We start from the raw sequence: 57,671 nt of genomic DNA on the forward strand, positions 1-57,671 counted from the left end.
GTTCTCAGCATCAGCATCAGGTAAAAAACGCAAACCAGATTCAAATAATCGAACTCGGTTTTGTTGACGATTCTGGTTATTAACCACTGCTTGAATAAGACCGGTCCATAAACTCACACGCATCACTGACATTTCTGATGAAATCGGGTGTGGAAGTACAAGAACTTCTTGCTCTGGGTGCAATAAGCTTTGAACTTTAGGGTCAACAAATGAATAAGTAATGGCTTCTTGGTAACCACGATTAACTAACGCATTGCGGAATTTAGCTATATTTAACTTAGCTTCTTTATGGCTACGCATTGTTAACTTGGCTGTTGGCGAAACGTTAGGGATATTGTTGTAACCGTAAACTCGCGCAACTTCTTCTGTTAAATCTTCTTCAATTGAAATGTCAAAACGATATGCAGGAACAACTGCAGTCCAAACATCATCGTTAAACTCTACCTGCATGCCTAAACGAGTTAAAATTTCAGTTACTTGCGCCGTTTCAATATGAATACCAATACGTGAATCTAACTTACTACGACGTAATGTAACAACACGAGAAGCCGGAATATTTTCAGCAGATTCAGCAATAACTACAGGGCCTGCTTCACCACCAACTATCTCAAGTAATAATTGCGTTGCACGGTGCATCGCCGTCATTTGTAACTGTGGATCAACGCCACGCTCGTAACGATGTGATGCATCTGTATGTAAGCCGTATTGACGAGCTTTACCCAAAATAGCTAAAGGAGCAAAGAACGCACTTTCGAGTAAAATGTCTTTAGTTTCTCCAGTAACACCAGAGTCTAAACCACCAAAGATACCAGCAATAGCTAATGGCTTGTTATCATCTGCAATCACTAATGTGTCAGACTTTAATTTAACTTCAGCGCCATCTAATAAGGTTAGTTCTTCGTTTTCGTTAGCAAAACGAACATTAATACCGCCGTCGATTTTAGCTAAATCGAATGCGTGCATAGGATGACCAAGCTCAAGTAACACATAGTTAGTTACATCAACTACCGGGTCAATTGCGCGAACGCCACAACGACGCAGTTTTTCAACCATCCAAAGAGGTGTCGTTGCTGTTGCATCGATGTTTTTAATTACACGGCCTAAATAACGAGGACAAGCTTCACCTGCAGCAATATTAATTGCTAAAGCGTCATCAATACTTGCTGATGTTTCAGTAATTTCAACTTCGTTTACCGCGATGTTATTTAATACACCAACTTCACGAGCTAAACCTTTAATGCCTAAACAGTCGCCGCGGTTGGCAGTTAAGTCAACATCAATGGTTACATCATCAAGCTTTAAGTATTCACGAATACACGTGCCGATAGGTGCATCAAGTGGCAGTTCAATAATGCCATCCGCGCTTTCAGCTAAGCCCATTTCAGACTCACTACATAGCATGCCGTGTGATGGTACGCCGCGTAGTTTAGCTTTTTTAATTTTAAAGTTACCCGGTAATACCGCACCAACTTTAGCTACCGCTACTTTTAAACCTGTTCGACAGTTTTTAGCACCACAAACGATATCAACGATTTCATCGCCAACATTTACTTTGGTTACTTGTAACTTGTCTGCATCAGGGTGTTGACCACATTCAATTACTTCACCAACTACGATATTGGTAAATTCACCCGCAACTGGATCTACGCCGTCTACTTCTAGGCCAGCCATTGTTATTTGATGAGCTAACTCATCTGAAGAAATAGCAGGATTAACCCACTCTCTTAACCAAGATTCACTAAATTTCATTACTGGCTTTCCTACTTAAACTGTTTTAAGAAACGAAGATCGTTTTCAAAGAATGAACGTAAGTCGTTTACGCCGTAACGTAACATGCTTAAACGTTCAACACCCATACCAAAGGCAAAGCCTGTGTATACTTCTGGGTCAATACCAACGCTTCGTAAAACGTTTGGATGTACCATGCCGCAGCCCAAAACTTCTAACCATTTGCCGTTTTTACCCATAACATCAACTTCAGCTGATGGCTCAGTAAATGGGAAATAAGATGGACGGAAACGGATTTCTAAATCTTCTTCAAAGAAGTTGTGTAAGAAGTCGTGCAATATACCCTTAAGGTGAGTAAAGCTTACGTCTTTATCAACCATTAAGCCTTCAACTTGGTGGAACATTGGCGTATGCGTTTGATCGTAATCGTTACGGTACACGCGGCCAGGAGAGATAATGCGTAAAGGTGGTTTTTCAACTTCCATGGTACGAATTTGCACACCAGACGTTTGCGTTCTTAATACTAACTTTGGATTAAAGTAGAACGTATCGTGGTCAGCACGAGCAGGATGATGCGCAGGAATATTCAACGCGTCAAAGTTGTGGAAATCATCTTCAATTTCAGGACCAGCTTTTACTTCAAAACCTAGCTCACCGAAAAAGCTTTCAATACGTTCGATGGTACGAGTAACAGGGTGTAATCCACCGTGTTCCATAGTACGACCAGGAAGTGTTACGTCGATAGACTCACTTGCTAGCTTTTCTTTGATTTGTGCAGCACGAAGTAACTCACCACGTTCGTGGATAAGCTTTTGTACTTGTTGTTTAGCAACGTTAATTAATTGCCCTGCTTTTGGACGCTCTTCAGCACTTAATTTACCTAAGCCTTTTAGTTGCTCGGTTAACTTACCTTTTTTACCTAAAAACTCAACTCGAATTTGGTCAAGTGCAGCAGGATCATTTGAACTTGCTACAGCTTGTTCTGCTTGCAAGATTATTTCATCTAAATTCATGGTTTCCTCGTGCGAATTTATTTATCGCGATTTTAATACCAATTGGACTAAACAACTTAAATTTAAGTACTTATTTAGTCCAATTGGTATAGACATAGTAAAGCTCGAATATCTGGCGATAATGCCTAAATACAAAAAGGGGTAATTTTACAGAAAAAATTACCCCTAACATAGTGAAAATAGTGATTTTTACTAGTTTTTTTTTAATAGATCACAAAACCAGTGGATTTTTACCTATTTGTCACAGCCAATTGCCATAAATTTAAGCTTAAACCTTGTTATTTAACCTAAATACAAATTTATTTAAATTTTTAATTAGGGCTTTATCGAAATAGTACTGATTCTTTATTGAACCAATAAACACAAAACAAAATAGAAACTAACGCAAAACCACCTGTTGATGCAAAGATCGGCACAAGGAAGTTGTAGTCAATGGTGCCCTTTAATAATTCTTTAATCGCTAAAGCAACATTGGCAACAGGCACGAGGGACCAACCAAAAGTAAGCGCAATACCAGGAGTCATAGCGACAATAACAGGAAATATAACAAAAATAGAAAGCGGCCCCATATAGTTTTGAGCTTCTTTATAGCTACTTGCATAAATTGATATAGCCAAGAGTGTTGCAGCAAAAATTGCGGAGATAGGCACAAGTAACAGCACAATAAGCCCATAATCGACCCAACTTACTGCTTTTAGTATTTCCGACACAGCTGAGACATCAAGCAACTGGCCGATGATAAAAGACCAAAATATCATACTAAAAATGGTTATCAGAGCGGTCATTATAGCGGTGGTGGTAATACACATAAATTTACCTAAAACCAACGCTAATCTTGAAACCGGCGTTAATAACAAGGTTTCTATCGTACCCCGCTCTTTCTCCCCTGCACCTAAATCTATTGCCGGATACATAGCTCCAGTTAAACATAAAGGAATAAGAATATAAGGAATGAAGCCGCCAAGCTGTTCACCAAAACTTTCTCGATCATCAGCAGTATCGACTTCTTCTACTTCAATTGGCTTTTTAAATACTTCAAACTGAGCTTCATCAAATCCTGAAGCAACATACGTTTGCTTTTGTAAGTCATCGACATAACTTTGTAGCACTTCTTCAACTTTATTTTTTGTACCACCAAATAAATTAGAGCCATTAAAATAAATTTTCCAATTAGACACTTCTGAATTACCAAATTGAACTTTAAAGTCTTTATTAAGCTCTATAACCAAATCAATTTTATCTTCTTGAATTGCTTGTGTTATAGCCTCTTCATTATTTAACTCTAAAGTGACTTCTTTAAAGTCACTATGATAAAAAAGCTTACTAGCAAACTCCGGCGCAACACTGCCATTAACAATAACATAGCGTATGACTTTATCCTGCTCTTTCATTGCCGCACTTGAACCTAAAAAGCCAATTAAACCAAACACCACGGGAAAAATAACCATAGGTAATGCAATAATAAAAAATAAGGTTTTACGATCTCTTAAAAGCTCTATTAACTCTTTAATATATACTAGCCACATTGGCATCAGCTCCTTTTAAGATGTTCATAAATGCACGGCGTAAATCAAGCTCTCGGCTTTGTTGCTGAAACTCGCCTATACTGCCATCAAAACAGCTGCGTCCTTGATAAATCACTGAAACCCTATCAGCTAAAAGCGCGACTTCATCTAAATGATGAGTTGAAAAAATAACAGCGGTTCCTTGATTACGCATAAGTTGTACAAATTCCATAATGGTTTCTGTAGCCATAATATCTAACCCGGTTGTTGGCTCATCAAGCACTAAGACCTCAGGTTGATGGATAACAGCTCTGGCGATCGATACTTTTTGCTGCATGCCGGTAGATAAGTGTTCAACTCGTCTATCGAGGTAACTGGTAATAGCAAGGCTTTCGTATATTTCATCGGCATCATTTTTTAAAAATGACGAAGTCACGCCATGTAGTTTAGCAAAAAACTCAATGTTTTCTCTCGCCGTCAAACGGCCATAAAGGCCTGTTTTACCGGATAAAAAACCAATTTTTTGTTTCGCTGCTATTGGTTTTTTAAGCACGTCAACATCATTAACAATAACCGAACCAGAATCAGGCTTTAATGCGGTGGATAAAATTCTTAAGGTGGTAGTTTTACCTGCCCCGTTTGGGCCTAACAAACCTAAAACCTCGCCTTTATCACAATGAAAGCTAACGTCAGCTAAGGCATGGAAATGTGAGCCTTGCTCTCGGACATCTTTTTTATGGCAATTAGAATGTTTTTTTTGTGCTTTAAAAGTAAACTTTTTACTTAAATTTTCGACGGAAATCATTAAATTCCTTTTAATACAGCTTGAGATGCAAACTTGGATAAGTTGTTTGAATGCATAAAGATAGTAAATTAAGTCTAATACTAATTTAAGACAATGCAACACACCTTGATAACAAGGTGTAACAATATCTTTCAATTTTATTTTAGGCAGAGTAAATTACCGTGTCTTTTAAAAAATAACAATTCATGTGGATTTTATGAAAATTAAAACTTACAACAAGCTATTAGCACTGCTTTTAGGCTCTAGTGTGACACTAACAGCTGCAAGTGCTCAAACGTTTGATCAAGCGTATCAAGCAATTTCTGCAAAGAAACTACACCAACATGTAAAAGTGTTAGCCTCAGATGATTTTGGCGGTCGCCTGCCAACAACTGAAGGTGAAAAGAAAACGTTAGATTATCTGACCAAAGAATTCAAAAACATCGGTTTTAAGCCAGGTAACAATGGAAGCTTCTTACAAGCGGTTGAACTTTCAGAGATCACAGCTAGTGCCGATATGGAGCTAACAATTGAAGGTAATGGCAAAACTGATACGCTCGAGTACTTAACTGAAATGGTACTTGGTACTTCAAGAGTAAGTACATCAGAAACGATTAAAGATTCTGATATCGTCTTTGTTGGGTACGGTATTAACGCACCAGAATATAACTGGAATGACTATAAAGGTCTTGATGTTAAAGGCAAAACTGTGGTGATGCTGGTAAACGATCCAGGTTTTGCTACGCAAGATCCTAATTTGTTTACTGGTAGCGCCATGACTTATTACGGTCGTTGGACATACAAATATGAAGAAGCAAGCCGTCAAGGTGCAGCTGCGGCAATTATCATTCACGAAGATGCTCCGGCATCATACGGTTGGTCTGTTGTTAAAAATGGTTGGGGCGGTCCGCAATACAAACTGTATCAAGCAGATGGTAATAAACAACGCGTAAATATTGAAGGCTGGTTAACTCTTAGCAGTGCTAAGGCAATGTTTGCTCAAGCAGGTTTAGACTTTGCCACATACAAAACAAAGGCAAAGCAAGGCCCTGTTAATAAAGAATTAGGCTTAACTGCATCGGCTACGGTAAAGAGCACAATCAAGCGTTCTACTTCATATAACTTTGTTGCAACTCTACCAGGTAGTAAAGTTGCTGATGAACATATCCTGTTAACAGGTCATTGGGATCATATGGGTACTGACGACTCTTTAGAAGGTGACAAGGTATATAATGGTGCACACGATAATGCTACGGGTATTGCCGGCATCATTGAAATTGCCACAGCCTTTGCAAGCCTTGATAAGAAACCACAACGCTCTATAACAGTTGTTGCTACTACAGCAGAAGAGCAAGGTTTATTAGGGTCGAAATACTATGCTGAGCACCCTTCTTTCCCTCTTGATAAAACGGTTGCGGTATTAAACCTAGATTCATTAAATATTCTTGGTCAAACCTCAGATTTAATTGTTAAAGGTAAAGGTAAGTCTGAAATTGAAGATTACTTAAAAGTGGCCGCTAAAAAACAAAAACGTATGTTAGTACCAGAATCAAATCCTGCTGCCGGTAGCTACTACCGCTCAGATCATTTCAACTTTGCTTTAGTTGGCGTACCCGCCCTATATGCAGGTAGCGGTAATGAACCAATCAATGATGAAGTTGCAGCATACCGTGCAGCAACTTTACCTAAAATGAAGCGTTGTTATCACCAGTTATGTGATGAATACAATCCGGATTGGAATTTTGCTGGCGCGGTAGAAGATTTACAAGCAACCTTCGATACAATGTATCAAATTGCTAACTCTACTGATTGGCCAAAGTGGTCAAAAACTAGCGAATTCCAACGTAAATAAAAGGCTATACCAATTTAATTAAATTTATTCCCACCTCAGAGCTTTGTTATAGGTTCAATAACAAGCAAAATTTATTTAGATATAGTTATTCTATATTAAATGAATTTCGTGAAGTTATTGGGCCTAGAACATGCTCCCAAGGGTGAGTTTAAAAGGCTTCTATACTGCGTTATCGATTTTGACAATGGAACAACCATTCTCTGCAATCGATGCCTTGTCTACAAACCTTTTAATTCTCACTGAGTGGGAAATTAATTAATAAAACTGGTATTAATACCCCTTTATTATTGGTAATAACAAAAAATTTGAATAAATAGTCTAATTTTTGCTTTTTAGCTATTGATTTTTTATAGCAAATATTAGACTCTCAAGGTGGACTTGTAATTTTATTACATATCCACCTTTTTTTGTTCAAATTATAAGCATTACCACGCATTTCCTTTTCTGAAGTTTGCTTTGTATTGTTATTAATTTTTACTGATTTCGATTTTGATTAATAATGAAGTGAGGTAACACAATTATGTGTTCAATTTTTTGTATCCTAGACATCAAATCTGATGCTAGCGCACTACGAGGGCAAGCTATCGAGCTTTCTCGTTTATTACGACACCGTGGACCAGATTGGTCTGGAGTTTATTCTAATGACAATGCCATTCTCGTTCACGAGCGTTTAGCAATTGTTGACACTGAAAATGGCGCACAACCTCTTTACAATCAAAATCGAAATCACGTGCTCGCTGTTAATGGTGAAATATACAATCACAAACAACTCGAAAGTAACTTGAATGTAGACTACACCTTCCAAACTAAATCTGATTGTGAAGTTATTCTGCCTCTTTATGAAGAATTTGGTGTTAACTTTGTTGATAAGCTTAAAGGCATGTTCGCGTTTGTTGTTTATAACGAAACCGACAACAGCTATTTAGTTGCGCGTGATCACATTGGTATTATCCCGTTATATATGGGCCACGATGAGCACGGAAACTTCTATGTAGCATCTGAAATGAAAGCCCTTATGCCTATTTGTAAAACTGTAAGCGAGTTTCCTCCTGGGCATATGCTAGATAGCAAGGTTGGTGAGATTCAGCCTTACTACCAACGCGATTGGACTGATTATGACAACATTAAAGATAACAGCACCAGCATTCCAGAGTTACGTGAAGCGTTAGAAGAGTCTGTTAAGTCGCACTTAATGACCGATGTGCCTTACGGCGTATTACTTTCTGGCGGATTAGATTCATCTTTAATTTCATCAATCACACAAAAGTTTTCCGCGCGCCGTGTTGAAGAAAATGATTTATCAGAAGCTTGGTGGCCAAAAGTCCACTCATTTGCGTGTGGTTTAAAAGGCTCCCCTGATTTAGCTGCCGCGCAAAAAGTTGCAGACTCAATCGGTACCATTCACCACAGCATTGAATTTACCGTTCAAGACGGTATTGATGCGTTAAAAGAAGTGATTTACCACATTGAAACTTATGATGTGACCACCATTCGTGCATCTACGCCAATGTATTTAATGGCTCGTAAAATTAAAGCTATGGGCATTAAAATGGTATTAAGTGGTGAAGGCGCTGATGAAATATTCGGAGGCTACTTATACTTCCACAAAGCACCAAACTCAAAAGAGTTCCACGAAGAGTTAGTTCGTAAACTTGATAAACTGCACATGTTTGACTGTTTACGTGCCAATAAATCAATGTCTGCTTGGGGTATTGAAGCTCGTGTACCATTTTTAGACAAAGACTTCATGGACGTTGCCATGCGCATCAATCCAGAAGATAAAATGTGTAAAGACGGTAAGATTGAAAAACACGTGCTACGTGAATCATTCGAAGGTTACTTACCTGAAGAAATATTATGGCGTCAAAAAGAGCAGTTCTCTGACGGTGTTGGTTACTCTTGGATTGATAGCTTAAAAGAGCTTGTTGAAACAGAAGTTACTGATCAACAACTTGCTAACGCTGAGTTTAAGTTCCCGCATAACACGCCAGACACTAAGGAAGCTTACTTCTACCGTACAATTTTTGAAGAGAAATTCCCGCTAGCATCAGCAGCGCAATGTATTCCAGGTGGTAAATCGGTAGCATGTTCTACTGAAGCAGCTCTGGCATGGGATGAGTCATTTAAAAACATGGCCGATCCATCTGGCCGAGCGGTAATGTCGGTACATAACGAAAGTTACTAACAACACTCTATATCAAGGTGTCAGACACCTTGAACCAAAAACTAAAAAGGGATAACGAAAGTTATCCCTTTTTTAATAAATTAAATATCAAGGTGTCTGACACCATGATATTTATTATTCCGAGAAGTACCAGTAACCGGCGTCAAGCAGTTCGCCAACTAAATCGATAAACTCTTCGTTGTGTACAAATTCAGAGATCATTTCTGGTGTCACGGTTACGTTGTCGCATAGCAATTTAACCGCTTCAACAATTTCTTCATCAACTTGCTGTTCGTCACCGTTTAAGTAGAACACTCCTGAGTCGATTGAGTCAGTAAAGTAAAAAGCTCGTAAACCGCCCAAACGCATTAAATTATTGGTTTGTAATATTTCACTAATTTGAGCATTAGATAACTGTTCTTCAGCTGGAATTAAATCTAATTCATGCTTTGCTTGGCTTAAAAAGCTTCCTGCAAATTGACGAATAATATCGTCGTTATCTAACAGTTTTTGTAATTGATTTTTTATTAACGCAAAGTCACTCGAATTAATAGCACCGCTGTTACTCGATACTAAACGCTGTGGATCTTCAATTAACTCACCACCAAGTTCTTTATCAATTAAATGATCAGCTAAGCCACTTATTAAATTAGAGGTCGAATTGGTTCTAAAGCCAACAGAGAAACTTAACGATGCTTCAATTGTTACGCCATCATGAGGGAATCCTGGAGGTATATATAAGATATCACCTGGTAGTAATTCAGTATCAATAATTGCTTCAAATTGCTCACAATGCAATAAGGCATCGTGGGCAGCAAATTCTACATGCTCACCTTTATCACCTACTCGCCAGTTACGCTTACCTGTACCTTGGCATATAAATACATCGTATAAATCAATATGAGGGCCAACTCCGCCCTCAGGTGTAGCAAAACTTACCATTAAGTCGTCAAGGCGCCAGTTAGGAATAAAGCGAAATGGCTCTATCATTTTAGCGGCATCTTCTGACCAGTTATCAAGTGCTTGTACGATTAAAGACCAACCTTTATCACCAAGGCGCTCGAATGAATCAAACGGACCAAATTCCGCCTGCCAATCATCTCCATCACGATAAACTAAACGAGACTCAACCTCTTCCATTCCTGCTAAACCGGCAATTTCGTTAGCATCAATTGGCGCAACAAAATTCTTAAAGCCTTGGCGAATAACAACAGGCTTTTGTTGCCAGTATTCACGTAGGAATGTTTCTTGGTCAAATTCGGTTAAATTTAATTCGTACATAAGATCTCAACATCAGGATGTAATTGGTTATAAACTATTGGAATATATAGAATGTATTTAAACAAAAAAGTCGTCTAGAGAGTAGACGACTTTTGTTAGTGATTTGTTAACTACTGTGATTTACAAATATAGGGCCAATCAGTTAGTCCCTGCTTATATAGTGAAAACGTACATCTACTAGTAAGCCTTCAAATATGAATTCTGGAGCATCTGTAATATCTAAAGTTACTTTTAACGCTGACTTATTACCATCAAACGGACCTGCTAAAATTGACGGCATTTTTTGTGACATCTGTGTTGGTCTATTAACCGTACCAATATATTCATCTCCATTAGGTAATGTTATGGTTGCACTTTGACCTATTTGTGCAAAATCCATGCGCTCTGGAGCTAGGTAAACATTAATTACTGGTTCAGCCAAATTTGATATAGAAATAAGTGAGTTACCATTTAAAATATGCTCGCCTTCAATAGCCATAACATCATTTACAACAGCTGCTTTTGGCGCTCGTATTGAAAGTAAATCACGTTTTACTTTTGCTTCAGATAAAGCCAGTTCAAGTTCAAGTAAAGTATTCGCTAGCTGGCCATTTTTATGAGCAGCTAATACTGTTTCACGTTCAATTAGCGCTTCTTGATACTTAGTTTCAGCAAGTACTGAATTTTGTTCAATTGCTAACCTATCATTAAGTGGCAGCATCCCCTGCTTGTTGTATTCACTAAACTCAGTATTAATACTTTCTTGTGCAGACTTAGCATTTTTATAGGTAGCAATTTGGCGTAAATGCAGGGAATCTAAGGTTTTATAACCTTCGTTATAATAAGTTTTAAACTTATTATATTTGCTAGTTAAAATGGCGATTTCTTTTTCTATTTCAGGAGACGATAGCTTTATTAAAACCTGCCCCTGCTCAACCTTATCTCCACCTTTAACCAAAACCTTTTCAACAAAAGAGTTTTGTGATGCATCAAGCGTAATCGGCTCTGTGGTAAGAATACCTGCAGCTGTAACAAGCACTTTATCGTTAAGCATATACCATGAAAAGATAACTAATGGCGATAAAATCAGTGCCAAAAGCAGGTACCAACGCATTTTAAAAGCAATACGCTTTGCCGGTGCGTAAAATATGCTAAACCCATCATTTTGGGTTGGGTTTTTCTGTTTTTCAGTTTTAAATGTAATTTTCATTAAAATTTATTACCTTTTTTCAATACCCACCACGGGGCCATATTACTTTCTTCATGACCACGTCTAAATACTTCATTTAGAATTGCTATCGCTGAAAATACTCGAATGATTAATGTATAAATGGGAAACAACAATAACCACAGACTCATTTTTATATCTTGCTTAGGCCGCTCTGAAACGGTGACTAAAAAGAATAAATAATGAAATAAACTCATAAAATAATAAGCAAAATATTGTATTGCTAGCATGCCAATAAAAAACTCAACGTTATAAACACTTATTATCCAAATGTTAAAAAGCAGAACTAATAATGGCATTAATATATTTTGTAATATTCCATATACTAAGGTAAAAAAGTAACCTTTTAAGCCCATAAGTTTCGGACTAAACGCATAGGGGTGCTTGCGTAAATACAAAAATAATAAATCACCATCCCAGCGCATGCGTTGCCAAAAGAGTTCTTTCCAAGTAACAGGGGCATCTGTGTGGCCTATTGCTTTCGTTGCAAAAGGAATTCGTATATTTGGGTGTCTTCCCATGTATTGCTTAATACGAACAGTTAAATCTAAATCTTCAGCGGTGTGTGTATCCCAACCACCAATTTGAATTAAAAATTTACGTCTAAATGCACCAAAGGCGCCGGAAACATTATTAATTAAATTCCATTCTGCAAGTCCTGTTTTACCGCCCTGCATAGAAATCATGTACTCTAAACCTTGCATCCTAGTAACAAAGCTTTTTTTAATATTCCTTACCCTTAACGAGCCACCAACAGCCGGAACATTTGGATCTTCAAACTCTTTTACGATTTCGTAAACCATATTGTTATCAAATGAAGTGTCACCATCGACATTTATAACAATCTCCCCTTTCGAGGCATATAAACCAGCATTTAGAGTGCTTACCCGACCACCTCGTTGCCATTTAGGTAATAAATCTATGCGTCTATTGTGATAGCGCTTGGCTAGAGGAAGGCAATCTAGAGCTGCTTGATAAGTATCAGCATTTTGTTTAGCACCATCAATCACTGGAATAATTTGAATCTTTCCAGGATAAATTTGCTCGCATAAAGTTAAAATAGTGTCTTTAATTGCTTCACCCTCACCGTAACAGGTAATTATGCAACTAACACTTGGGCTAATTGTTAACGGATCACGAAGCTTAGCTCGTATATACCAAAAGACCATGCCACTCAATACGGTAAAACTCAGAGGTAACTCAACCACTATCAGCATAGGAACTAAGACAAAGAGCACTTCAGAGTTACTACTTATTAATGCGATTGAAGCTCTAATAAATTGCTCTATATAATTAAATTCCACTAGTCATTTAACTCTATAGAACATTGTGAAAGCCAAAGCTCTGCATCATTAGACAGGCTATGTTCAGGTAATAGTTTTAAAGACACTCTCAAATCTAATGGGTTGTCAGCTTGCTCTTGTGAGATAGTTTCAAATTTACCTTCAATAATTTTTACGCCATCTTCACTAACATTAGGTAATAGAAAGTATAAAGTGTCATCACTATACTGGCAGAACACATCCGTAGTACGCAAAATACTACGTAAACGAGAGCTAAAGGCGTCTAACTGAGCAGTAAGAGATACTGTCGACATGCTTTGACTAAGCTCTATTAAGTTGACAAATTTAAGGCCCACAAAAAGGTGATGTTCAGTTTGGCGAACAGCCATTTTATTTAGCCAATTAGCCATCCAAGCAAAATGCTCTCGCGATACTGGCTCACCTAATGCTGTGGCTAATAGCTGTGGATCGCTACCGGTTTTAACTTTAACAATACCATTATGGCCAATACCAAAACTAAAATATTCTTTCGATATTAAGTCATCAACCTGATTGTGATGGCCACAACTAAAACATTGTGCTTGTACATTTGCTTCAATAAATAAATTACTACAACTGTTACAGCGTTGATTCTCAATTGGGCGATCATAATCCGTACCTATATGGCGCAAAGTGTTTATACAGTTCGGACAAACCATTTCACCAGAACGTATAAATTCTTGTTGATCACCGACATGACCACAGGCAAAACAATGCAATGCTTGCTCAAGTTTTAAGTCGATTGAGCCACAATCGCCACAACTATCAACATAATTTAATAATGAAGAATTACACGAACTACATTGGCGAATACGATCGATTAAAACTTCTTGCGATAAATTGCCACTTTTTACCATTCGGCTTAACCAGTACTCTTTACCTTGACCGTTATCCCATAGCTCTAAAAATGGGTACTGATAACTAACCCCTTGGTCTATAACTCTGCTTGGGCGCAAAGTACGAGTTTCTACTGCCCACAAATAGGCTAACAGCTTATTCTCAAGGTTATCATTACTGTCTAAACGGATTTCTTCTTGGCGTTGCAGCAATTTATTAATTTGAACATCAATGTTTGCCGGCACTAAACCATCAACCATAGCAAAATCTTCAAAATGACTATTAACGCTATAGACTAGTGAGGCAAAGTTTAAGGCATTACTGCGGATTTTATTGAGCCATTGTAAAAAGACAGACTCTTTTGAAACACTAATAATAATTGCGCTATAGCAGCTATCAAATACAAAACTTTCTGTAATAGCTGACACATTGATAACTTCATACTCTGAAGTTAATTGGTCTAAGTTATGTTCACCAATACATAATATTTTTGTCATTTGATATCCATTAATTTGTTTAAGTGCCTTGTATGGCAGAGTGTCGATTATTTAAACAAAAATAAAATGGGAAATATAGATGAACTTTGTTGGTAATTTGTTAATGATTTGTGCTTTGTTCTAGAGTATGAATCAAGGAGCTTTAAAGGTTAACCTATGCTCAAGATCACTGATAATACTCTGCTGATATACGCTGTTATCAAGGTGATAAAAAGACTGTTTATAGACTTCTAAGTCAATAATTTCAAAATTAACTTTTATCTTTTTAAATAGCCTCGGCAACCTGTTTCCTGGCGCTTGTACGTGATGCAAGCCACCACTATAAACGAATAACACATTACCTTGCTCTACTTTAGAGAGTATATCGACAACACCACGTTTGATATCCATAGCTTTACCATGTTTATCAAGGCCGTTAATACGTTTCATCCTGCCCTCTGGCATAATAGCTAAGATACTGTCATTGGTTATTTGATCTAAAAAATCATCCCATGATTGATCGTATTTGCGGCTAATAGGTATACATTTAGGAACAAGTGCTTTGAGTATCCTACCAACAATTGGACGTTTTAAGGTTTCTTGGGCAGCTGGCAGGGTTAAGTGCTTTGATAACTGCCATAGTAATGATATGGGTATGCTACGTAAAAAGATTGGTTCAAATAAGCTGGTGTGATTTAAAATAATAATAACTTTAACCTGTTTCCAGTCATCATCTTGATGAGATGAATACCAGTGTTGGTCAAATCGATAAAAGAGTTTTGCAAGGAACTTACATAAAACTAAGAAGAAAAAACTAATATAGTGCAAAACGTCATCCTAACTGCTTGATTATTATTAATGTCTATTTATTAATCTAATCCATTTAGTAGTTAATTTATACACTTTCGCTCAAATAAAAATGCCTGTTAAAACAGGCATTGATATATAACTTTAGCAAAGCTAGAAATTTCGCTAACTACTTTGTGCACTTTTAATGTCATCAGCCTCTGGCCAAGCATTAATGATTGCCTTTACAAGTGTGGCTAAAGGAATAGCGAAGAAAACACCCCAGAATCCCCAAAGACCACCAAATAATATAACCGCAATAATAATTGCTACGGGGTGCAAATTAACAGCTTCGGAAAACAATAAAGGTACAAGTATATTGCCATCAATAATTTGGATAATACCGTATGCTAGCATTACATAGCCAAACTCAGGGCTCACGCCCCATTGAAATAGTGCCACTAATACAACAGGTATTGTTACAACGGTAGCACCGACATAAGGAACTAACACAGATAAACCAACTAACGCACCGAGTAAGACTGAATAACGTAAATCGAGTAAAGCAAAAGCAACGGTAGACGCTACGCCAATAATAATTATTTCAATGACTTTACCACGAATATAGTTATGGATCTGTTGATGCATTTCCGTTGCTACTTGCGAAGTTAAACGGCGCTCTTTCGGCAAAAATCGAGCTAGGTTGGTTAACATGTCACTCTTATCTTTAAGAAAGAAAAACACCATCAACGGTACTAAGATCAAATAAATAAGCAGTGCAACAACGTCTGAAATAGAGTTTAAAGAAACCTCTAAAATAAGCTGTCCCCACTCTAGTAACTTAGTTTTTACTGCCGCAATAACCGAGGCGATTTGGTCTGCTTGTACTAGCTCAGGATATTCTTCAGGTAAATGCAGTAAATAAGCATTACCTTTTGACAACATATTTGGCACTTCTTGCACTAAATTAGAGGTTTGCTGCCAAAGCACAGGGATAAAACCTAAAAGGGTTAATAAGCCAACACCAGTAAAAATAAGCATTACTACAATAACAGAGTAATTACGTTTAAGGCCAAGTTTAGTAAAACGTTTTACCGGTCCTTCTAATAAAAAAGCCAACACTATTGCAACCATCACCGGCATTAGTAGGTCACTAAAAAAGTACAATATTAGGAAGGTAGCGACAATAAATAAAGTTAACGAAACCACATGTGGATCTGCAAACTTTTCTTTATACCAAGCAACTATATATTCAATCATTAATACACTTTCTCTTATTTTTTATTATCGATGTTTTATACAAATTAGCTTAATTACCCCAAAGAGTAAGTTCGACTATATTTTGACGATATTTATTTAATTCAAATCGTATACCTTTCATCGTCAAAAATTTAGGAATATCTTGAATAGAACCGGGGTCAGTTAACAAAACTTTTAACGCCTGACCTGACTCTAATTGTCTAATTAACAACTTAGTTTGCACTAGAGGTACGGGACATTTTTCTGCGGTAGCATCGTACTCTAAATGTTTTTTCATATCTGGAGCTCAATAGCTATTTATTATCACTAATTATGTTAATTCGAATAGTAACAATAACGTAATATTAAATAAACCTATTAAGCTAGTATTGCTTGAAAATAAGCAGTACATCATTCACTATATAGATAATTTTCTAATACCAACTCAGTGAGTTTAGCACTCATTGTTCAAGGTGTTGGCAATAACTATAAAATGAAACTTTTGAGCTTTTTTAGGCTCTTACCTTAAAGAATATATTGTATCTCCCCATTTTAGGATATTAATGAAGTTATTGACTTTCAAATGTAAGCCAACCTTAATCGCATCAGCACTGAGTGGGTTACTGTTAGCTACAAGCGTTACTGCACAACAAGTAGACAGAAATCAACTACCTGAAATAGGCACATCAGCAGTAAGTACCTTGTCTCTTGATAAAGAAGAGCTTTATGGTAAAGCGATGATGCGCTCCCTACGAGCATCTCAGCCATTACTGCAAGATCCTGTATTAATCGAGTATATTAATAACTTAGGCAATACTTTGGTATTAAATGCCGAAGGTGTTCATTACAAATTTCAATTTTTTGTGTTAAAAAATCAAGAAATTAACGCCTTTGCATTTTTCGGTGGCCACATAGGTGTTCACTCAGGCTTAATTACTTTAGCGGATAACGAAAGTGAATTAGCTTCAGTGTTAGCCCATGAGGTTTCGCATGTAACTCAGCGCCATTTAGCTAGAAAAATGGAAGCTCAAAGTCGCAACGCCCCATTAACAATGGCAGGCATGGTAACCGGTGTTTTATTAACATTAGTTAACCCTCAAGCAGGTTTCGCCGCCCTAAGCACTACTATGGCGGCAAGTCAGCAGGCAGGAATTAATTACACTCGTTCAAATGAAAAAGAAGCCGATCGCGTAGGTATGTCGGTATTAGTTAATAGCGGTTTCGATCCGAACGGTGCACCTGATTTCTTTAGAAAAATGGCTAGTAAATATCGTTATTCTTCTAAGCCGCCAGCAATGTTATTAACACATCCCCTTCCTGATTCACGTATTTCTGATGCGCGAAATAGAGCACAAATGTACCCGCAGAGGTTGTTACCTGTAAAATTAGATTTTGAACTAGCTAAAGCTCGTATATCTGCTCGTTATGAAGGTAATGTCAGTGATAACATCATCAATATCAAAACTAAAATAGCTAATGGTGACTACCGCTTAAGGGCTGCTGCTGAATATGGTCTTGCAGTCGCTTATTTAGATAGTAAAGATTATGATAATGCACAAAAGACGATGCAACCGCTCATATCAAGCGCACCACAAAATCTCTTTTATGTTGATGCTATGACCGATATATATCTTGGTCAGAAACAGTATGACAAAGCATTAACTATGCTGAAAAATCTTAATTTGATCATGCCTAATAACCAAGTAGTTACCTTAAACTACGCCAATGCGGCATACATGGCAGGAGAATATGTTTTAGCCGAAACCCTACTACAAGACTTCATAATTTTAAATAAAGAAAACTATATTGCTAATGATTTACTGACTCAGGTTTATTCCAAGCAAAAAAAGTTAGCTCAGATGCATGAGTCAAAAGCTGAGGTATTGGCTTTATTAGGCGCTTACCCTAATGCAATAGATCAACTTCATATGGCGTACAATGAAGCAGAAAAAAATTCTTTAATGCAAAAACGTATAAAAGCTAGAATTCTGCAATTTCAAGAACTAGAAGAACAGCTTAAAAGGCTTTAAAAAATATAACAACGTAGATAATTTATTAACTGCGAGTGTTTAATAATAATCAAAATTTCCAAAGAGAAAAATATGGCTACATTAACTATTTACCACAATCCTCGTTGCTCAAAAAGCAGACAAACACTTGAGCTATTAACTAACGCTAATGCCGAGGTCGAAATAATCGAATATTTAAAGACGCCACCGAGTGTTGAGCAAGTTAAAACGATACTATCTATATTAGATATTGAACCAAGAGCATTAATACGCACTAAAGAAGCTGAATATAAAGAGCAAAACTTAAATAATAAAGACTTAACCGATACCCAGTTAATTGCTGCTATGGTTGCAACACCAAAACTAATTGAGCGCCCTATTGTGGTTAAAGGTAACCAAGCTTGTATAGGTCGCCCTCCTGAAAATGTATTAGCGCTTTTATAGAATTTATTTTATGAAATCACAAACTTTCAGCACTAAAACCCTTCGTAATATGGCCTTATTCGGTTATTTTGGTCTTTTATTGTTTATGCCGTTATGGCTATTGCTACTTTCACCAAGTGAAGGACTTTCTCCTACACTTTCGATATTGATGTTTGTCGCCCCCCTATTGTTTCCTTTAAAAGGTATGCTTCAAGGTAATCCATACACGTATGCTTGGGCGAACTTTGTAGTAATGATTTATTTTTTACATAGCTTAACAACATTATGGGTTGGTGATGGCGAACGACTTTACGCCGTTATAGAGTTGTTTTTTGCCACAATAATGTTCTTCGCCGGTTCATATTATTCTAAATATCGTGGTCAAGAGCTCGGTTTAAAGATTAAAAAACTAAAACAAGAGTTGGAAGAAGAAAAACAACAAAACAGTTAATTTGTTAAGCCTTATTTTAAATAAGTAAGTCGATTTAATCTAAAGGCAAAATAACAACGTATATAAAAAAACAAAAAATGGATTATTTGAGAGAAAATCATGAAAAAAATAGCTTTACTGCTCAGCAGCTTATTATTAGTTTCTTGCTCTGGGGATGACCCAGATTCAGATGAAATACAAGCAGGAAATATCATACTAAATGAAAGCGAGTTAACCGCAGGTTTAAGTACTCAACTTATATTAAGTGTTCAAACTGGCTCTATTCTCTCTCCTGTTTGGACTCAAGTTTCAGGGCCTGATGTTGAATTACTCAGCGCAAAGTCTAAAGTTGTAGGGTTTACTATACCGTCTGCTGGCGATTATAGCTTTGAAGTAAATTACACTTTATCAGGTAGCAGTGTAACAGACACGATTAGCTTTACTGCAGATAGCGGAAATCCAAACTTAGTTGCTCGTCTAGGACACAGTGTTATTGAAGGTAACGGCGTATCTCTTCGAGCTTTTTATGACGATTCAATTAATCCTGACTCTATCACTTGGCAACAAATTTCTGGACCAAGCATACGTTTAGATGAAGGTAATATCACTGCTGAAATCGCAATATTTGATGCACCAGAAGTTGCTAGAGATAGCATTGTTGAAATGCAAGTTTCGGCGCAAACAACAAGCGGAGCACAAGTAACAGATACTGTTTCAGTATTAGTCGAAAACGCGGCAATAATTCCAAGCAATGCCTATTTCGATGATGATGTACTAGCCACAGTTTACCCTTACGTTGCAGATTCACCTCATAAAGACAACTTGCAAAATTGTGTTTATTCAAACCAGTTAGCTAGTTCTTGTACTTTTAATCAGTTACCGATCATTGCTTCAGATTCTAACGGTGCAACTCCAACAATTGATCAAATAATGGATCATGTATTGGTTTCACATGACTGGATGGGACAACGCTTTAGAGAGTATTTAGAAGCATTTGATGATCATGATGACTTTAAAAACTTATTTAGAGCAACCACTGCAATAGTATTATCTTATGACATCCGTCCTTCTTTTTATTGGGCGGCAACAGGTGCAATTTACTTGGATCCAAACACACTTTGGTTAACCCCAGAAGAACGTGACACGATAAATGAAGCGCCAGATTACCGCGCTAATTTTGGTAATGAATTACAGTTCGTGATGCCGTGGCGCTATGTAAAAGATAACGATTACGTTAGTTTTAACTACCCTACTAATGAACGCATAACTCGTTCATTAAACGATTTAAAATACGACTTGGCTGATTTACTTTATCATGAACTTGCCCACGCTAATGATTATTTACCATCACCTGAGTGGCAAAGATATACCGGCTCTTCGCGTTTTTTAGATGCGGCACTAAATGAGTCAGAAATATCAGATCGTTTGACAGTGTTATATCCATTGCAAAGTACAATCATGAAGAATTTAGCCTCAGTTAGGTTTCTTGGTGAGGATCCAACTTTAATTCAAAAAAGCTATACACCAAGTGATGTAGCAGGTTTTTATAGCCCAGATATTTCTAATGGTTTTTATAACTACACCAATGAAAAAGAAGATTTAGGTATATTATTTGAATCATTAATGATGTCAGTACGTTTTGGGGTACAACGAGATACAGCGGTAACGACAAAATGTGACAGCAGTGATAACTGTTATATTGTTAGTTGGGGACAACGCGGACGAGTAGCTGAACCAGGTATATCAGAGCGAGCTGAATTTGTAGCTGAAAACATCCTACCTGAGTTTGACACTAGCTTGATTAACTCATTACCAGCCCCTATAGCCATGCAACCAGGTTTAGATTGGTGGGATAATTTGGCAATCAGCCCTGCTGCACCTAAAGCTTTAAGTAATAAAGTAAGAGTTGGAAAGGTGCGTGAAACTTTCTTAGAAAACCACTCTCACTCCCGAGCATTACCTAAACACTAACCTATATAAAAAAACCGGCGAAAGCCGGGCTGATAACAAATTAGGGATCTTTAGGGTCCCTTTTTTATTTTAAAAATGCATATAAATCAACACCTTAACTACACCGATGAAGCGCAAAAAACTCTTAAATATTGAAATATGTCTAATGTAATCAATCAGTTACTGTAAAAACAGCAACATAAATTCATGACGAAACTTATAAAATTTAAAATCTGAAAATTTTTATTACCCATTAACAAATTATGGATCTAACGGTATTGAATCTGTTTATCATATACTTTTGTGTCGTTAAGAGGAGTTTCTAGAACAAAGTCGTGAAATAAGATTACTTGGAATTAGCATAATACTTTTCCTAATGAAGCCGGCTCCCTATGCGCCAAAAGGGTTTAGAGATAAAGAACCGTCAACTTGGCAAAGGCTACGACCTTATTGTGCGTGCTGTGGGTCTGCTTTGTGCCATTAGCCGCCATAGAGCAATGACTTTTTATTCTGATAATTATAAATACTAGAGGCGTTTATTTGTTCTACCAACTGACGTACAAAATTTGAGTCTTTAGAAAAAATTTCAACACAGAAAGTAAAGTCACAAATATTATAAACATGAATCTCATCACCATCTGATTGGAATATTCTTAAGTAGTGATATTGGTCGTTAATTGTCGCACTTTCAAAGGTCGTTAATTTAACATCTTGAGCCTCTTCTTCTATTTTCCGTAAGAGAGCCTCTTGTTCTTCTTCGAATTTCTCCATATTTTCAAGAAAATCGATAGGGTCTTCAAATGATATTGCGTGTTTGAAATTGATTCTTGAAGGGCAATAAAAAGAGCTTTCACCTTCATCTTTAACCGTAAAAGTACAATTAGCAGGGATAACTAGCTTCTTTCCAAAAGCTTCGACTGGAATTTCAGCAAAAGCATTAAAAGAAAACTGTAATAAACTTAAAAAACTAACAATGCCGAATTTCATAATTTTAACATCCTTGTTTATGATTTTACTTCCACCAATCGCTCTTTATAGACCTTAACCTTTTCAAATAGTTAACGTCAAATTAGTGCAAATAGCCGAGCAATTATCTATTGATTACATGTTCCAAGTAACAAAAGTAATTGATATCGATATGAACACAATATATGGGATAACTCTAGCTAAGCCATTCATAAAGGTATTTTTTCTAAACCACACGGATAAAAACAAAAGAATCAAAAAAGTATAAACCCAAAAATCAACCCAAAAGTCGTTCGAATCTATAACTACCTTTACTATAAACGTCTTGAACTGTTGGATGTTATCTACGGCTTCAATATTGATAAGAGCATCTGCATCTGAAGGTAAACTATGAATACCATAATTTAAAATTTGATAATATCTTTCACCAGCCCCCACACTCGCACTTTTAGGGGATACTTTCCCTTCAGAATAACTGTACCGCTCGGACTCCATCGATATTTTAAGTAAAACCTTTTGTCTTATTGTTTCTTTATTTCCACCAGAGATAACTACAAGTCTATAATTTGGTTCATTATTATTACTCAAGATACATGTATATTGAGATTGTTGTAGCAAGTTGAACTCACAAATCGAATCTTTTTTCAGGACATGATTGAATGAAATTAAAGAAAGTATCATTGCTACGATAGAAAGGCTGAAAATTACCTTGGATAGTGAAATATTCCTAATGTTAACTGTAGATTTATTACCTACTTCATTATGAAAAAATGTTGATAACTTTTGCTTTATATTTTCCAATCCAAACTTTTTCACTAGACCAAAAAGTATGATTAAGGTGAACGTTGGAAATAACCAAATCCATTGATTTGACATAAATGAAAATACTGATTTTATTAATTTAAAACCATACCCAAGATAAAGCAACGCAATGCGTGGTAATTCACCACCACTTTCAAAATAAACTAATAGAGCAATAAACAATAAAAAGGAAAGGCTCCATACTCTGCCTATTATACTAATAATTAAATTCATAAGGTTTTATTTTGAAAGGTTTATTCGTCCGTTAGTCGCTCAAAGCGGAAGTAAATCAACCGCTAACCTAACTCATCCTATCTTAACCAGTGAACAAGTCAAATATTCAATATTGTGATTAAAAATTTAGATCCATAATTTGTTAATGGGTTGTCATATTGGCAATATTACCTCTAATTTTTAGGTTTTATGAATTGAACTTTGAATTTACGCTTCTGTTTTGACTGTAACCCACTGATTACATTGGATATATTCCTATATTTGAGAGGGTTTACTGTTGTGTTGTTAGGTTTAAGTTGTTGATTTGTAAGGAATTATAAAATAAAAAAGGGACCCTAAAGATCCCTAATTTGTTATCAGCCCGGGCGAAAGCCGGTTTTTTTTTACTGTAAAGAATTAGAACAATGTTTCTTTAATAAACGGTATAGTAATTTTACGTTGTGCTCTTATTGATGCCTTATCTAATATATCTAAAGACTCTACCAAACTATTCATATCGCGGGATAAGCGGTTTAATAAAAACTTGCCAGTTTCTTCATTAATTTCAATACCTCGAAACTTTGAGCGTAACTGAATTGCTTTTACTTTATCTGCATCGGATAAAGGTTTTATTTGCTCAGTTAACCCCCAGCCTATCCTTGATACTAAATCCGGTAAGGTTATTAATAGGCTATTAGCACTATTATTACCGGCAATAATTATTTTTTTATTGTTTTCAAGTAAACGATTATATAAATCAAAAATCCCTTGCTGCCACACCGTGTCTCCAGCAATTAAATGTAAATCATCTAGACAAACAAGATCTATCTGCTCTAAATCATTTAATACATCTACCGACAGGTGTTTTAACTCGGATAACGATAGGCAAAGAGAGTTTAATTTTAACTCTGATGCAAGAGCACAGCTAGCATGCAGTAGATGAGATTTACCCACCCCGCTTTGACCAAACAAGTAAAAACCATTAGTACTTGAATCTGTTTGCTCAATAAAAGCCTTTAATTGTGCTTTAATAACACCGCCATCACTGCAATAGAAACTATCGAATGTTTCATCATCCGGTAAGTGTACAGCTAATGGAAGTTGCGTTGTTTTGGTCATTATCCTTTCCAGGTAAAGCTCATTAAACTTTCTTCGGATTGTAATTCGCTGTCGGTTAACAATGAATTTTCAACTAAATTTTGCTCAAGCTTTAACGCTTGCATAATAGCGTTTTTATCGGCAACAACGTTTAATCTAAATATCATATTTTCACCGCTCACTTTAATCAGTTGAACATCTTCAACTAAAGTCATATTGGTGAAAAAGTCACTGATTTCAATAAACTCAGTTAAATTAGCCACGTTTATTATTTTAACATCAAGAAAATTGCCGCCTTCTTCATTAAATGTATAAGAGAAACTTTGATGTAATTTATTGGCAATATCATTAACAGCTTTACTAACTAACTGTTGTTTGTCGTCACCTTGATAACTGCCAGTAATAATTTCGTCATTTAATTGAAACTGCCAATCAAGTGCAAAACTTTTACATTCATCATTACAGTCAACTGGAAGTAAGGTGCTATTTGATACACGCATGATAATAATTGATTCAGCTAAATAACGCTCTGAAGCTTGTAATAGATTACTTTCAAACTTCCCCCAAACATCAGCCATAGAAACATTCATGCTGTCTGACAAGTCCATTAATGGGAAATTAATAGGCAAACCGTTTGCCTGTGCACTTTCTTTGATCGTCTGGTTAATAGGATGACTTGATAAATCACCTATTATAGTACGCTGTTGGCCTTGCTCATCAATTACCCAAACAGTAGATAACGGACGATGCTTACCCCAAATTTTAGCTTGCGCTGATTGCAAAAGCTTGTTTACTTTACCCGCTTCAAAGCTTGCTACTAAATAGGTATCACTTTCTTGTAAAGAATAACTAAATTGGTTTATATAATTATTTGGTCTGTTCAGTGCTTTAGTGATCACTTCATTGTTATATACAGTTTCTTTACCAGCTAACTTAATCAGCACTTGTTTGAATGCTTGCTGTTGAGCTTTATTTCGATCACTGCTCGCCTGTGATTCAACTTTAATTTTTGCTTGGTACAAATCATCGACTTCAATAGCAAAAGCCGTTGAAGAAAGAGCACAAGTAAGGAAAGTAGTGCTAAAAATTAGTTTTGATATGTTTTTTATAATGTTCATACGCAAATATTATCATAAAGATTAAGAATTTAACCGAGAAATGAAAAAAATTTATCACAAAGATTTTAACATTGCCTCAGCACTGGTAGAATACACACAATTTTAATAAATAATGATCCATTTTATTATGGAATACCAACATTTTAAGGGTTTGAAGTGACCGATCAAAAACAATCTCTCAGTTATAAAGATGCCGGCGTAGATATTGATGCAGGTAATGCATTAGTTGAAAAAATAAAAACGGCTGTTAAAAAAACAACTCGTCCAGAAGTTATGGGTGGCATTGGTGGCTTTGGCGCTGTGTGTCAAATTCCTGCTGGTTATAAAGAGCCAGTTTTAATTTCAGGTACTGATGGTGTTGGTACTAAATTAAGATTAGCAATTGATCTTAAAAAACACGATACAGTTGGTATCGACTTAGTGGCTATGTGTGTTAATGATTTATTAGTATTAGGTGCAGAGCCTTTATACTTCTTAGATTATTACGCAACTGCAAAACTAGATGTAGATGTGGCAGCAGATGTTGTTGCCGGTATTGCTGAAGGTTGTATTCAATCTGGTTGTGCTCTAGTAGGCGGTGAAACTGCTGAAATGCCAGGTATGTACCACGAAGGTGATTACGATATCGCAGGTTTCTGTACAGGTGTTGCAGAAAAAGCGAACTTAATCACAGGTGATGATGTTGCTGCAGGCGATCAATTAATTGCCTTAGCTTCTTCAGGCCCACACTCAAATGGTTTCTCTTTAATTCGTAAAGTTTTAGAAGTTAATAATACAGATACCAGCGAAATGCTTGGCGATCGTTCTATTGCTGACCACTTATTAGAACCAACAAAAATTTACGTTAAATCTACCCTTGCAATGCTTAAAGAAGTTAAAGCGAATGCTTTATCACACATTACAGGTGGTGGCTTCTGGGAAAATATCCCTCGAGTATTACCTGCCAATACCAAAGCAGTTGTTGATGGGAATAGCTGGCAATGGCCTGAAATTTTTAACTGGTTACAAGAAAAAGGTAACATTACAACACATGAAATGTACCGCACTTTCAACTGTGGTGTTGGTATGATCATTGTTGTACCAGCCGATAAGGTTGCTCAAAGTTTAGAAATTTTATCAGCCCATGGTGAAAAAGCTTGGCACATTGGTGAAATTCAAGCAGCTTCAGATGAAGAAGAACAAGTGGTAATTAACTAACATGAGCGCAAATAAACGCATTGTTGTTTTAATTTCAGGCAATGGCAGTAATTTACAAGCAATAATTGATGCCTGTGCAAACCAACAACTTCCAGGTGAAGTTGTTGGCGTGTTATCTAACAAAGCAGATGTTTATGGATTAACTCGTGCTGCAAATTCAAATATTGCAAGTACAGTTCTATCACATAAAGATTTTGCGACACGTGAAGATTACGACGCACAATTAATTAATGCCATTGATGCTTATAAGCCAGACTTAGTTGTTCTTGCTGGGTTTATGCGTATTTTAACGGCCGACTTTGTACAACATTTTCAAGGTCGCTTGTTAAATATCCACCCTTCTTTATTACCAAAGTACCAAGGTCTTAACACCCATCAACGTGCAATTGATGCTGGTGATAGTGAACACGGTGTTAGCGTGCACTTTGTCACTGAAGAACTTGATGGTGGTCCTGTTATTTTACAAGCTAAAGTGCCTGTTTTTGCCGAAGATAAGGCGGATGACTTAGCTGCAAGAGTACATGAACAAGAGCATAGAATTTATCCTTTAGTGGTAAAATGGTTTTGCGAAGATCGCTTAACAATGTCTGATGAATGTGCCATGCTAGATAATCAAAAATTATCTATTAATGGTTACGCTAACGACTGATAGCAATTTGATTACACTGCTATAATACCAATTATTCAATAATTGGTTATACTACTCGTAACCGCTCTTCAATAAGGTAAAACTATGAGTAACACGTTATATTTAAAAGCAATTAATTTTGTTATAGCTTCAAGCCTATGCTTATTATCGACAACAAGCACAGCTAAAGAAGCAATAAATAAAATTGATGATTTTACGGCTAAATATAACATTATTCATGATGGTGACATTGTTGGTAAAGCGGTTCGAATTCTTAAAAACTTACCCGATGGTAGCGTTGAATTTAGCTATAAAACAGATATCGAATGGTTAATATTCAGTGACCATAGAAAAGAATTCACTACCAACAAAATAATTAACGGCAACGTTATACCTCTTAGCTACAAGTCTGATAGAGAAGGCACAGGTAAAGATAAATATTACCATTGGTCATTCGATGCAGAGGCTAAAACGGCAACAAACCTCAAAAAGAAAACACCACAAGCTAAAGCTATAGATTGGCCAGAAGGCTTACAAAGCAAACTGAGTTATCATTTACAATCACGCTTTAACTTAATCAACGACCGTAAAAATTTCAGCTTTGATGTTATTAGCACAAAAGGAAGAATTGGTAATTATACCTATAAATACCTTGGCGAAGAAAACATCATGACGCCATACGGCAACCTAGACACTGTTAAATTACAGCGTAAAAAGCCAGGTAAAGATCAAATCACTACAGTTTGGTTTGCACCAAAACTTGATTATCTAATGGTGCGCTTACATCAAATAGAAAGTGATTTTAAACAAGTTCATGCTGAGCTTGTTTCTATAGAAACGCCTTAAAACAAAGCCCGATACTTTCGGGCTTTTATTGTTTAAATCAGTTTTTCACCATGTATAAATACATGCCAATCCCCTGCTTGCATTTTTTGCCACTTTTCATTAAGTGTTAGAGGTTGAGTTGCAATAACCGTAACAATATCTTTATCCGTCGTTTCTTTCTTAAAGTCTATAGCAACATCTGCGTCAATTAATTTAGCCGGACCAAATGGTGCTCGCCTGGTGATCCAATGTAAGTTATTTGAACAATAAGCAAAGATAAAATCACCATCACTTAAAATTAAATTAAACACACCTAACTTATTTATTTGCTCTGCAAGTGATGCAATAAAAGGAAACAATAAATCATTGCTAGGACGCTCGTTACCAAACTCCAATCTTAATTTTTCTAATATCCAACAAAAAGCTTGTTCACTATCTGTACTACCAATCGCTGATAAAGATTCGGTAGTTAGCAACTCTTTGAAATTCGCTAGTTGGCCATTGTGGGCATAAGTGAAGTTTCTACCCCAAAGTTCACGAGTAAAAGGGTGAGTATTCTCTAAACATACAGGCCCAGCATTAGCTTGGCGTATATGACATACTACAGCTTCACTTTTAATTGGATAATTAGTTACTAATCTAGCTATTTCTGAATCGTAGCTTGGTTGTGGATCTTTGAATGTACGACAGCCCTTCCCTTCATAAAAGGTAACACCCCAACCATCCTTATGAGGCCCGGTATTGCCACCTCGCTGCATTAAACCAGCAAAGCTAAAACATATATCTGTTGGTACATTGGCACTCATTGCCAATAATTCGCACATTTTCGTATTCCTGAACAGTTGAAACTAATTTTTTAGTTATAAAAATTACGTTACTAATAACATATCAACTTAACTAATTTAATCAAATTGATATTACAATTTATTTACAAACTCCGTTGCTTTATTTGCCATTTGGCACTATCCTTAAATAAGTGGTCTGACCTGTATTTGTGGAAGTATTATCCTAAGGAGTTATTTTGGAATTTTTAATTTGGCTATCATTATCAATAGCTGTAACTATATATCTAGCTTATAGTCGAGCCTCTCTTGGGGTATTTACATCATGCTACGCATTGTTATTACTTGCAGGTAGTTTCTTAAACTTTAACGGCATTATAAGCTGGATAATATTTGCTATTATCGCTATACCGCTAAACGTACGTAGTATACGCAAACAACTCATATCTGAAAAGCTACTTAAAGCCTTCAAAAAAATAATGCCGGAAATGTCATCTACAGAAGAAGATGCATTAAATGCGGGGACTACTTGGTTCGAATCAGAATTATTCAAAGGCGACCCTAACTGGACTAAACTGCATAATTTTCCGCAACCAAGACTTTCTTTAGAAGAACAAAACTTTTTAGATGGTCCTGTTGATGAAGTTTGTCGTATGCACGATGAATGGCAAACTACTCACGAAATTGCCGACCTATCACCTGAAGTTTGGCAGTATTTAAAAGACAATAAATTCTTCGCAATGATCATCAAAAAACAATACGGTGGTCTCGAATTTAGCGCCTATGCACAATCTCGAGTTTTACAAAAATTAACCAGTGTATCTAGCGTATTATCAAGTACTGTTGGTGTACCAAACAGCTTAGGCCCGGGTGAATTACTACAACACTACGGAACTAAAGAGCAGCAAGATTATTATTTACCTCGATTAGCAACCGGTGAAGAAATTCCTTGTTTTGCTTTAACTAGCCCAGAAGCTGGCTCTGATGCAGGTGCAATTCCAGATTTTGGTATTGTATGTAAAGGTGAGTTTGAGGGTAAAGAAGTACTTGGCATGCGCTTAACATGGAATAAGCGTTATATTACATTGGCCCCTATAGCAACCATACTTGGTTTGGCATTCAAGCTTTACGATCCTGACAGCTTACTTGGCGGCGAATCCGATCTAGGCATTACCTGTGCGTTGATCCCTACAGATCTTGATGGTGTGATCACAGGTCGCCGTCACTTCCCATTAAACGTTCCGTTCCAAAATGGCCCTACCCAAGGTAATGATATTTTTGTACCACTAGACTTTATCATTGGCGGCGCAGCAATGGCCGGCCAAGGTTGGAAAATGTTGGTAGAATGTTTATCTGTTGGCCGTTCAATCACCTTACCTTCAAATTCAGCTGGCGGCATAAAATCAGTGGCTTTAGCTACCGGCGCCTACAGTCATATTCGTCGTCAATTTAAACTACCAATAGGTAAAATGGAGGGTATTGAAGAGCCGTTAGCACGCATTGGTGGTAACGCTTATTTAATGGATGCAGTAACTACCCTTTCCACAGGCGCAATTGATTTAGGTGAAAAACCATCTGTTATCGGCGCTATCTGTAAATACCATTTAACTGAAAAAATGCGTGACTGTGTTATTGACGCCATGGATATTCATGGAGGTAAAGGCGTATGTTTGGGTCCAACAAACTATCTCGGTCGAGCATATCAAGGCGCACCAATTGCTATTACCGTTGAAGGTGCAAACATATTAACTCGTAATATGATCATTTATGGTCAAGGGGCTATTCGTTGTCACCCTTATGTACTCGCAGAATTAAAATCAGCCTCAAACACTAACCCAGTTGAAGCATTAGATGATTTTGACCAAGCACTATTTGGACATATTGGTTTTACAATATCCAATACTATACGATCTATTTTATTCTCATTTACTGGTGCGCATTTTGTTAGTACACCATTTAAAGACAAATCTAAGCGTTATTATCAAATAATGACACGCTTTAGCTCAAACCTAGCCTTACTATCTGACTTATCTATGGCAACACTAGGCGGAGATTTAAAACGCCGTGAGCGTATTTCAGCCAGATTGGGAGATATCTTAAGTTACCTTTATTTAGCATCGGCAACATTAAAGCGCTATAACGATGAAGGTCGCCAAAAAGAAGACGAAATATTAATGGTTTGGGCTGTCGAAGATAGTTTATACAAAGCGCAGCAAGCGATTGAAGAGTTAATTAACAACTTCCCTAATGCTGTTGTTCGAAAAGTATTTAAATTGCTAGTATCGCCATTTGGTACATCACTTAACAAACCAAGTGATATAACAGACCACAAAGTTGCGCGATTATTGCAAGTGCCTTCTGCTGCGAGAAATCGTTTAGGACAAGGTCAATACCTAACTCGTAATGACACTAACCTTCTGGGCAAACTTGAAACAGCACTAGAGAGCATTATTGCTTGTGAAGCTATAGTTGATAAAATCAATAAAGCGACCGGAAAACGCCACGGCATTATCAACTTAGATAAGTTAGCCAAGCAAGCACTAGCAGATGAACACATCACTACAGAAGAAGCCGAACTGCTTATAGCTACTGAGCAACAAAGGTTAGACGTGATTAATGTTGATGATTTCGATCCAGAAAGTCTAGTCACTGTTAAGTCTAAGGCAAAGAGAAGCAAAGCTAAAGATGATAAAGCAGCTTAGGAAGCTAAACTTAGTCTGAAGTAGATACTAAAAAGCAATGAAATTTATTTCATTGCTTTTTTGCTTTATACACTCAAAACTTTTGCTACGGGGCCGTTGGATTAGCAACATTTCAAAATGGTTCAACAACTTCTAAGTGCCAGTAGCGGAATAAACATAGCCTATTAAAAATCACCAAAGAAGCGCACACATAATAAGAAAAAGTACAACGTCATCGCGGCGAAGGCCTCGACCTCCCGAAGGTTATAATGTGCCTAGAAGTAGCTCTATTATTGAACCACAGCATACGGCAGGAGGTTGTGGCCTTCGCCACAATGACGGCGCTATTTTTAGAATATTTTTAGGTACACAATTCGCTCATAGGAGCCATACGTTATCGATAATTCACCGCTATTACTAACAGCCGCTATCAAAGATATATGATTAACTACATACAAAAGTTTCTTCACCTAAATGGTAAGTGTTATGAACTACAACGTAGACACCCGACACAACGCCAGAAACAAGCATAGTAATTGGCGATAATACCACTCCACTTACAGAGTAATAATTACCACTTCCTTCACCATTTAAGTCCACAACTTTAAGTGTCTTTTTATCGCTTGATAAATAGCATTTATGAGTATGAGATTCATCTTTTGTTGGGACTGCTACACAACCAGCCAACAAGATGGAGTATATGACATTAAATTTATTCATAACAAATCCTTGTATTATAACTATCTAAGTTACTGCATTAGCAATATAGAAAAAAGTGATTACTTCCATAAATCGCTGTTATAGACATTAACCTTTTCAGTAGCTTAACGTCAAATTACTTCAATCCCTATTGAAAAATGACTATTAAAAATAAGTTAGAGATGACGGAATAAGAATAAAATGTTGGGGTATCAAAAAATTGATAAGAAGGCTTATATTAACTGTGGATTTTTATATGTTGAGTAAGACTAGATATTGAGAAGTGCATGAATAACAAATAATGTTGGCGGAGTGGACGGGACTCGAACCCGCGACCCCCGGCGTGACAGGCCGGTATTCTAACCAACTGAACTACCACTCCGCTGTATTATTTGCATCGTTAACTTGTTTGAGAAATCATTGGCGGAGTGGACGGGACTCGAACCCGCGACCCCCGGCGTGACAGGCCGGTATTCTAACCAACTGAACTACCACTCCGCACCTAAGCAATCAATTCAACAACAAGTCGTTGAATGCGGGGTGGATAATACGGATATGGAGATATTGAGTCAACTATNGTTGGCGGAGTGGACGGGACTCGAACCCGCGACCCCCGGCGTGACAGGCCGGTATTCTAACCAACTGAACTACCACTCCGCACCTAAGCAATCAATTCAACAACAAGTCGTTGAATGCGGGGTGGATAATACGGATATGGAGATATTGAGTCAACTATTTTTTTGAATAAATTTGTATAATTTTAACTGACTGCGCATTTGTCATACAATCCGAATAAATTAGCACCAATATTTTACCATTTACAGAGGCTTTAGTCGGCTTTAACTTCACCATGCCAAATACTATGACCAGTTTTCTTTTCAATAATCGCCATTCGGTCTATATGTGCTTGAGATTCTTCAGGACTCGCCTGCACTATTGCCAATGGAGGTCGGTTTGAATCTAGTCGTCTAATACTATCAGAGGTGTTACCTTCTGTGCCGTCACCTGGGTTAAAGTTTATAGTATTTTGATAGCGAGTCATCTCGACATAAACATATGCGAGTAACTGAGCATCAATTAATGCGCCGTGATAAGTACGATCAACTAAACCACTTACGCCATAAAATTTGGCTAATGCATCTAAGGTCCTTGGTGCGCCAAACACATCTCGAGATATCTTTAATGTATCGGTTACCGTACAAATATCATCGGTCATAGGTAAGTTTTGGCGAACCATAGCAAATTCATGGTCCATAAAGCCCACATCGAACTTTGAGTTATGAATAACTAATTCAGATCCTCTAATGAAGTCCATAAACTCATGTACAACTTGATGAAACAATGGCTTATCCGCTAAAAACTCATTGGTTAAACCATGAACATTAATAACTTCTTGTTCCATTATTTTTTGCGGGTTGATGTAAACGTGATAGCTGCGACCAGTTAGTTTCCGGTCAATCATTTCAACGCAACCTATTTCAACAATTCTATCGCCCTTTGCTGGGTCAAAACCCGTTGTCTCGGTATCGAGAATAATCAAGCGTTCTTGTGGCTTTTGCTCTGTTTGCACAAACAATTCCTAAAAGTTATCTATGTGATATATGTTTATCGTTACATTCAAACAAATTTAACTAGGCTCTGTAAATCATTCTTTGCTATTTAGACAATAAATTTTAATCTCAAAATAAATAAATTCTGTTCCTACGCAATGAAACCGTTACAATAGCCCTATAAAAAGTTTTACATTAAAAAGAATTTCATGAGTTTACAAATACAGCACTTTTTTCATCCTGCATCTTTCACCATTAGCTATGTAGTTTATGATGATGAAACCAAGCAATGTGCCGTGATCGACCCAGCTTTAGATTATGACCCAATAGCGAGTTCGGTTAACACGGCTTTCGCCCAAGAAATCATTTCGTTTATTAAAGACAAACAACTATCGCTAATATATATATTAGAAACCCACGCCCACGCAGACCATATATCATCCGCTTTCTACCTTAAAAAGAAACTTGGTGGTGATATTTGTATTGGCAGAAACATTGTCGGTATTCAAAAAACATTCAAAACGGTATTTAACTTAGCCAAAGATTTTAATACCCAAGGTGTGCAATTCGACCAATTATTAAATGATGGCGATGTACTAACTTTAGGAAACTTTGCAATAGAAGTTATCTCTACGCCGGGACATACACCAGATAGCGTAACGTATCTAATTGAAGGTAATGCTTTTATTGGTGATACTTTATTTATGTACGATTCAGGCTCGGCAAGATGTGATTTTCCAGGTGGCGATGCTAGCCTATTATATAGCTCGATCCAGCGCCTTTATGCCCTACCCGACAATACCAACTTATATATGTGCCATGACTATCAACCAGCCGGTCGTGAGCTTATGTTTGTTACAACGGTTGCAGAGCAAAAACAGAAAAATATCCAAATTAAAGCAGATACATCAGAACAAGAATACGTTACAAAGCGCGAGGCTAGAGACTCAACATTAGCTAATCCGAAACTTATATTCCCGGCATTACAGTGTAATATTCAAGCTGGAGATTTACCTGCGGCAGATAATGATGAGAAACACTATTTTAAAACCCCTATTTCTGGCTTAGAAAACTTAGAATAGTTTAATTAATCTCTACTAATAAACCACATCTCGTTTTTTGCGAGGAGCTTTCGGTATGGTTTCAGGAAATTCAGACCGATTAATCCTCGCTTTAGCGCTTAACTTACAAAATAAAAGTAAACATACAGCGATAAACGTTTGAGCGCAAAGCCAATTAAACTTTCCCTGAGAATATAGTGCAAATTGGCCCCAATATATTGCCAGATCAAGCAAAACGAAAACTGACATAATTGGTAATATATTTTGCCAAAGAGATTTCACCCAAGGTGCAGCTTCAGGTTTACGCTGAATAATGACATAAAACAGCAGTAAACTAGGAGTACTCGATAATAAAGCGAAGTAAAATTGTGATGATTCAGGGTAAAACCATTGTATTAAAGCGAGCTTATCTCGTAAATTAACAAGAGATAAAATGGCTATTACAAAGCCTCGCAATAGAAATATCAAAATAAAATAGTAGATAAACGATAACTTTAAACAGTTATATTTATCGAAATGTTTCAATGAATAGCTAGCTAATGGATGCATAAAACTCAGGTAAAATAATCGTTATCAAATAAACAAGGCAATTTATCCGTATATACTTGCTACTTTTGATAATAAAAGCAAACAATAATCCATGCCCAGAGGATGACAATTCGAGTAAGTTTATATAACTATTGTAGTTTATATAAATTTAACTTTAGTCAAACTCATACCCTTCTTTACTTAAATCAACGACACCTTGTTGAATCGCCTTAAGTGCTTTCGATTTAAATTCGCGACGATAAAGAATATAAACAACAAATAAACTGCTAACCAAAAACATTAACGGATGAAAAAACCAACTAAGTGCAGACAATGAAAAGTAGTATGAGCGTAAGCCATAGTTATAAGCATGGGCTGCTTGATCTTGCACTCTTGCCATCTGTACAGAGTAATTGATTAAATGCTCTTTATCAGTCTTAAACGCTACAGGCGCTGCGCCAATCATGATGTTAACGAAACCGTACTGACGCATTGACCAAGTAAATTGAAAAAATGCCAAAACAAAAATCAGCACCAATAAACAAAGTTTAATTTGAATGGCAAAATTACTCGCTTCTTGCGCCACAGTCATCCGAGTTAATAATTCACGAACACTTTCTAGCTGAGAAAATAATGTCAGAACACCCGCTAATACCAGCATGGTAGTAGAAGCAAAAAAAGCTACATTACGTTCAAGGTTAGCTAGCAAAGACGCATGTGATACACGAACATCTGTATCAAAAATTTGTCTCATCCAAATTAAGCGGTGTTGATGTAAACAACGAGAGATACAAGCGGTATCTTTTGCTTTAATTTTTGCAAACTGGGTATAGCCTATCCATGACGTAAAAAATATAACCAAGGCTGTATAGTCGATTAATGTTAATGACACAATAGACCTCACTTTAGGTGTGTTTAGCTGATATCAATTTAACTTAATATACTGTTATTTATAGTAGAGTAAAATAGAAATAACATATTAAAAATAAATAATTTTTTAATATATGAAACAACAGATTACAGATTGACATTAACTTCCTATTTACGATATAAATAATGTTACAAAATATGTTCTAGGAAGAACATCCAAAGTAGCCAAATAATAAAAAGCAGGCATAGGAAGTAGTCATGATTTTGCTAAGAAAAGGAGCTAAGTATATCTGCGCTATGATATTACTTGCTAATGTACCTTTTCAAACTGTTGCTCAACAACAAACAATAGATATACCTCACATTAAGTCTGACATCATTTTTGATGGTGAACTCAATGAGCCTGCCTGGCAAAAAGCAAAAAAAATTGACCTTAACATTGTCAATTACCCATACGATAACACCCCTAGCCCTGTAAAAACCCAAGCCTATATGTTTGAGGATGGTGTTAATGTTTATTTTGCTTTTATCGCCGAAGATCCCAATCCAGAAAATATCCAAGGCTTCCTTCGAGATCATGATGAAGCCTTCGCTGATGATATCGTCGGGGTAAAACTTGATACATTCAATGATCACCGCTTAGCTTATAAGTTTTTTGTAAATCCATACGGTGTACAAAATGATGGCATAGTTAATGAGATGACTGGCGATGATAATATTCTTTGGGATGGTATTTGGACTTCTTATGGCATGGTAACCGATAAAGGCTATCAAGTTGAGTTTGCAATCCCTTATCGAGAATTAAATTTTGAAGAAGGTAGTGATATAAAAACTTGGGGCATGGAGCTAATTCGTGTTTATCCAAGAGACAACATTTTGCGTATATCACACATTGCTCTAGATCGTGATAACTCTTGCTGGAGTTGTCAGATGGTTCCTGTACAAGGTTTTGAGCAAGCTAAATTAGGCGACAACCTTTTAGTTACCCCGTCAGTTGTTGCTAGTCGCAATGAAAACAGAGATGTTTATAATAACCAAGACTGGCAAAGTGACGATGATGTAGACCTAGGTTTAAATGTGCGCTGGGGCATAACGCCTGACATTATGCTTAACGCCACCATAAACCCTGATTTTTCTACAGTCGAGTCTGATTCAGGCCAACTGCAAGTAAATAAAAAGTATGCATTGTTTTATGATGAAAAACGCCCTTTCTTTTTAGATAACGCGGAGTATTTTTCAAGCCAATTTAACTTGGTTTATACTCGCAACATTGCTGATCCTGACTTTGGTACTAAACTAACAGGCCGCTTAGGTGATTCATCTTTTGGCTTCTTTATGACCAAAGATAATAACACCAATATTATTTTACCAGGCAATACGTACTCCTTACCGGATACCTTAAATGAAGAAAGCTATTCAGGAGCTTTACGTTATCGTTATGATGTAAACCAAGATCTATCATTTGGTTTTATTTCTACCCTGCGCGAATCAGACAACTACCATAATTACGTTACTGGATTAGACTCAAGATATAAACTCAATGTAAGTAACACTATAACAGCGCAAGCATTAACTTCAGAAACTCAATACCCTATTGAATTATATGACTATTGGTGTGAGAACGATGATTGTTTCTTACCAAGTATGATAGGTAAATATGATGACGAATTTAGTGATCAGGCATACAAACTTGGCTTTGAGCACAACAGCGAATTTTGGCTTGTTGATATTAATTATGAAGATATAGGCAAAGACTTTAGGGCAGATCTTGGTTACATGCCACAAGTAGATATTAATAAAATTAGCACTACATTAGGCCATACCCTATATGGTGAAAGTTCATGGTGGACAGAATTAAACCTTGGTGCAAAGTATAAAATAACCCATAACCAAAATGATGAATTAATCTCTAAAGTATCTGCGGCAAGCTTTACTATTCAAGGTCCAATGCAATCTTTATTCGATGTGATCATTTCACAAGAAGACAGTGTGGGCTTAAGGTTTGATACCAATGATAGCGCCATAGATAACAACACCACCTTATTTGAACAAAATAAGCTTGAACTCTATTTTGGATTTCAACCTAAACCAAACCTTTACCTCGAGGCATTTACCCTTTTAGGTGAGGGAATTGACTATGATAACAATCGCTTAGGCGATATTATCGAATTAAGCCCACGTGTAATTTATAACATGTCTGAACATCTAGAATTAGACTTAGGTTATACCTATGCTGAACTTGAAGCGGATAACGACTACGTTTACAAAGAAAACATCACCAATGCTCGATTCACTTATATGTTTGATGTAAATAGTTATTTAAGATTAACCATGGTTTATACGCAGACAGATTTTAATAAAGACAATAACCCAGATATTTTTATAGAGTCTGAACAACAAGACAGTCTTGGTTCACAACTTATTTATTCATATAAGCTTAACCCGCAAACAGTTTTCTTTTTAGGTTATTCAGATAATTCAATCGAAAACCAAAAATTAAAAAGTTTAAAACAAGAACAACGCACTGCATTCTTAAAGTTAAGCTATGCTTGGATGTAGTTCGCTATATAGGCACTCCTCTATACACTAAAACGGCAAAACATGAATATCAGAGCAGCAACAAAAGCAGACTGGCCTAGTATTTGGTTAATTTTTAATGAAATAGTTTCCGCAGGTGAAACTTACGCTTATGATCCTGCAACGAGTAAAGCTGAAGCTGAAAAAATCTGGCTAGATAACCCCCGAAAAGTATTTGTGGCGGAAGCAAATGGTGAGATTTTTGCTACATACTATATAAAAACTAACCAAGCAGGTCCTGGTAATCACGTATGCAACTGCGGCTATATGGTTTCATCAACCGCAAGGGGGAAAGGACTTGCCACAGCAATGTGCGAACACTCACAACAGGTAGCTCGTCAACTAGGCTATAAAGCTATGCAGTTTAATTTTGTCGCATCGAGCAATAAAGGCGCGGTCAGTCTATGGCAAAAACTTGGCTTCGATATCGTTGGCAGATTACCAAAAGCTTTTAACCACCCCTCTCAAGGTTACGTTGATGCTTTAGTTATGTATAAATGGCTAGCAGACGCCTAAAAACTGAACACTATTGTTTATACTAAAGGTGCTGATGCTGTGCTTTATACTCTTCTATTTTTAGCCTTGCGGCTTCAACTACATCTTCATCAACGACCTTTTTTTCATCAATAACAACCGTAGCTGATATTTTATCTTGAATTGCTTGTCTATTTGCATCCCAATAAATTTGTAAAAAGCCCAATAAACCAGTAGCAAGGCCGGCACCATAACCGCCATAACGACCAAAACTATCCCACAAAGATAAACCTGTGCCATCGAGTTGCAGCACTCTGATCCCAAACAAACGCTTGCCTGGTGTTTGGCCATTCCATTTAGAGGTAAAAACAGTAAAGTATAAAGCAGCCCAACCAAAACCTAAGCCTAAATCGTTGAAAATGCCTTTTGCTAATTCAATAAGAGAGTAAACAGGTTTTTCTGATTTAGCTTCATCGGACTCTGCTTCTTCAATAGGATCTACTGTTGGTTCTTGAGCTTGATTTGTTGGCTCCAACTCTTTTTTAGAATCAGTAACATTGGCGAGTGTTGTTGGTTGTTTTTCTTGGGGAGTAGTCGCGCTCAGTAATTCAAGGTAATTACCATATAGCAGTGTAACTAACTTTTCTTGTTCGTTTTTGCTTAACTCGGTTGCATCAACAACTTCTCTAAAAAAGTTATGCGCTTGTTTGTTGCTCATATCCAAATTTGTCGCTTCTTCAGGGATAGGCGCGTAAACACCGGCCCAACAATCATAGTCATTACAACTTTGCTGTTTAGCATCATTAACAACTTGTATGACAACACCTGCAACTCTAAGTGCATTAGCGATACCGGCTTCTTTATCTTTAAAAGTTACGCCTTCGCCCTTATTACTCCAGTCTTTTTTATTGCCATCATAATTAGAATACTGACTACTATCATCACCAATTATGCCATTAACTAAAGGCGGTAACTCATCGAGTAATACACCTAGTAAAATCAACGCGCCAATTAAACGAACAAAAGCCCTGCGCTTACGCCCTTTTACTTTACCTTCTTGTTGCGCCCTGCGTTTACTGCCAATACGAAAAGCCATAACAGCGATAGCGATTGCTAAAAACTCACCACCGGCACCACTTAATATGGCAATGAGTAGTAAATCGATAGCAATCGCAAAACCTCGTTTCCAAGGGCTTGCGATTGCTGTTCCAAATAAGTTTTGGTCAAGTTTAAAAGCAAAAGGTGTGATGATTTCTTGAGTTTCATCAAAGGTTAATTTTTTTCGTGTTTTAGAAAATAATTTTCTCATGTGCCACCTTTTGTTTTAATTATTATTAGTACCAAGCTCAATTAATTAAGTAGCTTATTATAAAAGCTCTTTAATACCGTCTGACAACCCCTCAATCGTCATTGGGTACATTCTTTGTGCCATTAACTGTTTCATCAAACCTATCGATTGATAGTAATTCCAATACTCAACTGGCTGTGGATTTAACCAAATACAATGCTCAAAATGATCGGTTAAACGCTGCATCCAGACACTACCAGGCTCTTCATTCCAATGCTCGACACTACCACCAGGGTAAGCGATTTCATAAGGTCCCATGGTCGCATCGCCAACAAAGATAATTTTATAATCCTTGGAGAATCTATGGATAATATCCCAAACATCTATGGTTTCTTTATATCGCCTTGAGTTGTCATGCCACACATGCTCGTACATACAATTATGAAAATAAAAATACTCTAAATGCTTAAACTCGGTATGCACTGCAGAGAACAATTCTTCACATACTTTAATGTAGCTATCCATTGAGCCGCCGACATCAAAAAACATAAGTACTTTAATGCTATTGTGACGCTCAGGTCGCATTTTTACATCAAGGTAGCCAGCATTTTTAGCTGTCGCCTTAATGGTATTATCTAAATCGAGTTCCTCAGCTGAGCCTGTACGGGCAAATTGTCTTAATTTACGAAGCGCGACTTTAATATTACGCGTGCCTAACTCTACATTAGCATCTAAATTTTTAAATTCACGTTTATCCCAAACTTTGGCAGCAGAGAAGTTTCTGTTGCCATCTTGTCCTATGCGCATACCACCGGGGTGTTCACCGTAAGCACCAAAAGGAGAAGTACCGCCGGTACCTATCCACTTGTTACCACCTTCATGGCGCTTTTTCTGCTCTTTTAAGCGCTCTTGTAGAGTTTTCATTAACTCTTCTAAGCCACCAAGTTTTTTAATTTGCGCTTTTTCCTCGGCCGTTAACTGCTTTTGAAAACGTTTCTCTAACCAATCTTTTGGAATATTTGATAAATCTAAATCAATACTGACCACCCCTTCAAAATAGTCGGCAAAAGCCCGATCAAACTTATCAAAGTGGCTTTCATCTTTTACTAAAATGACACGACTTAACACATAAAAGTCATCAACGGAGCAAAAGATCACTCGCTCTTTCATTGCCGAAATTAGATCTAACAACTCACGAACAGTACAAGGAACTCGGTATTCTCTTAATTTAAAGAAGAAATCAATTAACATTGATTAACGTCCGCCACGATTCATAAAGGCGAGCTTTTCAAAAAGATGAACGTCTTGTTCATTCTTTAATAAGGCGCCATGTAAAGGTGGAATAACTTTAGTTTGATTACTTTCTCGTAAAACCTCAGGGCTAATGTCTTCTGCTACCAATAGTTTTAACCAATCAATTAACTCTGACGTTGATGGCTTCTTTTTAATTCCTGGTAACTCACGTAAGTTAAAGAAAAGTGCTAGAGCTTCATCGAGTAGAGCTTTTTTTATGCCATCAAAATGCACATCAACGATCGACTGCATTTCGGCTTTATCTGGGAATTTAATGTAATGGAAAAAACACCTTCTAAGAAATGCATCCGGCAATTCTTTTTCATTATTTGAAGTGATAATTACAATTGGACGTTGTTTTGCAGTAATTTTTTCTTGAGTTTCATATACATAAAATTCCATTTTATCGAGTTCTAATAACAAGTCATTTGGAAACTCAATGTCAGCTTTATCAATCTCATCGATTAAAAGAACCGGACGCTGATCAGCAACAAAACCCTGCCAAAGTTTACCTTTAACAATGTAATTGCTGATGTCTTTAACGTCTTCATTACCTAACTGGCTATCTCTTAGTCGTGATACAGCATCATATTCATATAAACCTTGCTGGGCGCGAGTAGTAGATTTTATATGCCATTGGATTAATTCTGTGCCTAGCGCTTCAGCTAATTCTTCCGCTAACATAGTTTTACCAGTGCCTGGCTCGCCTTTAATTAATAAAGGCTTTTCTAGCGCAATAGCAGCGTTAACCGCTAATTGTAAGTCTTTGCTAGCAATATAGTTTTTTGTACCTTGGAATGTGTTCATGCTTTTCCTGAAATTATTTATTCGCCTTGAGTTAGTATTCTTATTTGTAATTAAAATGATAAAACTAATTGGTATTAGTTATATCGTTCTGTTACTTCTGAAAAATTCAAAACAATGTAGTCTATTATTAAATATAACAATGTTAATTAAAGAAATATTAACGTTAAACAAGCGACTTTCATAGGTTTAAAGATGACTAATTTATATCAAAACAATCCGGATTCAATCGGTAAAACACCACTAGTAAAGCTAAACCGCGTCACTGGCGGCAATGTGTTTGCAAAAATAGAAGCGCGCAATCCTAGTTTTAGCGTTAAATGTCGTATTGGCGCAAATATGATTTGGGATGCTGAGAAAAAAGGTACTTTAAAGAAAGGTATCACCATTGTAGAGCCAACAAGTGGTAATACAGGTATCGCTTTAGCATTTGTTGCGGCATCAAAAGGCTATGATCTAATCCTAACTATGCCTCACACTATGAGCCTTGAGCGTCGTAAATTGCTTGTTGCTTTAGGTGCAAAATTAGAACTTACTGATGGCGCTAAAGGGATGAAAGGCGCAATCGATAAAGCTGAAGAAATTAAAGCTACCGATCCAAGTAAATATTTGATCCTTGGTCAATTTGATAACCCTGCTAATCCAGAGATCCATGAAAAGACTACAGGGCCAGAAATTTGGCAAGATACTGATGGTGGTGTAGATATTTTTGTCGCGGGTGTGGGCACTGGCGGTACCATAACAGGTGTAAGTCGTTATATTAAAAACACTCAAGGTAAAGCAATTCAAACCGTTGCTGTTGAGCCAACAGATTCACCTGTTATTGGTCAAAAACTTGCTGGTGAAGAGTTAACTCCTGGTCCACATAAAATACAAGGTATTGGCGCAGGCTTTATCCCAGGCAACTTAGACTTATCAATCATTGATTCAGTAGAGCGTGTTTCAAATGAAGATGCAATGGCAATGGCCCACCAATTAATGAAAGAAGAAGGTATTTTAGCTGGTATTTCATCAGGTGCAGCTGTCGTTGCAGCAAAACGTTTAGCTGAGTTACCTGAAAATGCAGATAAAAATATCGTAGTTATTTTAGCGAGCTCTGCTGAGCGTTACTTATCTAGCCCACTATTTTCAGAAACATTTACTGATGCGGAATTAACGCAGTAAGTTTGAACATGTACCGAGTTTAAACACTTGGGGAAGTGTAATGGCCAGTCATATAACAATGACTGGCCATTTTTTTACGATTAACTTTTATACCATTTTCATTAATTCGTATTATTGGGTAAAAACTTTACCCTCACGCCGAGGGTCTGCTCCGCCAACAAGCTTATCATTAAACACTTCTATGCCATGAATACCACTGTTCAAATTACGAATATAAACTTTATGCCCCATAGCTTCTAACTGTGGCTTTAGAGTTTCTAAATTTGTGCCTTGCTCTAATGTGGTCGCATCATTACGATTAGTCACCTTAGGTAAATCAATGGCTGATTGAATATCTAACTGCCAATCTAAAACACCAACGATTGTTTGCGCTACATAATTAATAATCCGACTGCCACCAGGTGAGCCAACAACTAATCGCAGTGAGCCATCAGCATTAAACACCATAGTTGGCGACATCGAACTTCTTGGTTTTTTAAATGGCTCTAGGCGATTAGCAACAAGGTTACCATCAACCATAGGAACTAATGAAAAATCGGTAAGTTGATTATTTAATAAGAAGCCATCAACAAATACTGCCGAGCCAAACGCCATCTCTACAGAGGTAGTCATTGAAATAGCATTACCATCAGCATCAACAATAGAGATATGTGAGGTAGACGGCATTTCAATCGCATTATCATCTGCTTGTGCAAGCTTAATGGTTACATCACCGGGCTGCGCCTTGCCCATATCTTTATCTAACTGAATTAACTGACCACGCTTAGCTAAATACTCATCATTGATAAGTTGCTCTACTGGTACATCAACAAATTCGCTATCTGCTATATATCTTGCTCTATCAGCAAAAGCTAAACGCGAGCTTTGGGTAAAAAGATGTAATGCATTAATATCATTGACTGGGTATTGAGACAGATTTGCTTGTTCAAGTTGTTTTAATATTTGCACCACAGCGACACCACCAGAGCTTGGCGGCGCCATTCCGCAAACCTCATAAGCTTTATAACTTCCACACACAGCTGGTGTTTGGGTTGCACGATAATTAGCTAAGTCGTTTAATGACAAGGTACCTGGTGCAATAGCTGAGCTGTGCACCGCTTTAACCATATTTTTTGCGATCCAACCTTTATAAAAAACGTCAGTGCCCTGCTCGCTAATAGCTTTATATACTTTCGCTAGCGCAGGGTTCTTTAATAATGTTCCTGCTTTAAGTGCTTGTCCATTTGGAAAAAAATACGCACTCGCTGCCGGTAATTTTTTTATACCTGGGTTAAAGGCCATGGCCACAAGTTTGGCCATTCGCTCAGATACTACAAAGCCATTTTCAGCAAGGTTAATGGCATCAGTAAATAATTCATTCCAAGCAAGCTTACCGTACTTTTTGTGTGCGGTTTCTAGGGCTTTTAATACCCCTGGAACGCCAACACTACGCCCGCCTACAACCGCATCAATCCAACGAACAGGCGTACCATCAGCTTGTAAAAACATTTGTTGCGTTGCTTTTTCAGGCGCTGTTTCGCGGCCATCAAACGTGGTTAACTGCTGCTTTTCATTATCAAAATATAAAATAAAAGCGCCACCACCTATACCTGAAGACTGCGGTTCAACTAAGGTTAACACCAACTGCACAGCTATTGCTGCATCAATGGCATTACCGCCTTTTGCTAATACATTAAAACCAGCTTCACTAGCATATGGGTTGGCTGCAGCAACCATAAAATCCTGCCCTTCAACGGCGCTACTTTGCTGCATACCTGTGGCGGCTTCTGGCTCTCTATCTTCACGAGGTAACTTAGTAGTCTGCTCAAAAACACAAGCACTAGTCATTAATGCTAGAGATAATAGTGAAATAAGTTTAATTCGAGTGAACACTGGCAATCCTATTGTTGGTGATTCTTTGTTTTATTGTAAAAAGGTTATTTTTGATTATTTTTTCTAAGTGACAATTGAAAATCATTAAATTGAGCAAAGCTATTAAATAATGGCTGATACTTTAACTTATCATCTTCTAAGGCAACTAAAGCATGAGCACAGGCTTCAAGTGATGACACATCTGATTCTTTATGGTGCTTGCGAATACGATACTCACTTTTAATGCCTGACGCTAGAGTGATTTTAGCTAGTGGGTGTAAGTTAGTTGATAACTGGTACATCAGGTAAGCTTTTTTCCAAGTACCGTCTAGTATCAAAATAACGGTATTTTTGCGTTCAGATTTAGTTAACGCCTTAGCAACTACAGCACTTTGCTCCGGATAAAGTAGATAGACTTGCTTACTAGGATCAGTTAATAATTTATTTAATTGCTGATTATCACTAAAGTCTTCCCCGATTAATATTTTACTATGAGTTAAACATAAACTGGCTAACTTGGCCGTTCCTTTTGCTTGTTTTTCTTCACTAGTGTGTTGTAGAAACCACACTTCAACTTCATTGTTAATAGAACAACAAAACTTACAAATACAAGTCACTAGCGGTCTTTCACAGCTTGTGCAATACTGTCGGCTCATAAATCTCGATTTAATATATTCGAATAATAATCCATTATAAACTTGAAATGACCCTATGTTGAAGTTGTCTTTACCATTAAATAAAAATGCTGTTCTGGTTCCTGCCATAATTTTCTTAATCGCTTTGGTGTTTTACTTTCTACCTGCATCAGTTGAAAACATTCTTATTTACGATCGAAGCGATATAAGTAACGGTGAATTCTGGCGATTACTGACTGGCCATTTACTGCATACTAATTTTAATCACTTGTTATTAAACTTGGCCGGCCTCACTATGCTCTGGGCATTACATGGCGATCATTACACCCCTAAAAGCTATCTATTAGCTTTTATCAGTTCGTTAGTTATTTGTAGTTTAGGGATATATTATTTTGATCCAGAGATGGAAAGATACGTTGGTTTATCTGGCGTGTTACACGGCATATTTGTTTGGGGGGCGATTTTAGATATTAAAAAGGGCTGGAATTCTGGCTACTTACTTTTGCTTGGTGTAATTGCAAAAGTAGCTTATGAACAAATATTTGGCGCAAGCGCTGATGTTGAAGCCTTAATTAACGCCAGCGTCGCCATAGATGCGCATTTATGGGGCACAGTTGGCGGCTTAACCTTCCCTGCCACACAATGGCTAATCAAGAGGGTCAGATCAACTTGAAAACTCGCTGATGTTTCAAGTTGATCTGACCCTCTTGATTTTTGCGGTTAACTTCGCAGAGATAAAGTTATCATCACAACGCCATGGTCGGTGCTTTCGCCATCACGTTCAAATATAGGGTTGATTAAATGGCGATCGTAAGTATGGTGCTCGCTTACTTCAAATAAACTTGCTTGTTCGCCGGCATCAAACTCAGATGACAGTAAAATATAATCAAGAACTGAGCCTTTAGCGCCATAATAATGAGTTGGCTTTCGGTTAGGTAACGTTTCATCAAGCACAGCATTTGTATTAAAGCTTGCGCAATAAAGCTGCCAAGAATCTTTAAGATAATACTTGTTTAGGACTTCATCATTGTCATTATAAAAGCGTAAAGACTCAGTAGTGAGATGCGCTAAAATGCCATCATCTAATGGGTTATTAAAATCACCAAGCAACATCATTGGATAGCCTTTTTGCTGACGTCTGTTAATCATCTCTATCAATAGTAAACTTGATTCACTGCCCCTTATAATGGCAGATCCCCAACCACCAGCTATTTGCGCTTTTAAACGAGAAACCAGGCTTGATTCACTCACATCTTCTTGTTGCTCAAGGTCAAGCATCGGCCTTTTCGATTTAAAATGTACCACATAACAATCAATAAGCCCCGCATGAGGTAAATCAATAGTCGCTCTAAGGACTTTACGGCTGAATTTAAAATCGCTAGTTAAGCCTATTGATTTTGCTATATCCAAATCGGGGGCAACATTACAGGTTTGCTTAATGGGAAACTTAGATGCTATAGCTACTACCGGGCTATCACAAATAAAATCATCAACAATATTTGGCTCATCAACTACAGCAAAGTATGAGAAGCCTTGCTCAACAGTAAGCTTTTGTAATGTTTCAATACTGAACACTTCTTGAAAGCCTATAATGTCTGGTGAAAATTCATCTAAGTAATCTTTGATCCACTTTTGCTTTTTATGCCACTGCTGCGTTGATAAAATTTTATCGAAGTCATAAAAAGCTAATGGCGGTTCAATAAAATTAAATAAGTTAAATGTGGCGACTTTAATTACTGAATGGGGAAGTTCAGATGTTAAGCTCAGTGATGATTCGCTCAAATGGATTCCTAGATACTACATAGGTAGGTGATATTTTAAAAAGTGTGGTACAAGAGATAAACGCTTAGCTTACACAATACCATAAAGCAGAGACACTTTATGGTATCTGTAAAAATAATTTGCCTTATTTAGCCATAGATAAGTCTTCACGGTGGACGTAAACCGCGTAATCTGAATGACTAAAGTGCTCAGAATAGTTTTCTAATAAAGATGTGGCTTTTTCTTTATCGCCCATTAGCTCTGACAAACGCTTAAAGAATGAATCTTTTGGCGGTGTCATTGCCCCATAGCTTTCATAGCCGACAACCAGCACTATACGGTCACTTCCACCTATTGGACTGCTCCATGAAAAACTTTTTTCCCACTTCATCTTTTTAGCAGCATCACTAATTTCTTTAATAGATTTTCGAAGTTCAAAGCCCTCTCCTGGTGCAACAAACATACGGCTTACACCAAAGTACTTAAATTTTTTGTCATTATCCCAATTACTATTTTCAGTATCTATTTCACTATAATAATGTTTAGCACCTTGAGTATATTTACTTACCGTTTTACTCCAATGAGCAGAAGTTTTTGAAGTCACACTCCATTGACGGTAAGCCTCAATACTATTCCAATCTATGCAACAAGAGCGCAATACATATTCTTGCATTTGCTCACCAATAACTTGCGTATAAACATCCCACTGCCTTGGGTCTTTTGCGTCTACTCGAAATTTCATATGCTTACTAAGCGCACTTTCAAATGCCTGCCTGTCATTCACATTTACGGTAACAACCCATTCATCGGCTAATACAACCTCATTACTTTCTTCAGCAACAGCGTTAACGCTAGTTATGATCGACAACCAAGCCATTGTTATAAATAATTTTATGTATTTCATTTAAGTCCCTTCATATTGTTTTTGTTCAATAAATTTATCAACTTGCTATTAATATAGTACAAAACCTACATATTGCTGACATAAAAAAAGCTACCGAAGTAGCTTTTTATAAATTAAGTCAAACTATTATAAAGTCGTTTCAAATAGCTTGAAGATACGGCGATATTCATCCAACCAACTGCTAGGTTGCACAAAGCCATGTGGCTCTACCGGATAAATAGCAGTTTCAAAGTTCTCTTTTTCTAATTCAATTAAACGTTGCACTAAACGAACTGAATCTTGGAAAAATACATTGTCATCAACCATAGGTGCATTAATCAATAACGGCTTTTGTAACCCTTCAGCGAAGTAAATTGGCGAGCTACGCTCAAATGCAATTTTATCGTCTTCAGGCGTATTCAAAATATTTGACGTATAACCGTGGTTGTACGATGTCCAATCAGAAACTAAGCGAAGTGCCGAACCAGATGCAAATACATCAGGCTCTTTAAACATAGACATTAAGGTTAAAAATCCGCCGTAAGAGCCACCATAAACACCAACACGGTTTTTATCAACATTAGCATTTGCAACTAACCAATTAACGCCATCGAGCATATCTTCTACTTCAGGTGTACCCATTTGACGATAAATGGCTGTACGCCAGTCACGGCCGTAACCACTTGATGCACGGTAGTCCATATCGATTACGGTATAACCTTTTTGCACTAGCATTGAGTGGAACATAAATTCACGGAAGTATACTGACCAACCAAGGTGCGAGTTTTGTAAATAGCCAGCACCGTGAACAAACATTACAGCTTTGCCTTGCACAGTTGCGTTAACCTCACCTTTAGGTGCTTGATAAATTTTAGAGAAAATCCCTTGTTTGGTGTGTGATGAAGGAACTTCAACTACCGTTGGCGCAGTCCAAGGCATGCTTAAAAACTCTTGCGTTACCGTATGAGTTAATTGTACAGCTTCAGCATCAGTAGCTATGTCTTGTACGTACAACTCTGGAGGCATTGTTGTAGTTGAGTGCTCAATTAATAACTTTGTTTCATCAGGAGATAGTTGATATTCATTTCTACCACCTAAATCAGTTACAGCGGTTAATTTAGCCGAATTAACATCCACATGATAAATTTCATAAATGCCAGGGTGTTTTTTATTACCCTTAAAGTAAAAACTATTGTCATCACCAGTTAAAGTGAGGTTGCGAACTTCATATTGACCTTGAGTAAGTGCTTTTACATCACCATCTATAGCCTTAATATAAAGGTGACCGTAACCAGATTGCTCTGATGTAAAATACAGAGTTTCGCTGTTATTAAACCAACCAAAGTCATTAAAGGCCCAGTTTATCCAAGCATCATCATGTAAACGATGTTGATTAACTAGTTGCTTATTTTCAAAATCGATTGTAGCAATCCAACGATCTTTGTTATCCCAAGCTTCAAGCATAATTGCTACTTGCTTAGAGTCGTTATGCCATTGAATGGAGTTGCGGCCAATTAAGTGAATATTTCGAGCTTGTTTAGATGATTTATATTCTTTGCCCTCGCGCGCATAGTTTTCCGCTTTAACACTCGCTAATACATCTTCGTCAAAACCAGGTAATGTTTTGTAATCTAAAACGTATTGAGCATTATTAACTAAATCTAATAAATACAACTGCTCTTCATATTTACGATTATCAGATACACGGCGACGTGCTGGCACCGCATCAATAGTAGCTTCGCTGTTGATATAGTTAGGCATAATGTCACCTGGGTTATTCCAGCTTTCATTTTTAGTTACACTAACTACCATCATTTGAGCATTTGGAGATAATTGTGCATCAACAATGCGCTTACCTTCGCCAAAATAAAATACTGATGTTGCTATAGTATTGTTCTCAGTTCTTAACTGCGATTTTTGCTCGGCTCTTAAATCAGCATTACGCTTTTGCAGGGCAACATACTTAATTAGTTTATGTTGCTCTTTTGAAATGTAAGTTTGTTCAGTGCGGCTAACACCAGGAGTATTAGTAAGCTGTAAATTCACTAACTCGCGAACTTGATTCTTGTTGGTATCAAATTCATAAAATACGTTATCGACACGGTAAGCAACGTTACCATTTGACAAAAACATTGGCTGCTTTTCTACCGCCGACGTAAAGGTAATTTGCGTAATAGATTTTGCTGTTAGATCTTTTACAAAAACATTACCTTCAAAGGTATAAACTTCTTTTGTACCATCGATGTTTCTAACGGCATGTTTATCTGCAACGGCGTGTAAATTAGCTAAACTTACCTTTTCACCATTACCTTGTTCAGTTAATGACTTAGTGTAAAGATCGGTTAAAGGATTACCCAAACGTTTTTGTTTATAAAAAATAGTTTGATTGTCATCACCCCAATACCAACTCGAAGGAGAGCGAGCAATCCAATCAGGATCAGACATTATTTTTTCGAGTGTAATGACTTGTGAATTATCTGGGTCTTTAACTTCTGCACTTTGTACAGGCGCCATAAGTACCGAATTATTTTGCTTAACATCCGCATTGTCATTTTTATCATTTGTTACACAAGCACTCAGAAGAACGCTTATTGATGCAACAATTAATGGATATTTCATTATTTATTACCTTATAAATTTTTCGTTGCGTATTTATACAAACACTTTAGTTACAAAGCAATCAGCAAGTCTTATAAAAGTTATCAATTAATCATATTTTTTAAGATAAAAGCTTTTAAATGTTATCAAATGTAATTTTGGTACATTTAATAACCATATATTTCGTTACTTTTCTGTTATAATCCGCGGCAATTAAATTGAGGCAAAAACTGTTCATGATCCCATTACCAAAAATAGAATTATTTGATTACCCAAAATACTGGGCGGAATGCTACGGCTCTGCACCATTTTTTCCTATGTCACGCCGCGAGATGGACGACTTAGGTTGGGATAGCTGTGATATTATTTTAGTTACCGGTGACGCTTACGTTGACCACCCAAGTTTTGGTATGGCGATTATTGGCCGTATGCTTGAGGCGCAAGGCTTTCGTGTTGGTATGATTTCGCAACCTGATTGGCACTCAAAAGATGCGTTTATGCAGCTAGGTAAACCGAACTTATTCTTTGGTGTTACCGCCGGTAATATGGATTCGATGATCAACCGTTATACTGCTGAACGTCGTATGCGTCATGACGATGCCTACACACCAAATAACGAAGGTGGTAAACGCCCCGATCGCGCGGTAATGGTATATACCCAACGTTGTAAAGAAGCTTACAAAGGTGTGCCGGTAATAATTGGTGGTATTGAAGCCAGTTTACGCCGTATTTCTCATTACGACTATTGGTCTGATAAAGTGCGCCGCAGCGTAATTTTTGATGCCAAAGCTGACATTCTTATTTACGGTAATGCCGAGCGCCCTTTAGTTGAAGTCGCTCACCGTATAGCCCGTGGCGAAGAGGTATCAAAGATCACCGATGTTCCGGGTACAGCTTTTATTAGTAAAACAGCATTACCAGGATGGCGCGGCATTGACTCAAGAGATATTGACCGTCCAGGTAAGATAGATCCTATTCCAAGTCCATATCAAGATATGACACCTAGTAATTGTGATAAGGCTGATGAAGTTACGGAATCTGGCGTAACTATTGTTAGTGCTAAAAATGCAAACCAAGGCCCTGATGTAACGAAAGATGCAGTACCTATTCAAATTAGCGATTATCAAAATAAAACCTGGAATAAAAAATACAAGCCGTGGGAGAAAACCTACGTTAAATTACCTAGCTATGAGCAAGTATCAAATAATAAAACCTTGTATGCCCATGCTTCTCGTATTTTCCATCAAGAAGTAAACCCAGCAAGTGCTCGAGCATTGGTACAAAGCCATGGCGATAGAATTATTTGGTTGAACCCTCCTGCTCTGCCGCTAAGTGAAGCAGAAATGGACGGTGTATTTGCCCTTCCCTATGCCCGTGTACCGCACCCAAGTTATGGCGATGCTAAAATACCTGCATATGACATGATTAAAACCTCAATTAATATTATGCGCGGTTGTTTTGGCGGTTGTTCTTTTTGTTCAATCACCGAACATGAAGGTCGCATTATTCAGTCTCGCTCGCATGAGTCAATATTGGCTGAAATTGAAGACATTCAAGACAAGGTACCTGGTTTTACTGGTGTTATATCTGACTTAGGTGGCCCTACAGCTAACATGTATAAATTACGCTGTAAAAGCCCGAAAGCAGAAGCAACCTGTCGTAGACCTTCGTGTGTATTCCCTGATATCTGTGGCCATATGGACACCGATCATACACCGACAATAGAGCTATATCGTAAAGCACGTAAATTACCTGGCATTAAAAAGATCCTTATTGCTTCAGGTGTTCGTTATGATTTAGCGATTCGTGATCCTGAGTACGTAAAAGAGTTAGCGTCGCATCACGTTGGCGGTTATTTAAAAATAGCGCCTGAGCATACCGAAGAAGGTCCATTAAACAAAATGATGAAACCTGGTATGGGATCATACGATAAGTTTAAAGAAATGTTCGACCACTACTCAAAAGTAGCTGGTAAGAAACAATATTTAATTCCTTACTTTATCTCTGCCCACCCAGGTACAACAGATCAAGATATGGTTAATTTAGCGCTGTGGTTAAAGAGTAATAACTTTAAGCTGGATCAGGTACAAAACTTTTATCCATCACCGCTAGCGAATGCAACTACGATTTATCACACAGAAGTGGATTCATTAAATAAAATTCGTAAAAGCAATGATGCAGTACCGGTTCCTAAAGGAACGATACAGCGTCGTTTGCATAAAGCTATTTTACGATACCATGATCCAGTTAACTGGCCGCTTATTCGTGAAGCACTAACAAAAATGGGCTTAGCTCGTAAGTTAATCGGTAATCGTCCAGAGTGCTTAGTACCAAATGAAACTCGTCAAGAGCAACAAGCACAGCAGCAAAACCGCCGTGGTAAAAATAACGCTCATGGTTATAAAACGTCACCGGGACAAAAACGAGGCAACAGCTTTAATAAAAACCGTAACGGCAAAAATGCTAACAAAGCGAATAAAGGCTTAACTCGCTTTAGTGGCGACCAATTTAAAAAGTAAACGTCTCGTTTAACACCTTTAAAGGAACACCTTTTCTGATGAAAATAGTGTTCCTTTTTTGTTTTAATAAAAGGTAAAGTGGTTAACAAAATTACAACAAAATAAAATACAAAAACCTCAGTAAATCCCGTATAATGCGCACAAATTTTATCCCATAGGAATATCCATTGATCTCAACAGCAAATATCACCATGCAATTTGGTGCAAAACCTTTATTTGAAAATATCTCAGTTAAATTTGGTGGTGGTAACCGCTTTGGTTTAATTGGCGCGAACGGTTGTGGTAAATCAACCTTCATGAAAATTTTAGGTGGTGATTTAGAGCAAACTGCCGGCACAGTTTCAGTTGATATCAACGAACGCGTTGGTAAGTTACGTCAAGATCAATTTGCCTATGAAGAATACTCTGTTGTTGATACGGTGATCATGGGACACGCCGAATTATGGGCAGTAAAAGAAGAGCGAGACCGCATTTACTCATTAGCTGAAATGAGTGAAGAAGATGGCATGAAAGTAGCCGACCTTGAAACAGAATTTGCTGAAATGGATGGCTACACTGCCGAGTCTCGTGCTGGTGAGTTACTTTTAGGCTTAGGTATTCCTGTAAGCCAACACTTTGGCCCTATGAGTGATATAGCACCAGGTTGGAAGCTTCGTGTACTTTTAGCGCAAGCCCTATTCTCAGATCCAGATATCTTACTTTTAGATGAGCCTACCAACAACTTGGATATCCACACTATTCAATGGCTAGAAGATATTCTAAATGAACGTGACTCAACCATGATCATCATCTCGCATGATAGACACTTTTTAAATAGTGTTTGTACGCACATGGCCGATTTAGATTTTGGTGAATTACGTATTTATCCAGGTAACTACGACCAGTACATGCTAGCGGCAACTCAAGCTCGCGCAACCTTAATGGCTGGTAACGAGAAGAAAAAAGCACAAATTGCTGAGCTACAAGATTTCGTACGTCGTTTCTCTGCTAATGCATCGAAAGCAAAACAAGCAACATCACGTGCTAAGCAACTTGATAAAATTAAATTAGACGAAGTTAAAGTTTCAAGTCGTGTTACGCCGTTTATTCGTTTTGACCAAGAAAAGAAATTATTCCGTAACTCGCTAGTTATCGAAAAATTAAACAAAAGTTTCGACGACAACCATGTATTAAAAGACATTAATTTAATGGCTGAAGTTGGTGAAAAAATTGCGGTTATTGGTGAAAACGGTATTGGTAAAACAACCTTCCTACGCACATTAATGGGCGATGTTGGTTACGAACCTGATACAGGTTCAGCTAAATGGTCTGAAAACGCTAAAATAGCTTACTACGCACAGGATCATGCCGATGATTTTGCTAACGACATGAACTTATTTGATTGGATGAGTCAGTGGCGTCGTGAAGGCGATGATGAACAAGTGATCCGTGGTTACTTAGGTCGTTTATTATTCTCAGCCGACGATATCTACAAATCAGTTAAAGTACTTTCTGGTGGTGAGAAAGGTCGCATGATGTTTGGTAAAATGATGATGCAAAACCCGAACATATTAGTTCTGGATGAGCCTACTAACCACATGGACATGGAATCTATCGAAGCATTAAATATGGCGCTTGAGAAATACGAAGGCACTTTAGTGTTTGTATCTCATGACCGTGAGTTTGTATCTTCACTAGCAACTCGAATTATTGAATTAACTAAAGATGGTTATAATGACTTCTCTGGTAGCTACGAAGAATATTTAAAAACTCAAGCTTAATAAGTTGAAGTTATTAGTTTTAAATGGGCGGTTTTACCGCCCTTTTTTGTGCCTAAAATAATCAGCGTAATTCCTTCTGTATAATATTCACACTAACTAAAAATAATCGTTCAACAATCAGCCACTCGATTACAAAATAATTAGCAATCTATCTATTTGAAAAATAACAGTTAAATATATTATTTATTTTTTATTTCATTTTTTTTTATATTTACTCTTGTAAGTATGACCAGTTGGTACCATTCTTATATTGAGACACACACTTTAGGAGACTTATATGAAAATAAATATTTCTGGCCACCACGTTGAAGTTACCGAAGCAATTGTTGATGTTATTAACAGTAAATTTGAGAAAATCGCAAACCATTTCCCTAGCCTAATGACTCTTGAAGCCATTCTAACCGTAGACAAGAATTCACAAAAAATTGAAGTTGTAACCAATTATGAAAATCAAAAAGTAGCCGTTTCTGCTGCCGATGATGATTTATACGTAGCTATTGCTAGTTCAGTGAAAAAACTAGAAGCTGCTCTGCAACACAGAAAAGGGGTATTAAAAGCAAATTTAAAGAACCGTTATGAAGTACCACAATCAGAATTAGTGGCTGACGCATAACTCGTTTATTTATCTCCCCCAAGAGATATTCACTTATAAAAAAGAGCTCTTAGGAGCTCTTTCTGGTTTTTACAGATAAATTTCAGTTAATAGATTTAGTATTAATCTTGTTCTTCAAAATCAGTATCTTCTACAAACTTAACGGGTTTTTTACGCATTACCGGCATATCACCTGCATCATCATTAGAGAAAATAATCTTCTTCTTAGTTTTAGTCGCTGTAGGTTTCTTTTTCTTAGCCACTTTCTTAATATTTTTATCTGCTGCTTTAACTGCTTTAGGCTTTTTAGGTTTAATACCTTTAAACTTAGCCGCCATTCCCTCAACAATAGAAAATTCAATTTCTTGTTGTAAAAGCGCTTTAATATTTAAATAACTTTGCCAATCTTTTGGGCCAATAAATGAAATCGCATCGCCTTTAGTACCTGCTCGGCCTGTTCGGCCTATACGATGAATATACTCTTCGGCATGTTTAGGTAAATCAAAATTAATGACGTGCGATACATTAACTAAATCTAGACCACGTGACGCTAAGTCGGTTGTTACTAATATTTTCTGTTGACCCTTAGCAAACGACTCCATAATGCGGTTACGCTCACTTTGCTTTAACTCACCACTTAAGGCAACACTGGCAATATCTTTGCTATTTAGCTCAGTCGCTAAACGCTCTGTATCAGCACGAGTCGCGGTAAATATAATGATTTGTTGTATCGATTCTGTTTGTAAGAAGTGCTCTAATAATTGCTGTTTATGGTCTAAATGGTCACATAAAAAGAATCGCTGTTTAATATCAACATGCTCACTGGTTACCGAACCAATAGCAATTCGCTTAGGCTTGTTCAGCAAATCTTTAGCAAATTCTTCAACTTGGCCATGATCTAGCGTTGCAGAAAACATTAACGTTTGGCGTTTACGGTGGTCTGCAGCTTCATTTATTTGCTTTAATTGTGGTGCAAAACCTAAATCAAGCATGCGGTCTGCTTCATCAAGGATTAATAGTTCTAAACCGTTTAAATAAAATAAACCTTTAGATAAATGATCAGACAACCTGCCAGGCGTTGCTACGATAAAATCAGGATTTTTATCAAGCACTTTAACTTGGTCGTTAAAGTTTTCTCCGCCAAGAATTAACGCGGATTTAAATTGAGTACCAGCTGAAACCGATTTTAGCTGAGCAAATACTTGTTTTGCTAACTCTCGCGTTGGCGTAAGGATTAATACTCTTGGATCTTTCTTAGATAAAGCCCGGTTTTTAATTAAACGCTGCATAGCAGGTAATAAAAACGCTAAGGTTTTACCCGAACCAGTTTTTGACGATGCAATTACATCCTGCCCTGTCATTGCTGCAGGGATCGCTTGATGTTGAATATCAGTAGGTTTTTCAAACCCCATATGTTCAATGGCTCTAACTAAGCGACTGTCTAGATTA

The 57,671-nt window shown here is 37.1% G+C and carries 47 protein-coding genes and 3 tRNA genes (2 of these 50 cut by a window edge); 18 read left to right on the plus strand and 32 right to left on the minus strand.

What is annotated here, in order from left to right:
- The 4 genes from pheT to FNN08_RS05590 all read right to left on the minus strand — a co-directional run.
- Positions 1-1,749, minus strand: the 5' portion of a protein-coding gene (pheT, locus tag FNN08_RS05575; RefSeq protein ID WP_143583736.1) for a phenylalanine--tRNA ligase subunit beta. It extends 636 nt beyond the left edge of the window; 1,749 of the gene's 2,385 nt are visible here — the first part of the coding sequence; it begins with the start codon at positions 1,747-1,749; the stop codon falls past the left edge of the window.
- A gap of 11 nt (positions 1,750-1,760) precedes the next feature.
- A complete protein-coding gene (gene pheS / locus FNN08_RS05580; RefSeq protein ID WP_143583737.1) occupies positions 1,761-2,741 on the minus strand; it encodes a phenylalanine--tRNA ligase subunit alpha in 981 nt (326 codons plus the stop codon).
- Between the two features lie 323 nt (positions 2,742-3,064).
- Positions 3,065-4,267: an ABC transporter permease gene (locus tag FNN08_RS05585; protein WP_143583738.1), complete on the minus strand. Its 1,203-nt coding sequence runs from the start codon at positions 4,265-4,267 to the stop codon at positions 3,065-3,067.
- Positions 4,248-5,051, minus strand: coding sequence for an ATP-binding cassette domain-containing protein (locus FNN08_RS05590; RefSeq protein WP_143583739.1), 804 nt, complete (start codon positions 5,049-5,051; stop codon positions 4,248-4,250). Before FNN08_RS05590 ends, FNN08_RS05585 begins: the two co-directional genes overlap by 20 nt.
- Before the next feature lie 196 nt (positions 5,052-5,247).
- Here FNN08_RS05590 and FNN08_RS05595 point away from each other — a divergent pair, with 196 nt between their 5' ends.
- Positions 5,248-6,882 carry a M28 family metallopeptidase gene (locus FNN08_RS05595; protein WP_143583740.1) on the plus strand — a complete coding sequence of 545 codons (1,635 nt, stop codon included), beginning with the start codon at positions 5,248-5,250 and terminating at the stop codon, positions 6,880-6,882.
- 520 nt (positions 6,883-7,402) lie between these two features.
- The gene (gene asnB / locus FNN08_RS05600) at positions 7,403-9,067 is read left to right on the plus strand and encodes an asparagine synthase B (protein ID WP_143583741.1); all 1,665 of its coding nucleotides are present in this window, start codon (positions 7,403-7,405) and stop codon (positions 9,065-9,067) included.
- Between the two features lie 114 nt (positions 9,068-9,181).
- Here asnB and FNN08_RS05605 read toward each other — a convergent pair whose 3' ends face one another.
- The 7 genes from FNN08_RS05605 to FNN08_RS05635 form a co-directional block, all read right to left on the minus strand.
- The gene (locus tag FNN08_RS05605; protein WP_143583742.1) at positions 9,182-10,327 is read right to left on the minus strand and encodes a cupin domain-containing protein; all 1,146 of its coding nucleotides are present in this window, start codon (positions 10,325-10,327) and stop codon (positions 9,182-9,184) included.
- Positions 10,328-10,469: 142 nt separating this feature from the next.
- Positions 10,470-11,516: an HlyD family secretion protein gene (locus FNN08_RS05610; protein ID WP_143583743.1), complete on the minus strand. Its 1,047-nt coding sequence runs from the start codon at positions 11,514-11,516 to the stop codon at positions 10,470-10,472.
- Positions 11,516-12,838, minus strand: coding sequence for a glycosyltransferase family 2 protein (locus tag FNN08_RS05615; RefSeq protein ID WP_221931770.1), 1,323 nt, complete (start codon positions 12,836-12,838; stop codon positions 11,516-11,518). The genes FNN08_RS05610 and FNN08_RS05615 overlap by 1 nt, the downstream gene beginning before the upstream one ends.
- Positions 12,838-14,190: a hypothetical protein gene (locus tag FNN08_RS05620; protein WP_143583744.1), complete on the minus strand. Its 1,353-nt coding sequence runs from the start codon at positions 14,188-14,190 to the stop codon at positions 12,838-12,840. Before FNN08_RS05620 ends, FNN08_RS05615 begins: the two co-directional genes overlap by 1 nt.
- Before the next feature lie 132 nt (positions 14,191-14,322).
- Positions 14,323-14,997 carry a 1-acyl-sn-glycerol-3-phosphate acyltransferase gene (locus FNN08_RS05625; RefSeq protein WP_143583745.1) on the minus strand — a complete coding sequence of 225 codons (675 nt, stop codon included), beginning with the start codon at positions 14,995-14,997 and terminating at the stop codon, positions 14,323-14,325.
- Between the two features lie 144 nt (positions 14,998-15,141).
- Positions 15,142-16,215 (minus strand): AI-2E family transporter, encoded by a 1,074-nt coding sequence (locus FNN08_RS05630; protein ID WP_143583746.1) that lies wholly within the window; start codon positions 16,213-16,215, stop codon positions 15,142-15,144.
- 49 nt (positions 16,216-16,264) lie between these two features.
- A complete protein-coding gene (locus FNN08_RS05635) occupies positions 16,265-16,492 on the minus strand; it encodes a sulfurtransferase TusA family protein (RefSeq protein WP_143583747.1) in 228 nt (75 codons plus the stop codon).
- A 265-nt stretch (positions 16,493-16,757) separates the two neighbouring features.
- Between FNN08_RS05635 and FNN08_RS05640 the strand changes: the two genes are divergently transcribed.
- From FNN08_RS05640 to FNN08_RS05655, 4 genes are all read left to right on the plus strand, one after another.
- The gene (locus FNN08_RS05640) at positions 16,758-18,224 is read left to right on the plus strand and encodes a M48 family metalloprotease (RefSeq protein WP_143583748.1); all 1,467 of its coding nucleotides are present in this window, start codon (positions 16,758-16,760) and stop codon (positions 18,222-18,224) included.
- A 72-nt stretch (positions 18,225-18,296) separates the two neighbouring features.
- Entirely contained in the window at positions 18,297-18,647 is a 351-nt protein-coding gene (gene arsC / locus FNN08_RS05645; protein ID WP_143583749.1) for an arsenate reductase (glutaredoxin), read from the plus strand.
- A gap of 10 nt (positions 18,648-18,657) precedes the next feature.
- On the plus strand, positions 18,658-19,077 hold the full coding sequence (locus tag FNN08_RS05650) for a DUF2069 domain-containing protein (protein ID WP_143583750.1): 420 nt from the start codon (positions 18,658-18,660) through the stop codon (positions 19,075-19,077).
- A gap of 99 nt (positions 19,078-19,176) precedes the next feature.
- The gene (locus FNN08_RS05655) at positions 19,177-21,027 is read left to right on the plus strand and encodes a hypothetical protein (RefSeq protein ID WP_143583751.1); all 1,851 of its coding nucleotides are present in this window, start codon (positions 19,177-19,179) and stop codon (positions 21,025-21,027) included.
- A 459-nt stretch (positions 21,028-21,486) separates the two neighbouring features.
- Here FNN08_RS05655 and FNN08_RS05660 read toward each other — a convergent pair whose 3' ends face one another.
- The 4 genes from FNN08_RS05660 to FNN08_RS05675 all read right to left on the minus strand — a co-directional run bounded on the left by FNN08_RS05660 (position 21,487) and on the right by FNN08_RS05675 (position 25,202).
- Complete coding sequence (locus FNN08_RS05660) at positions 21,487-21,993, minus strand: hypothetical protein (RefSeq protein ID WP_143583752.1); 507 nt, start codon at positions 21,991-21,993, stop codon at positions 21,487-21,489.
- Between the two features lie 114 nt (positions 21,994-22,107).
- Positions 22,108-23,007, minus strand: a complete 900-nt coding sequence (locus FNN08_RS05665; RefSeq protein ID WP_143583753.1) for a hypothetical protein — start codon at positions 23,005-23,007, stop codon at positions 22,108-22,110.
- Positions 23,008-23,403: 396 nt separating this feature from the next.
- Positions 23,404-24,105, minus strand: a complete 702-nt coding sequence (hda, locus tag FNN08_RS05670) for a DnaA regulatory inactivator Hda (protein WP_143583754.1) — start codon at positions 24,103-24,105, stop codon at positions 23,404-23,406.
- Positions 24,105-25,202 carry a DUF2066 domain-containing protein gene (locus tag FNN08_RS05675; protein WP_143583755.1) on the minus strand — a complete coding sequence of 366 codons (1,098 nt, stop codon included), beginning with the start codon at positions 25,200-25,202 and terminating at the stop codon, positions 24,105-24,107. Before FNN08_RS05675 ends, hda begins: the two co-directional genes overlap by 1 nt.
- A gap of 156 nt (positions 25,203-25,358) precedes the next feature.
- On the opposite strand from FNN08_RS05675, the gene purM reads away from it, so the two are divergent.
- The 3 genes from purM (at position 25,359) to FNN08_RS05690 (ending at position 27,873) form a co-directional block, all read left to right on the plus strand.
- The gene (gene purM, locus FNN08_RS05680) at positions 25,359-26,399 is read left to right on the plus strand and encodes a phosphoribosylformylglycinamidine cyclo-ligase (protein WP_143583756.1); all 1,041 of its coding nucleotides are present in this window, start codon (positions 25,359-25,361) and stop codon (positions 26,397-26,399) included.
- 1 nt (position 26,400) lies between these two features.
- Entirely contained in the window at positions 26,401-27,048 is a 648-nt protein-coding gene (gene purN, locus FNN08_RS05685) for a phosphoribosylglycinamide formyltransferase (protein WP_143583757.1), read from the plus strand.
- A gap of 84 nt (positions 27,049-27,132) precedes the next feature.
- Entirely contained in the window at positions 27,133-27,873 is a 741-nt protein-coding gene (locus tag FNN08_RS05690; RefSeq protein ID WP_143583758.1) for a DUF3108 domain-containing protein, read from the plus strand.
- Between the two features lie 32 nt (positions 27,874-27,905).
- Here FNN08_RS05690 and FNN08_RS05695 read toward each other — a convergent pair whose 3' ends face one another.
- Positions 27,906-28,676, minus strand: coding sequence for a class II glutamine amidotransferase (locus tag FNN08_RS05695; protein WP_143583759.1), 771 nt, complete (start codon positions 28,674-28,676; stop codon positions 27,906-27,908).
- Between the two features lie 197 nt (positions 28,677-28,873).
- Here FNN08_RS05695 and fadE point away from each other — a divergent pair, with 197 nt between their 5' ends.
- Entirely contained in the window at positions 28,874-31,336 is a 2,463-nt protein-coding gene (gene fadE / locus FNN08_RS05700; protein ID WP_143583760.1) for an acyl-CoA dehydrogenase FadE, read from the plus strand.
- Positions 31,337-31,759: 423 nt separating this feature from the next.
- On the opposite strand, the gene FNN08_RS05705 is transcribed toward fadE, so the two are convergent.
- The 5 genes from FNN08_RS05705 to dnaQ all read right to left on the minus strand — a co-directional run bounded on the left by FNN08_RS05705 (position 31,760) and on the right by dnaQ (position 33,584).
- Positions 31,760-32,035, minus strand: coding sequence for a hypothetical protein (locus FNN08_RS05705; RefSeq protein WP_143583761.1), 276 nt, complete (start codon positions 32,033-32,035; stop codon positions 31,760-31,762).
- A gap of 284 nt (positions 32,036-32,319) precedes the next feature.
- Positions 32,320-32,396, minus strand: a tRNA-Asp gene (locus FNN08_RS05710).
- 39 nt (positions 32,397-32,435) lie between these two features.
- A tRNA-Asp gene (locus FNN08_RS05715) sits at positions 32,436-32,512 on the minus strand.
- Between the two features lie 82 nt (positions 32,513-32,594).
- Positions 32,595-32,671 (minus strand) — tRNA-Asp (locus FNN08_RS05720).
- Positions 32,672-32,843: 172 nt separating this feature from the next.
- Positions 32,844-33,584 (minus strand): DNA polymerase III subunit epsilon, encoded by a 741-nt coding sequence (gene dnaQ, locus FNN08_RS05725; RefSeq protein ID WP_143583762.1) that lies wholly within the window; start codon positions 33,582-33,584, stop codon positions 32,844-32,846.
- Positions 33,585-33,773: 189 nt separating this feature from the next.
- Here dnaQ and FNN08_RS05730 point away from each other — a divergent pair, with 189 nt between their 5' ends.
- Positions 33,774-34,646, plus strand: a complete 873-nt coding sequence (locus tag FNN08_RS05730) for an MBL fold metallo-hydrolase (protein WP_143583763.1) — start codon at positions 33,774-33,776, stop codon at positions 34,644-34,646.
- A gap of 15 nt (positions 34,647-34,661) precedes the next feature.
- Here FNN08_RS05730 and FNN08_RS16625 read toward each other — a convergent pair whose 3' ends face one another.
- Together FNN08_RS16625 and FNN08_RS05740 are read right to left on the minus strand one after the other, a co-directional pair.
- A complete protein-coding gene (locus tag FNN08_RS16625) occupies positions 34,662-35,174 on the minus strand; it encodes a DUF2919 family protein (RefSeq protein ID WP_143583764.1) in 513 nt (170 codons plus the stop codon).
- Positions 35,175-35,328: 154 nt separating this feature from the next.
- Positions 35,329-36,045, minus strand: coding sequence for a DUF599 domain-containing protein (locus FNN08_RS05740; protein ID WP_143583765.1), 717 nt, complete (start codon positions 36,043-36,045; stop codon positions 35,329-35,331).
- 236 nt (positions 36,046-36,281) lie between these two features.
- On the opposite strand from FNN08_RS05740, the gene FNN08_RS05745 reads away from it, so the two are divergent.
- Both FNN08_RS05745 and FNN08_RS05750 read left to right on the plus strand, forming a co-directional pair.
- Positions 36,282-38,582, plus strand: a complete 2,301-nt coding sequence (locus tag FNN08_RS05745; protein WP_143583766.1) for a carbohydrate binding family 9 domain-containing protein — start codon at positions 36,282-36,284, stop codon at positions 38,580-38,582.
- 42 nt (positions 38,583-38,624) lie between these two features.
- On the plus strand, positions 38,625-39,116 hold the full coding sequence (locus tag FNN08_RS05750; protein WP_143583767.1) for a GNAT family N-acetyltransferase: 492 nt from the start codon (positions 38,625-38,627) through the stop codon (positions 39,114-39,116).
- Between the two features lie 22 nt (positions 39,117-39,138).
- On the opposite strand, the gene FNN08_RS05755 is transcribed toward FNN08_RS05750, so the two are convergent.
- From FNN08_RS05755 to FNN08_RS05765, 3 genes are read right to left on the minus strand one after another with little or no spacing between them, the layout of a single operon-like run.
- Positions 39,139-40,383: an RDD family protein gene (locus tag FNN08_RS05755; RefSeq protein ID WP_260679272.1), complete on the minus strand. Its 1,245-nt coding sequence runs from the start codon at positions 40,381-40,383 to the stop codon at positions 39,139-39,141.
- Between the two features lie 57 nt (positions 40,384-40,440).
- Positions 40,441-41,613, minus strand: coding sequence for a vWA domain-containing protein (locus FNN08_RS05760; protein ID WP_143583768.1), 1,173 nt, complete (start codon positions 41,611-41,613; stop codon positions 40,441-40,443).
- Positions 41,614-41,616: 3 nt separating this feature from the next.
- Positions 41,617-42,462 carry an AAA family ATPase gene (locus FNN08_RS05765; RefSeq protein ID WP_143583769.1) on the minus strand — a complete coding sequence of 282 codons (846 nt, stop codon included), beginning with the start codon at positions 42,460-42,462 and terminating at the stop codon, positions 41,617-41,619.
- Positions 42,463-42,654: 192 nt separating this feature from the next.
- Between FNN08_RS05765 and cysK the strand changes: the two genes are divergently transcribed.
- Entirely contained in the window at positions 42,655-43,623 is a 969-nt protein-coding gene (gene cysK / locus FNN08_RS05770; protein ID WP_143583770.1) for a cysteine synthase A, read from the plus strand.
- Positions 43,624-43,734: 111 nt separating this feature from the next.
- Here cysK and ggt read toward each other — a convergent pair whose 3' ends face one another.
- Together ggt and FNN08_RS05780 are read right to left on the minus strand one after the other, a co-directional pair.
- Positions 43,735-45,450, minus strand: a complete 1,716-nt coding sequence (gene ggt, locus FNN08_RS05775) for a gamma-glutamyltransferase (protein WP_143584619.1) — start codon at positions 45,448-45,450, stop codon at positions 43,735-43,737.
- Between the two features lie 89 nt (positions 45,451-45,539).
- Positions 45,540-46,130, minus strand: a complete 591-nt coding sequence (locus tag FNN08_RS05780; protein WP_185962570.1) for a tRNA-uridine aminocarboxypropyltransferase — start codon at positions 46,128-46,130, stop codon at positions 45,540-45,542.
- Between the two features lie 55 nt (positions 46,131-46,185).
- Here FNN08_RS05780 and rrtA point away from each other — a divergent pair, with 55 nt between their 5' ends.
- A complete protein-coding gene (gene rrtA / locus FNN08_RS05785) occupies positions 46,186-46,782 on the plus strand; it encodes a rhombosortase (protein ID WP_143583772.1) in 597 nt (198 codons plus the stop codon).
- 47 nt (positions 46,783-46,829) lie between these two features.
- Here rrtA and FNN08_RS05790 read toward each other — a convergent pair whose 3' ends face one another.
- From FNN08_RS05790 to FNN08_RS05800, 3 genes are all read right to left on the minus strand, one after another.
- Positions 46,830-47,891 carry an endonuclease/exonuclease/phosphatase family protein gene (locus FNN08_RS05790; protein WP_221931771.1) on the minus strand — a complete coding sequence of 354 codons (1,062 nt, stop codon included), beginning with the start codon at positions 47,889-47,891 and terminating at the stop codon, positions 46,830-46,832.
- A gap of 124 nt (positions 47,892-48,015) precedes the next feature.
- Entirely contained in the window at positions 48,016-48,774 is a 759-nt protein-coding gene (locus FNN08_RS05795; RefSeq protein ID WP_143583774.1) for a hypothetical protein, read from the minus strand.
- Between the two features lie 126 nt (positions 48,775-48,900).
- The gene (locus FNN08_RS05800) at positions 48,901-51,372 is read right to left on the minus strand and encodes a S9 family peptidase (RefSeq protein ID WP_143583775.1); all 2,472 of its coding nucleotides are present in this window, start codon (positions 51,370-51,372) and stop codon (positions 48,901-48,903) included.
- Positions 51,373-51,587: 215 nt separating this feature from the next.
- Between FNN08_RS05800 and FNN08_RS05805 the strand changes: the two genes are divergently transcribed.
- The 3 genes from FNN08_RS05805 to hpf all read left to right on the plus strand — a co-directional run bounded on the left by FNN08_RS05805 (position 51,588) and on the right by hpf (position 56,243).
- Positions 51,588-53,870 (plus strand): YgiQ family radical SAM protein, encoded by a 2,283-nt coding sequence (locus tag FNN08_RS05805; protein WP_143583776.1) that lies wholly within the window; start codon positions 51,588-51,590, stop codon positions 53,868-53,870.
- Between the two features lie 167 nt (positions 53,871-54,037).
- Entirely contained in the window at positions 54,038-55,630 is a 1,593-nt protein-coding gene (locus FNN08_RS05810; RefSeq protein ID WP_143583777.1) for an ABC-F family ATPase, read from the plus strand.
- A 277-nt stretch (positions 55,631-55,907) separates the two neighbouring features.
- Complete coding sequence (gene hpf / locus FNN08_RS05815; RefSeq protein WP_143583778.1) at positions 55,908-56,243, plus strand: ribosome hibernation-promoting factor, HPF/YfiA family; 336 nt, start codon at positions 55,908-55,910, stop codon at positions 56,241-56,243.
- Positions 56,244-56,344: 101 nt separating this feature from the next.
- Here hpf and FNN08_RS05820 read toward each other — a convergent pair whose 3' ends face one another.
- Positions 56,345-57,671, minus strand: the 3' portion of a protein-coding gene (locus tag FNN08_RS05820; RefSeq protein ID WP_143583779.1) for a DEAD/DEAH box helicase. 17 nt of this gene lie beyond the right edge of the window; 1,327 of the gene's 1,344 nt are visible here — the last part of the coding sequence; its start codon lies off the right edge, out of view; its stop codon occupies positions 56,345-56,347.

Origin of the sequence: Thalassomonas sp. M1454 (assembly GCF_007097525.1) — a bacterium.
In the GTDB taxonomy this organism is placed as follows: domain Bacteria; phylum Pseudomonadota; class Gammaproteobacteria; order Enterobacterales; family Alteromonadaceae; genus Thalassotalea_A.

Excerpts from the sequence above, each read along its gene's own strand:
- pheS (WP_143583737.1), bottom strand. The coding sequence starts at position 2,741 with ATGAATTTAGATGAAATAATCTTGCAAGCAGAACAAGCTGTAGCAAGT.
- FNN08_RS05585 (WP_143583738.1), bottom strand. The coding sequence starts at position 4,267 with ATGTGGCTAGTATATATTAAAGAGTTAATAGAGCTTTTAAGAGATCGT.
- FNN08_RS05590 (WP_143583739.1), bottom strand. The coding sequence starts at position 5,051 with ATGATTTCCGTCGAAAATTTAAGTAAAAAGTTTACTTTTAAAGCACAA.
- FNN08_RS05595 (WP_143583740.1), top strand. The coding sequence starts at position 5,248 with ATGAAAATTAAAACTTACAACAAGCTATTAGCACTGCTTTTAGGCTCT.
- asnB (WP_143583741.1), top strand. The coding sequence starts at position 7,403 with ATGTGTTCAATTTTTTGTATCCTAGACATCAAATCTGATGCTAGCGCA.
- FNN08_RS05605 (WP_143583742.1), bottom strand. The coding sequence starts at position 10,327 with ATGTACGAATTAAATTTAACCGAATTTGACCAAGAAACATTCCTACGT.
- FNN08_RS05610 (WP_143583743.1), bottom strand. The coding sequence starts at position 11,516 with ATGAAAATTACATTTAAAACTGAAAAACAGAAAAACCCAACCCAAAAT.
- FNN08_RS05620 (WP_143583744.1), bottom strand. The coding sequence starts at position 14,190 with ATGACAAAAATATTATGTATTGGTGAACATAACTTAGACCAATTAACT.
- FNN08_RS05630 (WP_143583746.1), bottom strand. The coding sequence starts at position 16,215 with ATGATTGAATATATAGTTGCTTGGTATAAAGAAAAGTTTGCAGATCCA.
- FNN08_RS05635 (WP_143583747.1), bottom strand. The coding sequence starts at position 16,492 with ATGAAAAAACATTTAGAGTACGATGCTACCGCAGAAAAATGTCCCGTA.
- FNN08_RS05640 (WP_143583748.1), top strand. The coding sequence starts at position 16,758 with ATGAAGTTATTGACTTTCAAATGTAAGCCAACCTTAATCGCATCAGCA.
- arsC (WP_143583749.1), top strand. The coding sequence starts at position 18,297 with ATGGCTACATTAACTATTTACCACAATCCTCGTTGCTCAAAAAGCAGA.
- FNN08_RS05650 (WP_143583750.1), top strand. The coding sequence starts at position 18,658 with ATGAAATCACAAACTTTCAGCACTAAAACCCTTCGTAATATGGCCTTA.
- FNN08_RS05655 (WP_143583751.1), top strand. The coding sequence starts at position 19,177 with ATGAAAAAAATAGCTTTACTGCTCAGCAGCTTATTATTAGTTTCTTGC.
- FNN08_RS05660 (WP_143583752.1), bottom strand. The coding sequence starts at position 21,993 with ATGAAATTCGGCATTGTTAGTTTTTTAAGTTTATTACAGTTTTCTTTT.
- FNN08_RS05665 (WP_143583753.1), bottom strand. The coding sequence starts at position 23,007 with ATGAATTTAATTATTAGTATAATAGGCAGAGTATGGAGCCTTTCCTTT.
- hda (WP_143583754.1), bottom strand. The coding sequence starts at position 24,105 with ATGACCAAAACAACGCAACTTCCATTAGCTGTACACTTACCGGATGAT.
- FNN08_RS05675 (WP_143583755.1), bottom strand. The coding sequence starts at position 25,202 with ATGAACATTATAAAAAACATATCAAAACTAATTTTTAGCACTACTTTC.
- purN (WP_143583757.1), top strand. The coding sequence starts at position 26,401 with ATGAGCGCAAATAAACGCATTGTTGTTTTAATTTCAGGCAATGGCAGT.
- FNN08_RS05690 (WP_143583758.1), top strand. The coding sequence starts at position 27,133 with ATGAGTAACACGTTATATTTAAAAGCAATTAATTTTGTTATAGCTTCA.
- FNN08_RS05695 (WP_143583759.1), bottom strand. The coding sequence starts at position 28,676 with ATGTGCGAATTATTGGCAATGAGTGCCAATGTACCAACAGATATATGT.
- FNN08_RS05705 (WP_143583761.1), bottom strand. The coding sequence starts at position 32,035 with ATGAATAAATTTAATGTCATATACTCCATCTTGTTGGCTGGTTGTGTA.
- FNN08_RS05730 (WP_143583763.1), top strand. The coding sequence starts at position 33,774 with ATGAGTTTACAAATACAGCACTTTTTTCATCCTGCATCTTTCACCATT.
- FNN08_RS16625 (WP_143583764.1), bottom strand. The coding sequence starts at position 35,174 with ATGCATCCATTAGCTAGCTATTCATTGAAACATTTCGATAAATATAAC.
- FNN08_RS05745 (WP_143583766.1), top strand. The coding sequence starts at position 36,282 with ATGATTTTGCTAAGAAAAGGAGCTAAGTATATCTGCGCTATGATATTA.
- FNN08_RS05750 (WP_143583767.1), top strand. The coding sequence starts at position 38,625 with ATGAATATCAGAGCAGCAACAAAAGCAGACTGGCCTAGTATTTGGTTA.
- FNN08_RS05755 (WP_260679272.1), bottom strand. The coding sequence starts at position 40,383 with ATGAGAAAATTATTTTCTAAAACACGAAAAAAATTAACCTTTGATGAA.
- FNN08_RS05760 (WP_143583768.1), bottom strand. The coding sequence starts at position 41,613 with ATGTTAATTGATTTCTTCTTTAAATTAAGAGAATACCGAGTTCCTTGT.
- FNN08_RS05765 (WP_143583769.1), bottom strand. The coding sequence starts at position 42,462 with ATGAACACATTCCAAGGTACAAAAAACTATATTGCTAGCAAAGACTTA.
- cysK (WP_143583770.1), top strand. The coding sequence starts at position 42,655 with ATGACTAATTTATATCAAAACAATCCGGATTCAATCGGTAAAACACCA.
- ggt (WP_143584619.1), bottom strand. The coding sequence starts at position 45,450 with ATGACTAGTGCTTGTGTTTTTGAGCAGACTACTAAGTTACCTCGTGAA.
- FNN08_RS05780 (WP_185962570.1), bottom strand. The coding sequence starts at position 46,130 with ATGAGCCGACAGTATTGCACAAGCTGTGAAAGACCGCTAGTGACTTGT.
- rrtA (WP_143583772.1), top strand. The coding sequence starts at position 46,186 with ATGTTGAAGTTGTCTTTACCATTAAATAAAAATGCTGTTCTGGTTCCT.
- FNN08_RS05795 (WP_143583774.1), bottom strand. The coding sequence starts at position 48,774 with ATGAAATACATAAAATTATTTATAACAATGGCTTGGTTGTCGATCATA.
- FNN08_RS05800 (WP_143583775.1), bottom strand. The coding sequence starts at position 51,372 with ATGAAATATCCATTAATTGTTGCATCAATAAGCGTTCTTCTGAGTGCT.
- FNN08_RS05805 (WP_143583776.1), top strand. The coding sequence starts at position 51,588 with ATGATCCCATTACCAAAAATAGAATTATTTGATTACCCAAAATACTGG.
- hpf (WP_143583778.1), top strand. The coding sequence starts at position 55,908 with ATGAAAATAAATATTTCTGGCCACCACGTTGAAGTTACCGAAGCAATT.